General features: G+C 54.5%; 42 protein-coding genes and 1 tRNA gene (2 of these 43 running past the window's edge). 22 read left to right on the top strand and 21 right to left on the bottom strand.

Features of this window, described 5'->3' with window-relative positions; genetic code table 11:
* The 3 genes from rpoB to H6F67_RS23520 all read left to right on the top strand — a co-directional run.
* Positions 1 to 2,688, top strand: the 3' portion of a protein-coding gene (gene rpoB, locus H6F67_RS23530; protein ID WP_190769078.1) for a DNA-directed RNA polymerase subunit beta. 612 nt of this gene lie to the left of the window's left edge; the window shows 2,688 of its 3,300 coding nt (coding positions 613-3,300); its start codon lies off the left edge, out of view; the stop codon is at positions 2,686 to 2,688.
* Between the two features lie 96 nt (positions 2,689 to 2,784).
* Positions 2,785 to 4,659: a DNA-directed RNA polymerase subunit gamma gene (locus tag H6F67_RS28240; RefSeq protein ID WP_190769077.1), complete on the top strand. Its 1,875-nt coding sequence runs from the start codon at positions 2,785 to 2,787 to the stop codon at positions 4,657 to 4,659.
* 79 nt (positions 4,660 to 4,738) lie between these two features.
* Positions 4,739 to 8,746 carry a DNA-directed RNA polymerase subunit beta' gene (locus H6F67_RS23520; protein WP_190769076.1) on the top strand — a complete coding sequence of 1,336 codons (4,008 nt, stop codon included), beginning with the start codon at positions 4,739 to 4,741 and terminating at the stop codon, positions 8,744 to 8,746.
* 48 nt (positions 8,747 to 8,794) lie between these two features.
* On the opposite strand, the gene H6F67_RS28235 is transcribed toward H6F67_RS23520, so the two are convergent.
* The 3 genes from H6F67_RS28235 to H6F67_RS23510 all read right to left on the bottom strand — a co-directional run bounded on the left by H6F67_RS28235 (position 8,795) and on the right by H6F67_RS23510 (position 11,418).
* Positions 8,795 to 8,929 carry a hypothetical protein gene (locus H6F67_RS28235; protein WP_277874625.1) on the bottom strand — a complete coding sequence of 45 codons (135 nt, stop codon included), beginning with the start codon at positions 8,927 to 8,929 and terminating at the stop codon, positions 8,795 to 8,797.
* 11 nt (positions 8,930 to 8,940) lie between these two features.
* Entirely contained in the window at positions 8,941 to 10,341 is a 1,401-nt protein-coding gene (locus H6F67_RS23515; RefSeq protein ID WP_190769075.1) for an MATE family efflux transporter, read from the bottom strand.
* Positions 10,342 to 10,662: 321 nt separating this feature from the next.
* Positions 10,663 to 11,418, bottom strand: a complete 756-nt coding sequence (locus tag H6F67_RS23510; protein ID WP_190769188.1) for a TerC family protein — start codon at positions 11,416 to 11,418, stop codon at positions 10,663 to 10,665.
* Positions 11,419 to 11,617: 199 nt separating this feature from the next.
* Here H6F67_RS23510 and H6F67_RS23505 point away from each other — a divergent pair, with 199 nt between their 5' ends.
* A complete protein-coding gene (locus tag H6F67_RS23505) occupies positions 11,618 to 12,412 on the top strand; it encodes a hypothetical protein (protein WP_199304594.1) in 795 nt (264 codons plus the stop codon).
* Positions 12,413 to 12,476: 64 nt separating this feature from the next.
* Here the strand turns inward: H6F67_RS23505 and clpP are convergent, their stop codons facing one another.
* On the bottom strand, positions 12,477 to 13,115 hold the full coding sequence (gene clpP / locus H6F67_RS23500; protein ID WP_190769074.1) for an ATP-dependent Clp endopeptidase proteolytic subunit ClpP: 639 nt from the start codon (positions 13,113 to 13,115) through the stop codon (positions 12,477 to 12,479).
* On the bottom strand, positions 13,112 to 13,468 hold the full coding sequence (locus H6F67_RS23495; RefSeq protein WP_190769073.1) for a hypothetical protein: 357 nt from the start codon (positions 13,466 to 13,468) through the stop codon (positions 13,112 to 13,114). The genes clpP and H6F67_RS23495 overlap by 4 nt, the downstream gene beginning before the upstream one ends.
* 248 nt (positions 13,469 to 13,716) lie before the next feature.
* Between H6F67_RS23495 and H6F67_RS23490 the strand changes: the two genes are divergently transcribed.
* The gene (locus tag H6F67_RS23490) at positions 13,717 to 14,547 is read left to right on the top strand and encodes a photosystem II manganese-stabilizing polypeptide (RefSeq protein WP_190769072.1); all 831 of its coding nucleotides are present in this window, start codon (positions 13,717 to 13,719) and stop codon (positions 14,545 to 14,547) included.
* 61 nt (positions 14,548 to 14,608) lie between these two features.
* Here the strand turns inward: H6F67_RS23490 and H6F67_RS23485 are convergent, their stop codons facing one another.
* Both H6F67_RS23485 and H6F67_RS23480 read right to left on the bottom strand, forming a co-directional pair.
* Positions 14,609 to 15,184 carry a 3'-5' exonuclease gene (locus tag H6F67_RS23485; RefSeq protein ID WP_190769071.1) on the bottom strand — a complete coding sequence of 192 codons (576 nt, stop codon included), beginning with the start codon at positions 15,182 to 15,184 and terminating at the stop codon, positions 14,609 to 14,611.
* A gap of 70 nt (positions 15,185 to 15,254) precedes the next feature.
* Positions 15,255 to 15,818 (bottom strand): Uma2 family endonuclease, encoded by a 564-nt coding sequence (locus H6F67_RS23480; protein ID WP_190769070.1) that lies wholly within the window; start codon positions 15,816 to 15,818, stop codon positions 15,255 to 15,257.
* A gap of 109 nt (positions 15,819 to 15,927) precedes the next feature.
* On the opposite strand from H6F67_RS23480, the gene H6F67_RS23475 reads away from it, so the two are divergent.
* Both H6F67_RS23475 and H6F67_RS23470 read left to right on the top strand, forming a co-directional pair.
* Positions 15,928 to 17,406, top strand: a complete 1,479-nt coding sequence (locus H6F67_RS23475) for an FAD-binding domain-containing protein (RefSeq protein ID WP_190769069.1) — start codon at positions 15,928 to 15,930, stop codon at positions 17,404 to 17,406.
* Between the two features lie 35 nt (positions 17,407 to 17,441).
* On the top strand, positions 17,442 to 18,425 hold the full coding sequence (locus H6F67_RS23470; protein WP_190769068.1) for a glycosyltransferase family 2 protein: 984 nt from the start codon (positions 17,442 to 17,444) through the stop codon (positions 18,423 to 18,425).
* Between the two features lie 162 nt (positions 18,426 to 18,587).
* Here the strand turns inward: H6F67_RS23470 and ilvD are convergent, their stop codons facing one another.
* The gene (ilvD, locus tag H6F67_RS23465) at positions 18,588 to 20,267 is read right to left on the bottom strand and encodes a dihydroxy-acid dehydratase (RefSeq protein WP_190769067.1); all 1,680 of its coding nucleotides are present in this window, start codon (positions 20,265 to 20,267) and stop codon (positions 18,588 to 18,590) included.
* A 333-nt stretch (positions 20,268 to 20,600) separates the two neighbouring features.
* Between ilvD and H6F67_RS23460 the strand changes: the two genes are divergently transcribed.
* Positions 20,601 to 21,440 (top strand): pentapeptide repeat-containing protein, encoded by an 840-nt coding sequence (locus tag H6F67_RS23460; protein ID WP_190769066.1) that lies wholly within the window; start codon positions 20,601 to 20,603, stop codon positions 21,438 to 21,440.
* Positions 21,441 to 21,445: 5 nt separating this feature from the next.
* On the opposite strand, the gene H6F67_RS23455 is transcribed toward H6F67_RS23460, so the two are convergent.
* The 4 genes from H6F67_RS23455 to H6F67_RS23440 all read right to left on the bottom strand — a co-directional run bounded on the left by H6F67_RS23455 (position 21,446) and on the right by H6F67_RS23440 (position 31,058).
* Positions 21,446 to 21,787 (bottom strand): cupin domain-containing protein, encoded by a 342-nt coding sequence (locus H6F67_RS23455; protein WP_190769065.1) that lies wholly within the window; start codon positions 21,785 to 21,787, stop codon positions 21,446 to 21,448.
* A gap of 81 nt (positions 21,788 to 21,868) precedes the next feature.
* Positions 21,869 to 27,340: a non-ribosomal peptide synthetase gene (locus H6F67_RS23450; RefSeq protein ID WP_190769064.1), complete on the bottom strand. Its 5,472-nt coding sequence runs from the start codon at positions 27,338 to 27,340 to the stop codon at positions 21,869 to 21,871.
* Positions 27,337 to 30,618 (bottom strand): non-ribosomal peptide synthetase, encoded by a 3,282-nt coding sequence (locus H6F67_RS23445; RefSeq protein ID WP_199304593.1) that lies wholly within the window; start codon positions 30,616 to 30,618, stop codon positions 27,337 to 27,339. The genes H6F67_RS23450 and H6F67_RS23445 overlap by 4 nt, the downstream gene beginning before the upstream one ends.
* 143 nt (positions 30,619 to 30,761) lie before the next feature.
* Positions 30,762 to 31,058: a hypothetical protein gene (locus H6F67_RS23440; RefSeq protein WP_190769063.1), complete on the bottom strand. Its 297-nt coding sequence runs from the start codon at positions 31,056 to 31,058 to the stop codon at positions 30,762 to 30,764.
* Between the two features lie 318 nt (positions 31,059 to 31,376).
* Between H6F67_RS23440 and H6F67_RS23435 the strand changes: the two genes are divergently transcribed.
* A complete protein-coding gene (locus tag H6F67_RS23435; RefSeq protein ID WP_190769062.1) occupies positions 31,377 to 33,014 on the top strand; it encodes a S8 family serine peptidase in 1,638 nt (545 codons plus the stop codon).
* Positions 33,015 to 33,236: 222 nt separating this feature from the next.
* Here the strand turns inward: H6F67_RS23435 and crtD are convergent, their stop codons facing one another.
* Positions 33,237 to 34,739, bottom strand: a complete 1,503-nt coding sequence (gene crtD, locus H6F67_RS23430) for a C-3',4' desaturase CrtD (RefSeq protein ID WP_190769061.1) — start codon at positions 34,737 to 34,739, stop codon at positions 33,237 to 33,239.
* Between the two features lie 288 nt (positions 34,740 to 35,027).
* Here crtD and H6F67_RS23425 point away from each other — a divergent pair, with 288 nt between their 5' ends.
* Entirely contained in the window at positions 35,028 to 36,326 is a 1,299-nt protein-coding gene (locus tag H6F67_RS23425; RefSeq protein ID WP_190769060.1) for a pitrilysin family protein, read from the top strand.
* Here H6F67_RS23425 and H6F67_RS23420 read toward each other — a convergent pair.
* From H6F67_RS23420 to H6F67_RS23410, 3 genes are all read right to left on the bottom strand, one after another.
* A complete protein-coding gene (locus H6F67_RS23420) occupies positions 36,323 to 38,860 on the bottom strand; it encodes a type I secretion system permease/ATPase (protein ID WP_190769059.1) in 2,538 nt (845 codons plus the stop codon). The genes H6F67_RS23425 and H6F67_RS23420 overlap by 4 nt on opposite strands.
* Positions 38,857 to 39,618 carry a peptidylprolyl isomerase gene (locus H6F67_RS23415; RefSeq protein ID WP_190769058.1) on the bottom strand — a complete coding sequence of 254 codons (762 nt, stop codon included), beginning with the start codon at positions 39,616 to 39,618 and terminating at the stop codon, positions 38,857 to 38,859. Before H6F67_RS23415 ends, H6F67_RS23420 begins: the two co-directional genes overlap by 4 nt.
* Before the next feature lie 545 nt (positions 39,619 to 40,163).
* Positions 40,164 to 40,364, bottom strand: a complete 201-nt coding sequence (locus tag H6F67_RS23410) for a hypothetical protein (protein ID WP_190769057.1) — start codon at positions 40,362 to 40,364, stop codon at positions 40,164 to 40,166.
* Between the two features lie 12 nt (positions 40,365 to 40,376).
* On the opposite strand from H6F67_RS23410, the gene ndhL reads away from it, so the two are divergent.
* From ndhL to H6F67_RS23395, 3 genes are all read left to right on the top strand, one after another.
* Complete coding sequence (gene ndhL / locus H6F67_RS23405; RefSeq protein ID WP_190769056.1) at positions 40,377 to 40,601, top strand: NAD(P)H-quinone oxidoreductase subunit L; 225 nt, start codon at positions 40,377 to 40,379, stop codon at positions 40,599 to 40,601.
* A 6-nt stretch (positions 40,602 to 40,607) separates the two neighbouring features.
* Complete coding sequence (locus H6F67_RS23400; protein ID WP_190769055.1) at positions 40,608 to 40,931, top strand: DUF3007 family protein; 324 nt, start codon at positions 40,608 to 40,610, stop codon at positions 40,929 to 40,931.
* 198 nt (positions 40,932 to 41,129) lie between these two features.
* Positions 41,130 to 41,357: a ferredoxin-thioredoxin reductase variable chain gene (locus H6F67_RS23395; RefSeq protein ID WP_190769054.1), complete on the top strand. Its 228-nt coding sequence runs from the start codon at positions 41,130 to 41,132 to the stop codon at positions 41,355 to 41,357.
* 39 nt (positions 41,358 to 41,396) lie between these two features.
* Here the strand turns inward: H6F67_RS23395 and H6F67_RS23390 are convergent, their stop codons facing one another.
* Positions 41,397 to 44,573 carry a response regulator gene (locus H6F67_RS23390; RefSeq protein ID WP_190769053.1) on the bottom strand — a complete coding sequence of 1,059 codons (3,177 nt, stop codon included), beginning with the start codon at positions 44,571 to 44,573 and terminating at the stop codon, positions 41,397 to 41,399.
* Positions 44,574 to 44,650: 77 nt separating this feature from the next.
* Between H6F67_RS23390 and H6F67_RS23385 the strand changes: the two genes are divergently transcribed.
* Positions 44,651 to 45,184, top strand: a complete 534-nt coding sequence (locus H6F67_RS23385; protein ID WP_190769052.1) for a methylmalonic aciduria and homocystinuria type D protein — start codon at positions 44,651 to 44,653, stop codon at positions 45,182 to 45,184.
* Here H6F67_RS23385 and H6F67_RS23380 read toward each other — a convergent pair.
* On the bottom strand, positions 45,171 to 45,530 hold the full coding sequence (locus tag H6F67_RS23380; RefSeq protein WP_206753932.1) for a hypothetical protein: 360 nt from the start codon (positions 45,528 to 45,530) through the stop codon (positions 45,171 to 45,173). The genes H6F67_RS23385 and H6F67_RS23380 overlap by 14 nt on opposite strands.
* Before the next feature lie 28 nt (positions 45,531 to 45,558).
* Entirely contained in the window at positions 45,559 to 46,002 is a 444-nt protein-coding gene (locus tag H6F67_RS23375) for a PPC domain-containing DNA-binding protein (RefSeq protein WP_242020760.1), read from the bottom strand.
* Between the two features lie 119 nt (positions 46,003 to 46,121).
* Between H6F67_RS23375 and H6F67_RS23370 the strand changes: the two genes are divergently transcribed.
* A complete protein-coding gene (locus H6F67_RS23370) occupies positions 46,122 to 46,448 on the top strand; it encodes a hypothetical protein (protein ID WP_190769051.1) in 327 nt (108 codons plus the stop codon).
* Between the two features lie 261 nt (positions 46,449 to 46,709).
* On the opposite strand, the gene H6F67_RS23365 is transcribed toward H6F67_RS23370, so the two are convergent.
* On the bottom strand, positions 46,710 to 47,759 hold the full coding sequence (locus H6F67_RS23365) for a mannose-1-phosphate guanylyltransferase (RefSeq protein ID WP_190769050.1): 1,050 nt from the start codon (positions 47,757 to 47,759) through the stop codon (positions 46,710 to 46,712).
* Between the two features lie 441 nt (positions 47,760 to 48,200).
* Between H6F67_RS23365 and H6F67_RS23360 the strand changes: the two genes are divergently transcribed.
* The 4 genes from H6F67_RS23360 (at position 48,201) to H6F67_RS23345 (ending at position 53,467) form a co-directional block, all read left to right on the top strand.
* Positions 48,201 to 49,556 (top strand): LCP family protein, encoded by a 1,356-nt coding sequence (locus H6F67_RS23360; RefSeq protein WP_190769049.1) that lies wholly within the window; start codon positions 48,201 to 48,203, stop codon positions 49,554 to 49,556.
* 120 nt (positions 49,557 to 49,676) lie between these two features.
* Positions 49,677 to 51,860: a polysaccharide biosynthesis tyrosine autokinase gene (locus tag H6F67_RS23355; protein WP_190769048.1), complete on the top strand. Its 2,184-nt coding sequence runs from the start codon at positions 49,677 to 49,679 to the stop codon at positions 51,858 to 51,860.
* Positions 51,861 to 51,939: 79 nt separating this feature from the next.
* Positions 51,940 to 52,464, top strand: a complete 525-nt coding sequence (locus tag H6F67_RS23350; protein ID WP_190769047.1) for a hypothetical protein — start codon at positions 51,940 to 51,942, stop codon at positions 52,462 to 52,464.
* A 478-nt stretch (positions 52,465 to 52,942) separates the two neighbouring features.
* Entirely contained in the window at positions 52,943 to 53,467 is a 525-nt protein-coding gene (locus H6F67_RS23345) for a peptidoglycan-binding protein (protein WP_206753931.1), read from the top strand.
* Between the two features lie 146 nt (positions 53,468 to 53,613).
* On the opposite strand, the gene H6F67_RS23340 is transcribed toward H6F67_RS23345, so the two are convergent.
* Positions 53,614 to 53,685, bottom strand: a tRNA-Thr gene (locus H6F67_RS23340).
* 163 nt (positions 53,686 to 53,848) lie between these two features.
* On the opposite strand from H6F67_RS23340, the gene H6F67_RS23335 reads away from it, so the two are divergent.
* The 3 genes from H6F67_RS23335 to H6F67_RS23325 form a co-directional block, all read left to right on the top strand.
* Positions 53,849 to 54,733 (top strand): isopenicillin N synthase family oxygenase, encoded by an 885-nt coding sequence (locus H6F67_RS23335; protein WP_190769046.1) that lies wholly within the window; start codon positions 53,849 to 53,851, stop codon positions 54,731 to 54,733.
* A gap of 244 nt (positions 54,734 to 54,977) precedes the next feature.
* Positions 54,978 to 57,323, top strand: a complete 2,346-nt coding sequence (locus H6F67_RS23330; RefSeq protein WP_190769183.1) for a cation-translocating P-type ATPase — start codon at positions 54,978 to 54,980, stop codon at positions 57,321 to 57,323.
* A 145-nt stretch (positions 57,324 to 57,468) separates the two neighbouring features.
* Positions 57,469 to 57,671 carry the start of an FHA domain-containing protein gene (locus tag H6F67_RS23325; protein ID WP_190769045.1) on the top strand. It continues 220 nt past the right edge of the window, so the window shows 203 of its 423 coding nt (coding positions 1-203); the start codon lies at positions 57,469 to 57,471; its stop codon lies beyond the right edge, outside the window.

Raw genomic sequence — 57,671 nt, 5'->3', positions numbered from 1 at the left:
TTTCAAAAGACGATCGAAAAAGAAGGCCAGTTCAGCGAAGAAGAAGCCCTGCTAGAGCTTTATCGCAAGCTGCGTCCGGGCGAACCTCCGACCGTGACGGGCGGAACGCAACTGCTCGAATCGCGCTTTTTTGATCCCAAGCGCTACGACCTGGGCAAAGTAGGCCGCTACAAGCTCAACAAGAAGCTGCGCCTCAACGTCCCGGAAACCACTCGCGTCCTCACCGCTCAAGACATTCTGGCGGCTGTGGACTATCTGATCAACCTGGAATTCGATATCGGTCAAATTGACGATATCGATCACTTGGGAAATCGACGGGTGCGATCGGTCGGTGAACTGCTGCAAAACCAAGTCCGCGTAGGACTCAACCGCCTAGAGCGAATTATCCGCGAACGCATGACCGTTTCGGATGCTGATTCGCTCACGCCCGCTTCGCTCGTCAACCCGAAGCCGCTCGTCGCCGCGATTAAGGAATTCTTCGGCTCCTCGCAGCTATCGCAGTTCATGGATCAGACGAACCCGCTAGCGGAGCTGACGCACAAGCGTCGTCTCAGCGCTCTTGGCCCCGGTGGTCTGACGCGGGAACGGGCTGGCTTTGCCGTGCGCGACATTCACCCGTCTCACTATGGCCGGATCTGCCCGATCGAAACCCCAGAAGGTCCCAACGCTGGCCTGATTGGTTCGCTGGCAACCCACGCTCGCGTCAACGCCTACGGCTTCATCGAAACGCCGTACTTTAAGGTCGAAAATGGCCGCGTCCTCAAAGACACCGCCCCAATCTACATGACGGCAGATGAAGAAGACGATCTGCGCGTGGCGGCGGGTGACTGCGCTACGGACGAAAACGGCTACATCATCGGAGAATCGGTGGCTGTCCGCTACCGTCAAGACTTCACAACCGCAAGTCCGTCTGAAGTAGACTATGTGGCGGTTTCACCCGTGCAGATTATCTCAGTCGCCACGTCGCTGATTCCCTTCATCGAACATGACGACGCCAACCGCGCTTTGATGGGATCGAACATGCAGCGGCAGGCCGTTCCCTTGTTGCATCCCGAACGTCCGCTCGTCGGCACGGGTCTGGAAGCACAGGCGGCGCGAGACTCCGGCATGGTGATCGTCAGCCGAACGGATGGCGAAGTCACCTATGTGGATGCCAACACGATTCGCGTCCGCAACGATCAGGGCAAGGAAATCTCGCACACGCTGCAAAAGTATCAGCGATCGAACCAAGACACCTGCCTCAACCAGCGTCCGATCGTGTTTGTGGGCGATCGCGTCATTGCCGGACAGATCCTCGCAGACGGTTCGGCCACTGAGGGCGGCGAAATTGCCCTCGGTCAAAACGTCACCGTCGCGTACATGCCCTGGGAAGGCTACAACTACGAAGACGCGATTTTGATCAGCGAACGGCTCGTCATTGACGACGTTTACACCTCAATTCACATCGAGAAGTACGACCTGGAAGCGCGTCAAACTAAGCTGGGACCTGAAGAAATCACGCGGGAAATTCCCAACGTTGGCGAAGATTCGCTGCGTCAGCTAGACGAAACCGGAATTATTCGGATTGGAGCCTGGGTCGAATCGGGCGATATCCTCGTCGGCAAAGTGACACCGAAGGGTGAATCGGATCAGCCACCGGAAGAAAAACTGCTCAGAGCAATCTTCGGTGAAAAAGCCCGTGACGTGCGCGACAACTCCTTGCGCGTTCCCAACGGTGAAAAAGGTCGCGTCGTGGATGTGCGCGTCTTCACCCGCGAGCAAGGCGACGAACTGCCGCCCGGAGCCAATATGGTCGTCCGCGTCTATGTGGCTCAAAAGCGCAAGATCCAGGTCGGCGACAAGATGGCCGGACGGCACGGCAACAAAGGCATCATCTCGCGCATTCTGCCGCCCGAAGATATGCCCTACCTGCCCGATGGCTCGCCCGTTGATATCGTTCTGAATCCGCTGGGTGTGCCTTCGCGGATGAACGTCGGTCAGGTGTTTGAGTGTCTGCTCGGCTGGGCAGGCGAACAGCTTGACGCCCGCTTCAAGATGATTCCGTTCGATGAAATGTACGGCAGCGAATCGTCTCGCGAAACCGTTCACGGCAAGCTCGACTACGCCCGCGAAACGACCAGCAAGAACTGGGTGTTCAATCAGCAGAATCCGGGCAAGATTCAGGTCTATGATGGCCGCACGGGTGAACCGTTCGATCGCCCTGTCACGATCGGCAAAGCCTACATGCTCAAGCTCGTCCACCTAGTTGACGACAAGATCCACGCGCGATCGACGGGTCCCTACTCGCTCGTCACGCAGCAACCTTTGGGCGGTAAGGCGCAGCAAGGCGGACAGCGCTTCGGCGAAATGGAAGTCTGGGCGTTGGAAGCCTTCGGCGCAGCCTACACGCTGCAAGAATTGCTGACGGTGAAGTCTGACGATATGCAGGGACGCAACGAGGCGCTCAATGCGATCGTCAAGGGCAAGGCGATCCCCCGACCGGGAACGCCCGAATCGTTCAAGGTGCTGATGCGCGAATTGCAATCGTTGTGCCTTGACATCGCCGCGCACAAGCTCGAAACCAAAGAAGACGGAACCAGCCGCGATACCGAAGTCGATTTGATGGCCGATGTGGGCAACCGACGCACCCCGTCGCGCCCGACGTATGAATCGATTACGAGCGGCGACATGGATAGCGACGACGAGTAACGCCACTCGCACCCTCTAATTTGTTCGCGGTTAGCTCGATTCGGCCAACCGCGAACGATCGTCTAGTACCGCTACATATTCAAAGGGAAGGAATCAATGCCGAAGCTAGAACAGCGGTTTGACTATGTAAAGATCGGTTTGGCCTCGCCAGAGCGGATTCGCGTCTGGGGCGAACGCACCTTACCAAACGGCATGGTGGTCGGCGAAGTCACCAAGCCCGAAACGATTAACTACCGGACATTGAAGCCGGAAATGGACGGGCTATTTTGCGAGCGCATCTTTGGCCCCGCCAAAGACTGGGAATGTCACTGCGGCAAATACAAGCGCGTCCGACACAGAGGCATCGTCTGCGAACGCTGCGGCGTGGAAGTCACCGAGTCCAGAGTCCGCCGTCACCGCATGGGCTACATCAAGCTGGCCGCTCCGGTCGCCCATGTTTGGTATCTCAAAGGGATTCCGAGCTACATGGCGATTCTGCTCGATATGCCATTGCGCGATGTTGAACAGATCGTCTACTTCAACGCCTATGTCGTCCTCAATCCCGGCAATGCGGACAACCTCAGCTACAAGCAACTGCTGACTGAAGATCAGTGGATCGAAATTGAGGATCAGCTTTACAGCGAAGATTCGCAGCTTACCGGAGTGGAAGTCGGCATCGGCGCGGAAGCACTTCAGCGATTGCTGCAAGATCTGAATCTCGAAACGGAAGCCGAACAGCTTCGCGAAGAAATCGCCGCTTCCAAAGGCCAAAAGCGAGCCAAGCTGATCAAGCGTCTGCGCGTGATCGACAACTTCATCGCTACGCAGTCACAGCCGGACTGGATGGTGCTGTCTGTGATCCCCGTCATCCCGCCGGATCTGCGTCCGATGGTGCAGCTAGATGGTGGCCGCTTTGCCACGTCTGACCTGAACGATCTATACCGTCGCGTCATCAACCGCAACAACCGTCTTGCCCGTCTGCAAGAAATCCTTGCACCGGAAATCATCGTCCGCAACGAAAAGCGGATGCTGCAAGAAGCGGTTGACGCTTTGATCGACAACGGGCGGCGCGGTCGGACAGTGGTAGGCGCGAACAATCGCCCGCTCAAGTCGCTCTCCGACATCATTGAGGGTAAGCAAGGCCGCTTCCGGCAAAACCTGCTGGGTAAGCGCGTGGACTACTCTGGGCGATCGGTCATCGTGGTCGGTCCCAAACTCAAAATCCACCAGTGCGGTTTGCCGCGCGAAATGGCGATCGAACTGTTCCAACCCTTCGTCATCCATCGCTTGATCCGTCTGGGCTTGGTCAACAACATCAAAGCCGCCAAGAAGCTAATTCAGCGCAACGATCCGCAGGTGTGGGACGTGCTGCAAGAAGTGATCGAAGGCCACCCCGTCATGCTCAACCGCGCTCCCACGCTGCACCGTTTGGGCATTCAAGCGTTCGAGCCGATTTTGGTAGACGGTCGCGCCATTCAGATTCATCCCTTGGTCTGTCCCGCTTTTAACGCGGACTTTGACGGCGACCAAATGGCCGTTCACGTCCCCTTGTCGCTGGAATCGCAGGCCGAGGCGCGACTGTTGATGCTGGCGTCTAACAACATCTTGTCTCCGGCAACGGGTCGTCCGATCGTGACGCCGAGCCAAGACATGGTGTTGGGCTGCTACTACCTGACAGCCGAAAATCCCAACGCCACACTTGGAGCCGGACGCTACTTTGCGAATTTGGATGACGCGATCATCGCTTACGAGCAGGGATTGGTCGATCTGCACGCTTACGTCTGGGTGCGGTTTGACGGCAAGGTCGAATCTGACGGATCGGATCAAGAGCCGATCGAAGAGCAGCGCAGCGATGATGGCATCGTGACGAAAACCTACGCATCCCGCCGCGTCCGCGAAGATGCCGAGGGGAACATCATCTCGCAGTATGTCCGCACCACACCGGGGCGCATCATCTACAACAAAACGATCATGAACGCGCTTGTGAGCTAACGGGCGATCGAGGGTCGGGCTTGTTGGCAGATGCCAACACCCGACAGCCAACCATTGATTTACTCAAAGAAGCAGCATAATGGCAGAACAAAATCAACAGCCAGAACAAGCAATTTTTCGCAACCGAGTGGTGGACAAAGGCCAATTGCGCCGCTTGATCGCCTGGGCGTTCACGCACTACGGCACAGCGCGGACGGCAACGATGGCTGACGAACTCAAGGATCTCGGCTTCCGGTACGCAACCAAGGCCGGAGTGTCGATCAGCGTTGACGATCTGGTCGTTCCACCGAGCAAGCGCGAACTGCTGGAAGCGGCTGAAGAACAAATTCGTGAAACTGAAACGCGCTACATTCGCGGCGACATCACGGAAGTCGAACGCTTCCAAAAGGTGATCGACACCTGGAACGATACCAGCGAAGAACTCAAAGACGAAGTGGTTCGCAACTTCAAATCCAGCGACCCGCTCAACTCCGTCTACATGATGGCCTTTTCCGGCGCACGGGGAAACATCTCGCAGGTGCGGCAGCTTGTCGGAATGCGCGGCCTGATGGCAAATCCGCAAGGCGAAATCATCGACTTGCCGATTAAAACCAACTTCCGCGAAGGTCTGACCGTCACCGAGTACATCATTTCGTCTTACGGCGCACGTAAGGGTCTGGTTGATACCGCCCTCAGAACGGCGGACTCCGGCTACCTGACCCGCCGACTGGTAGACGTGTCGCAAGACGTGATCATCCGCGAACTCGACTGCCAAACCGAACGCGGCATTCCGGCTCGCGCCATGACCGACGGTGAGCGCGTTTTGATTCCGCTCAAAGATCGCTTGTTGGGTCGCGTTCCCGCTAAGGATGTGCTGCATCCGGAAACGGGCGAACTGATCATTGCCCGCAACGAACCGATCTCGGACGATGTGGCGCAACTGATCGGCAAGGCCAAAGTCGAAGAAGTGATCGTGCGATCGCCCCTCACCTGCAACGCCACGCGATCGGTGTGTCAAGCCTGCTACGGCTGGAGCTTGGCACACGCCTCGAAGGTGGATTTGGGTGAAGCGGTCGGGATCATTGCCGCGCAGTCGATCGGGGAACCCGGAACGCAGCTAACCATGCGGACGTTCCACACCGGAGGCACGTTCACAGGCGATGTGACTCCTCAAGTTCGTGCGCCATTCGCGGGCAGCGTCAAGCTGTCGAAATCGCGGGTGAGAACGCGGGCATTCCGGACTCGGCACGGCGAAGACGCTTTGATCATGGAGTCGCCCGTCGATCTATTTTTGGAAGGCGAAAAGGGTAAGGAAACCTTTAACATTCCACCGGGATCAATTTTGTTTGTGCGCGATGGCGATCGCGTCAAGCTCGGCCAAATGCTCGTGGAAATGCCTGCTGCGAGCCGCGTCCGCAAAGTGACGGAACGCGCCACGATGGACGTAGCTTCCGACCTGGCAGGCGAAGTCATGTTCGCGGATGTTGTGCCGGAAGAAAAGAAAGACCGTCAGGGCAACACGACCCGAATCGCCCAGCGCGGCGGCTTGATCTGGATCTTGGCGGGTGAAGTCTACAACCTGCCGCCCGGAGCCGAACCCGTCGTTAAAAACGGCGATGTCGTCGAGGTCAACAGCATCCTCGCGGAAACCAAGCTCGTGACGGAAAACGGCGGCGTGGTGCGGATCCCGCAGGAAGACGAAGGCAAAGGCAGCCGCGAAGTCGAAATCATTACGGCTTCCGTGCTGCTCGACGATGCCCGCGTTCATGCCGAAAGCTTCCAGGGTCGCGAACTCTATTTGATCGAAACGCAGCACAACCAGCGCTTTTCGCTGATCGCCACGCCCGGAACCAAGGTGACGAATAACCAGGTCGTTGCGGAACTGATTGACGATCGCTACCGCACCAGCACAGGCGGCATCATCAAATACTCTGGTGTGGAAGTCGGCAAAAAGGGCAAAGCCAAGCAGGGCTATGAAGTCACCAAGGGCGGCACTTTGCTGTGGATTCCCGAAGAAGCCCACGAAGTCAACAAAGACATTTCGCTGCTCATGGTGGAAGACGGTCAGTTTGTCGAAGCCGGAACGGAAGTGGTCAAAGACATCTTCTGTCAAAGCAGCGGCGTGGTTGAAGTCACTCAGAAAAACGACATTCTGCGCGAAATCGTGATCAAGCCCGGTGAACTGCACCTGGCCGATAACCCGGAAGCCGTTCTGTCCAAAGACGGAACACTGGCAAATCCCGGTCAGGAAGTGATGCCCGGACTGACGATCGACGAAATTCGCTACATCGAATATGTCGAATCGCCGGAAGGTCCCGCCCTCTTGCTGCGACCCGTGACCGAGTTCACCGTCCCCGATGAACCCTCAGTTCCGAGTCAAGAATCGACGGCGGAAGAGTCGGGTCGATCGATTCGCCTCCGCGCCATTCAGCGGATTCCGTATAAGGATGGCGATCGCGTCAAGTCCGTTGAAGGGCTGGAACTGCTCAGGACGCAACTGGTTCTGGAAATCGATCAGGACGCGCAGCTTGCGGCTGACATCGAATTGATTCCTGACGAAACCGATCCGGAAGTGATGCGGCTTCAGCTTGTGATTCTCGAATCGCTCGTCATCCGCCGCGATGTTTCTGCCGATCAAACCCAGGGCAGCACAAATACGCGCATTCTGGTTAAGGATGGCGATCAGATTGCTCCGGGTGCAGTCGTGGCGCGAACGGAAATTCTCTGCAAAGAAGCCGGGGAAATTCGCGGCATTCGTGAAGGGAATGAACTGGTGCGGCGTTTGCTCGTGGTGCGGCAGGACGATCGCCTCGAAATTGACCTGGCAGGCAAAACCTCAACGGCGAAAAAAGGCGATCTGCTCGTAGCCGGAGCCGAAGTTGCCCCTGGCATCGTCGCGCCCGATTCCGGTCAGGTGACGCAGGCGGGCGACGGTAAGATCACGCTGCGGACGGCGCGTCCTTACCGCGTTTCAGCCGGAGCCGTGCTGCACATTGACGATGGCGACCTTGTCCAACGGGGCGACAACCTCGTTCTGCTGGTGTTCGAGCGTACCAAAACGGGAGACATCATTCAGGGTCTTCCTCGGATCGAAGAACTGCTCGAAGCCCGCAAGCCGAAAGAAGCTTGCATCCTCTCGGAGCGTCCGGGGACGGCGCAAGTCGTGTACGGCGATGACGATTCGGTCGAAATCAAAGTGATCGAAGCTGATGGCGTCGTCACCGAATATCCGCTGGGTCCCACGCAAAACGTGCTGGTGCTGGACGGGCAAGAAGTCGGCGCGGCAGAACCGCTCACCGATGGTCCGGCCAATCCGCACGAAATTCTGGAGATCTTCTTCAAGCTGCACCGCGAAAGCTTGGGCATCCACGAAGCCGCACAGATCAGCTTGGAAAAGGTGCAAACCTTCTTGGTGAACGAGGTGCAGTCGGTTTATCAATCGCAGGGCATCGATATTTCTGACAAGCACATCGAAGTGATCGTGCGGCAGATGACCTCGAAAGCGCGGATTGACGACGGTGGCGACACCACGATGCTGCCGGGAGAACTGGTGGATCTCAACCAGATCGAACAGGTGAACAGCACGATGTCGATTACCGGAGGCGCACCTGCCGAATACACTCCGGTTCTGCTGGGGATCACGAAAGCCTCGCTGAATACCGACAGCTTCATCTCGGCGGCTTCGTTCCAGGAAACCACTCGCGTTTTGACCGAGGCGGCGATCGAAGGCAAGTCCGACTGGCTGCGCGGCCTGAAGGAAAACGTGATCATCGGTCGTCTGATTCCGGCTGGAACGGGCTTCAACGCCTACGAAGACAGCATGAACGCCGAAGCCGAACTTGGCTACGACAATGGCTACCTCGAAGACGACGACCTCAAGGATGTTGTCTTGGACGATCGCACCGCTCGCTCTTACGACTTTGAAGGTGGCTTCGATGTGTTCGCCAACGAAATGATCGGCGGCACTCGCGACGGCAACGGCGAAGCTGCCCGCCCCACTTTCGGGTTTGGCGCGAGCGACGCACCCAGCGACGATGATGACGGCTTCTCACCGATCATTGACGACGATGACGACTTTGAAGATGACATCGACGACGATGACGAATAAACTCAACCGCTAGTTCTGTGAAAATCCTGCTCGATCGAGCAGGATTTTTTATTGCGAAAAACTCACTTGCAAATACAGTTCCGGGTCGATCGCGATCTTTTCTGACCAGTAAGCAGTTTGCAGAAAATTGTGAATGATGGTGAGATCGAGTTTGGATCGATCGCTGCTGATGCAAATACTCATTCGCTTAAAATTCATGCGCTCAAACGAATTCTGGCATTGATTAATCGCGTGAATCGCCAGGTGAAAATGATCGAAGCGACGGCAAGACCGATCGCCAGCCCAATCCATAGGCCGACTCCGCCCCAGCCCGATCGCAAACCGAGCGTGTAGCCACAAGACAAGCCAATGCCCCAATAGGCAAACAGCCCAATCAGCATTGGCGTTCGGGTGTCTTGTAGTCCGCGCAGTGCGCCAGCGGCAATCACCTGAATGCCATCAACAAGCTGAAACATCGCCGCAACGCGCAGCAGATCGATCGCCATTGCTACGACAGCGGCATTCGCCAAATTGTTCACATCCAGGTAAAGCGCGACGATCGATCGCGGAAAAACGAGAAATGCAATGCCCATGATTGCCATGAATGTTGCGCCGATCGCCAAATTGATGAACGCTGCCAGTCGTGCCTGCGGTAAATTTTCTTGGCCGAGCAGTTGTCCGACGCGCACGGTTGTCGCGTAGGAAATGCCAGCCGGAACCATAAACGTAATTGCCGCTGTTTGCAGTGCGATTTGGTGGGCGGCGAGCGGTACGGTTCCCAAAAAGCCCATTAAGAAGGCGGTGATAGTGAACAAGCCTGTTTCAACGCCGTAAAGAACGCCGATGGGGATGCCAATTTGCAGCAGTTCTTTGAGGATTTGGCGATCGAACTTCGGTCGCGGCGGAAAAATGCGGTGCTGCCGCAAATCCGACTGCAACCGAATGTAGATCAGCAGGGCAATCAACACGCCCCAAAACGACATCGTACTGGCAAGGCCAATTCCCGTTAGACCCAGCGGCGGCAGACTAATCGCGCCAAGCCGAATCTTGCCAAACATCAAGCTGTAGTTGGCGACGACGTTGAAGACCAATCCGCACAGTGTAATTACCATGACGGGACGAGGGCGTGACAACGCCGAAACGACATTACGCATGACGGCAAATGCCAAGGCAGGAAAAAGTCCAGGGGCGATCGCCCGTAGATAGTTCACGACCAGCGCGATCGTGCTTTCTTGCTGACCGAGATGGGTCAAAATTGCGCCTGCGTTCCACAGCAGCAGGGTGGCGGGTAGGGCGATGAGAAGGGCAAGCCAAAAGCCTTGCTGGGCAACCTGCTCGATGCGGCGGCGATCGCCGCGTCCATATGCTTCTGAAACGAGTGGACTGGTGGCTGAGAGACTGCCAGAGCAAACCAGCAGCAAGGTTCCGAAGCTGATGCCGCCGAGTCCGCCTGCGGCGATCGCTTCGCTGCCGAGCAAACCCATCATCACGGTATCGACGAATGAAGTGGCTTGTTGGGCGAGTTGGGCGGCGGCCAGGGGAAGGGCGAGGGCAAGGCAGGCGCGGATTTCCGATCGCAGTTGGGCTTTCTTCAAAAAAGCGAAGGTTTCGTTCATGCTGGATTTGGCAGATGCCCAGAGCGCAAATTGCTAGTTTACCCAGACTAAATGGGAACTTGCTTCCTCCGATCGGCTTCAACCTTGATTGACAACTTGTCGTTTAGACTACTTCCTTGATCTGAGCCAGTGGAAGCCAAAGTGGGTTGTCAAAGCAGAAAGAGTGGAGATGTGCGATCGATCCCCCTCCTCCAACTCTCCAGGGAGATTGCCTTTCCCTGAACCCTACGCAAGGTCAATGTGATATTAGTCTCGGTGAGCCGTTCACGTCCCTCGTGCTAGTTGCTTCGTTTCCCTTTCCCCAGCCGACACCCAAATTTTCTAGTCAGCGGAGATTTCTTGTGTTTCTTTGACAGGTTGATTTTCAAATTCGATCGCGCTGCTGTTGCTTTCGGGTACTTCGGTAGCGGGTTGGACGCGCTTGGAGAAGCCCCAGGTGAAAAGGATGGCGATCGCGCCAATCATCAGCCATTCAGGGGGAACCAGGCTGTCGTTGAAGACGCGCACCAGCAGGCGAAGACCGACGAGAGCAACGGTGAGATAGCCTGCGGATTCGAGATGCTCAAATTCTTCCAGCCAGCGGATGAACAGTCCGGCCATGAAGCGCAAGGTGACCACGCCGATCGCGCCACCGAGCAGAATTAGCCAGGTTTCACTCGAAACAGCGATCGCAGTGGTGACGCTGTCAAGCGAAAAGGCGAGATCGGTGAGGGCAATCACGGGAATTGCTTGCCACAAGGAGGTAAAGCGGGGGCCGTGATGTTCTTTGCCTTCGCTTTCGTTTGAGGTGAAATACTGAAAGACAAGCCATAGCAGGTATGCGGCTCCCAATAGCTCAAACTGCCAGTATTGAATGACCCAGCTTGCCGCTAGAATCAGCCCGACGCGCAGTACAAAGGCCACAACCAATCCGAGGTTGAGGGCATTGCGCTGAAGCTTCGGGTCGTGCAGACCTTGCGCGATCGCTGCCAGCGCAATGGCGTTATCCGCAGAGAGCACGGCTTCTAGCACAACCAGAACGGGCAGCAGCAGCAGCGTATTCAGTCCCAAATCGGGAGCATCCAGCAAATTTATCATCAATCTTCCGGTAGCATGGCCGCGAGGATTCGATCGATTTCGATCGCCTCGTTCTCCTATCATCTCTCATTCCACCCATAGGTTTCACGCTTTGGGCGATCGAATGACTGATTTGTGTGAAGCTTTGCGCCAAAGGTGCGATCGACCAGTACAATATCAAATCCAATACGCCCATCAAGCTCACCTCCCAGCCGACACCATGCCCAAGCTTCCTGTCAAAGATTCTGTTTCGCCCAGCTTCGCCCGTGCGGATGCCGCTAGCTATAGCTTTGGAGACGATCGCTTTGCTGCCACAACCAGCGATTCTGCCAAGCTGATTGCCCTGCTCACTCAGTTTCAAGCCCGCTATCCCAACGCCAGTCTGGTCGCTGAACTGCTGACGATGCACGAAAATCAATTTGTCGTGCGGGCACTGGTGCAAATCGGCGGAGCGGCCTTAACGAGCGGCATGGCGGCAGCAATCGATATTGAGCAGGCCGAAGATCGAGCCAAACTGCGGGCGCTGGAAATGTTGTCGCTCCAGCCGATCGCTCCGATCGAACCCTTTTCCCGTCCTGAACCCGCAGTTCAATCCGGCTACGATCTGCAACTGCGCGTTACTGCGCCTGAACCTGCGATCGCTCCTGCTGAACCGCCTGCCAGTCTGCCTACGGACTTCAGCCCCGCTTTGCCTGTGATGAAGCCTGCCGTCGAGCCGATCGAGGAGCGCGTGGTTGAACCCGTTCCGATTGCAGCAGGCATTCCTGATATTCCCCTTCCGACTTGGGAACCGGAACCGCAGCCGATTTCCGAACCGGAGCCGATCGATATGTCGGATGCGATCGCCCGCACCAGCGTGGAACTGAAGCGCTTGGGCTGGACGAACGTGAAAGGACGCGAACATCTAGAAAAGACTTATGGAAAGCGATCGCGCCAGCAGCTAACCGACACGGAACTGCTTGACTTTTTGAAATTCCTTGAATCGCAATCGTCTCCTGGACAATCGCCGTTCTAAAAAAAATGGAGGGGCGGTTCTGGTGAACAACCCCTCCGTCAAATTTCAGTTTCAGCCGCGCCTGCTAGGAAGCAGAAACAGCGGTGGGACGGCTACCGACTGCGGTTTTGTCGATCACCTGATCGATCAGGCCGTAGTCTTTGGCTTCTTGGGGCGACATGAAGAAGTCGCGATCGGTGTCGCGCTCAATCCGCTCTAGCGGCTGTCCGGTGTGGTCAGCCAAATAGTGGTTGAGCGTGTCTTTGATGTAGAGGATTTCTTTGGCTTGGATTTCGATGTCGATCGCTTGTCCTTGCGCGCCGCCCAAGGGCTGGTGAATCATAATCCGCGAGTGGGGCAGGCTCATCCGCTTGCCTTTCGTGCCTGCGCTGAGCAGGAATGCGCCCATGCTGGCGGCGAGTCCGACGCAAATCGTACAAACATCCGGGCGAATGTGCGTCATGGTGTCAAAAATGCCCATGCCTGCATAGACCGAGCCGCCCGGAGAGTTGATGTAGAGATAAATGTCTTTTTCAGGATCTTCGGCTTCGAGAAACAGCATTTGCGCCACGATCAGGTTGGCGATGTCCGAGTCAACCTGCTGGCCGAGGAAGATAATGCGTTCGCGCAGAAGCCGCGAGTAGATGTCAAATGCGCGTTCGCCGCGCCCCGACTGCTCAATTACGGTAGGAATCATGTCGTGCCTCTCGTCGCTTTTTCTCATTCTACCGATTTCGCCGAATTGCCGTCAGAACTGGCGGCTTGCGCTTTTTCCGCTTCCAGCAAGTTGACGAGGAGGGCTTGAATCCGCATTCGCTTGATATACGGCCAGCCGCCTTCTGACTCAATATCTTTGAGGAAGCTGTAGAGCGCTTGGCGATTGGTCGGGAGTGCTTCTTGAAACAGTCCTTCGCAGATTTCACGATGCAGCGCCTCGAGGGTGCGGAGGATTTTCAAAAGCGATCGCTCATCGCCCCGATGCCGCTCGGCCAAAATCCGAATTGCGGTGGAGATGGCTTCTTGCTCGATCGCAAGCTCATTCGTGTTTGACTTGTGCGGCTCATGTTCCGATCCCATCCCCCGACCTCCTGACTTCAATAAAGGCGACAAGTCCCTGTAAAATGCAGTATGAGACCTGTGATAAGCGATGTTGCAATTGATTTCTGTAACTTAGCTTATCTTGACAGGTTGAGTCGTTCTGGTAGCGGTAGCTTCGCTTCTTGGAGAAGAATCGCATCCATCCCCGGCAAGGCATTCGCCAAGCTGCCCAGCCCATAGATAAACCGAGACTGGCAGGGATTTATACATTGATTTTGAGGTTGACCATGAGGTATCGCGCTTTAATTGTTGCCTTCTTAGCTGTGTGCTTAGGATTTTTGACCGCTTGCAGTGGTGCAGCCAGCGACGCAAACGGCCCTTTGACCTATGAAGAAATTCGCGGAACGGGTCTTGCCAACTCCTGCCCACAGCTTGGCGAAACCAGCCGGGGATCAATTCCGATCGATCCCAACCAAACCTACCAAATTACCGATATGTGTCTGGAGCCGACCAGCATCTTCATCAAAGAAGAACCGACCAATAAACGGCAATCGGCTCAATATGTTGCAGGTCGCCAACTAACTCGCTACACCTCCTCGATCGATCAGGTGAGCGGCAAACTCCAACCGCTCAAAGATGGCGGTCTTCGCTTTGTCGAAGAAGACGGCTTTGACTTCCAAGCCATCACCGTTCAGCTTCCGGGCGGCGAGCGCGTCCCCTTCCTGTTCAGCATCAAAGGCTTAATTGCCGAATCGCAACCGGGACTGACCAGCATCAACTCCGCAACTGACTTTGAAGGCGAATTTCGCGTTCCGTCCTACCGCACCTCGAACTTCCTCGATCCCAAAGGTCGCGGTTTGACGGCAGGCTACGATACTGCCGTTGCGCTTCCGGGTCGCGGCGACAGCGAAGAACTAGAGCGCGAAAACATCAAGAGCTTCGACTTGGGCAAAGGCCGCATCTCGCTTCAAGTTGCCAAAGTCGATAATGTCAGCGGCGAAATTGCCGGAACCTTCGAGAGCATCCAGCCTTCCGACACCGACATGGGCGGCAAAGCAGCCTTGGATGTGAAAATTCGCGGGTTGTTCTACGCTCGCGTTGATCCGGCAGAAGTTTAATCAGGTTCGATCGAATTTGATTTGAGAGGAGGGAAATTTTCCCTCCTTTTTTGTTGCCTGATTAGAGAATTTCTAGCTGCTTTCTGCCCACAATGTAAGGCATTAATTTGGCAATATTGCGAGCATCATCAATGCCGCGATGATGCGTTCCTTCGAGCGGAATGTTGGCAAGCTGTAGCGCTTCATTCATGCCTTGTCGCTTGGGCAAACCTTGCACTTTGCTAAAGGCTTTTTTGAGGTTGACATGCTGAAAGGCGATCGGCGGCGAAACCCGATGAAATTCACTGTCCTGCTTGAACTGTCGGTAATCAAAATCGCCCCAAGATCCGAACAGCGAATTCGGATATTTTGACAGCCAGGTTTTGAGATTGGCGATCGCTTCCAAATATCCCGGAGCCGCATCCACCTGCGCCTGAGTAATCGAAGTCAACGACTTACAAAACTCCGTCAAAATCGGATGGCGAACAGGTTTAACAAAGGTTTGAAATTCACTCACAGTGGTTAAATTTTCTGCCTCAATCATGACCGCGCCAATTTCAATAATTTCCATTTCCCGTCGATCGAGTTCGCCGCGATCGGAACAGGTCGCTTCTAAATCCAGCACTAAGTAATAATCAAACAAGCTGAAATCCGGCATTTTCTCCTAAAAATCGATCGAATCAACAATTGTAATCTAGTTGTATTACAAAACTATACTACAGTCAAGCTTATCGAGCCAGCCAGCTAAAAATATCACCAGCCGTTAAATACAAATCAGCCGCAAATTGTGGGATGGAAATTACTGCTTCTGGATCTTCAAAATATTCATCACTGCGATCGCCAAAGTAAACCAAAATGATTCGCTCATCCGGATCAATCAGCCAGCCGAGTTCCGTTTCGTGCTTGAGGCAGTGCAGGATATTTCGGGTCACTTTCGTTTGATTTTGGTCGGGTGAAAGAATTTCGATCGTCCAGCTTGGAGCAGCTTGAAACACATTAGCAATTTCGCCATTCGCATCAACGGGAATGCGATCCCAGGTAAAAACAGCAATGTCGGGAACGATCGATCGTCCCCCAAACGTACAGCGCAACTCAGGAAAAGCTCTGGCAATTTGTCGCGGTTTGAGTGCAGCATTAATCGCCGCAGTCAGTTCGCCTTGGATGGTGCTGTGTTTTCCTTGCGGCATGGGTTTTTGAATGATTTGACCGTCGATGTATTCGCTGGCGGGCTTGGTTTCTGGCAGTTGCAGAAAATCCTCTAGCGTCAGATTTTTTGTGTGATTTTGTACCATTGCGATCGCTCCTTCCAAAGCATTTGTACTCATTCTACTGAGATCGGATGATACGCTGAATTGCAACTCTCGATTATCCTGAACAGAAGAACTGTTGGCCTCGATCGAAATGTCTGATCTAATTTTGTTTTGGCATCGCCGCGATTTGCGGAGCGTGGATAACGTCGGACTGGCGGAAGCTCGCAAACGGAGCGATCGCGTCGTTGGCGTATTTTGTCTCGACCCGATTTATTTAGGTCGTGATGATGTTGCCGCCACTCGTGTCACCTACATGATCGGCTGCTTGCAAGAATTGCAGCAAAACTATCAAAAAGCCGGAACGCAACTGATCATTTTGCATCAACCGCCGATCGAAGGTTTACCAAAGCTTGCCAAAGCGCTCAATGCCAAAGCCGTTTATCTGAATCGCGACATTGAACCCTATGGCCGAGAACGCGATCAGTCGGTGGCCGAAGCACTCCAACAGATCAATATCGAGGTGCAAGGCTACTGGGATCAATTGATGCATCCGCCGCAAGACGTTTTGACAGGAGGCAGCAAGCCTTACACCGTCTTCAGTCCCTACTGGCGCAACTGGAGCAGCAAGCCGAAAGCCGAACCCGTTCAAGCATTGGAGCAGGCGATCGGGCTGGCCGAAGCGGAACAGGAAGCCGCTCGTCAGGCAGGTGCGATTCCGCTACCGAGTGCCAAAGAGCTAGGGTTTGATTGGAATAATCCGCTGCTGCTCAATCCGGGGACGGCGTCGGCACAAGCAAGGCTAGAAGAATTTTGCGATCGCGCCCTCACCGACTACAAAGAACAGCGCAACTTTCCCGCCAATGAAGACGGAACTTCGCATCTCAGTGCGGCCTTGAAGTTTGGGGCGATCGGCGTTCGCACCGTTTGGGCGGCAACCGAGCAGGTAGCGCAGAATATTCGCAGCGACGAAGCCGCATCGAGCTTACGAACTTGGCGGCAAGAACTGGCGTGGCGCGAATTTTACCAGCACGCGCTGTTTTGGTTTCCCGAATTGGCCGAAGGTGTTTATCGCAAGCTGCTGAAAGATTTTCCTTGGGACAACAACCCTGACTATTTCCAAGCTTGGTGTGAAGGACGAACAGGCTATCCGATCGTAGATGCGGCCATGCGTCAGATGAACGAATTAGGCTGGATGCACAATCGCTGCCGCATGATCACGGCCAGCTTCTTGTGTAAAGATTTATTTGTTAGCTATCAGCTGGGTGAAAAATATTTTATGCAGCGGCTTTATGATGGCGATCAATCTGCTAACAATGGCGGTTGGCAATGGTGTACGTCGAGCGGTATGGATCCGCAGCCGTTGCGGATTTTTAATCCGGCTAGCCAAACACAAAAGTTTGATGAAGATGCCGCTTATATTCGCAACTGGCTTCCAGAATTACGTAGCATTGACACCGAAGATTTAGTCATGGGAAAAATCTCGAAACGCGATCGCGACCGCTGCGGCTATCCTGTTCCAATCGTTGATCATCGCGTTCAGCAGGCCGAATTTAAACGCCGCTACAGTATGCAGCGTGAGAAATTGGGTAGTCAAGAAGAAGACACAGCGGAACCGCTGCCTGCTGAATAACGGTTTATTATTTCAACCCTAGACGGAGTTGCGGTATGCCCAAAGTTTCGATCGCACTTTGTACATACAATGGTGCGAGCTACATCATTGAACAACTGCAAAGCTTTGAGCAACAAACGCGCCTGCCCGATGAAATTGTCATCTGCGACGATTGTTCTCAAGATAATACAGTCGAGCGAATTCAAGCCTTTGCGAAAACCGCAAAAATTCCAATTCATTTACACCGTAATGACAAAAATTTGGGCTACAGTCAAAACTTTTGTCAGACCATTTCATTGACTTCAGGTGACATCATCTTTCTTTCAGATCAAGATGATGTTTGGCATGAATCAAAAGTGGATAAATTCCTGCAAGCGTTCGAGAGAAATGATGCGATCGCAGTTTTGAGCGATGCCCACCTTGTAGACGAAAAGCTGAAATCATTAGGACAAACGCTTTGGCAGTTAAACAGCTTCGATCGATCGGCTCAAGCCTTCATGCTCAGCCCTGAAGGATTTGAACTGACGCTTCAGCGAGGCAACATTTGGTGTGGAAGCTCGATGGCGCTGCGTCGATCGATAGCAGAAATTGGCCTGCCAGTACCGATCGGCTGCCCGCATGATTTGTGGTTTGGAATGATTGCGGTTGCGCTGGGAAAAGCTAGCTTGGTTCCGGAACCGCTCAATGATTATCGTCAGCATCAGCAGCAGGCCAGCGGACAGAAAAAACCGGGTTTTTTCAATACTGTGCAAACGCTGAACCGAAAACTTCAGTTTTTTAGAAGTACTGTTATGTACGAGCGCTGGCTGTTTGAACATCAAGCACTGCGCGATCGCCTCCAGCAAATCACAAAATATCCTATCAATCCTGATGTTCTCAAACTGCTGGACGCCAAAATTGCATACTTACAGGCACAAAATCAACTGCGGCAACGACCTTTCTTTCTTCGTCCTCCCATTCTCTACCAAGAGTTGGTCAGCGGTCGCTATGCAAAATTTTCTCGCGGCTGGAAACATTTGGTTGTTGACTTATTGCTTTAACCAGGTCGATCGATTCAGTCGGCTACCACGCTGCTGATTGCGGTAAAAGTTCGTCCTTCATAATGCGAATTCTCCGCTGCAAGCAGAGCAGATTCTCATAGAGGCGATTGATAAACCGCCTCTACAGCCTATTAATCCGATCGATCTTTTAGTTCAATCAAACTACAAATTCAGATCCGTCACCGCGCCCAAACTGCTCGAAGAAACTAGCTTCGCATATTTCGCTAACACGCCTTTGGTGTAGCGCGGCTGCGGCGGTTGCCAAGCTTCGCGTCGCTGCGACAATTCTTCATCAGAGACGTGAACTTGCAGCAGGCGAGCGTCAGCATCGATCGTAATCGAATCGCCTTCCCGCACGAGGGCGATCGTGCCGCCGACTGCCGCTTCTGGCGCAACGTGACCAACTACCATGCCATATGTGCCGCCGGAGAAGCGTCCATCCGTAATCAAACCGACTGAATCGCCCAAGCCTGCGCCAATAATCGCGGATGTGGGAGCCAGCATTTCGCGCATTCCAGGGCCACCCTTGGGACCTTCGTAGCGAATCACCAGCACATCGCCCGCTTGAATTTGCTTGGCGAGAATGGCGCTGAGGCAAGCTTCTTCCGATTCAAATACGCGAGCAGGACCCGTGATCGATCGCTTCTTGATTCCGGTCAGTTTCGCCACCGATCCTTCCGTTGCCAAATTGCCGCGCAAAATCCCCAGATGTCCTTCTGGATAGATCGGATTGTCCCAAGGGCGGATCACGTCTTGATCAGGGCGCGGCGAGTCGGGCACTTCCGCGAGCAGTTCCGCGATCGTCTGTCCGGTCACGGTCAAGCAGTCACCATGCAGCAAGCCGTTCACCAGCAGCATTTTCATCACCTGCGGAATGCCGCCTGCTTGGTGTAAATCGGTGGCGACATAGCGACCAGACGGCTTCAGGTCGCACAGAACGGGAACGCGGGCGCGAATCGTCTCGAAATCATCTAGCGTTAGTGGAACTCCGGCGGCGTTGGCGATCGCCAAAAAGTGCAGTACGGCATTTGTGGAACCGCCGACTGCCATGATGACGGAAATCGCGTTTTCGATTGATTCTCGCGTAATGATCTGTCTGGGCAGAATTTGCTTACGAATCGCTTCAACCAAGGTTTGCGCGGACTTTTCGGCGCTTTCGGCTTTTTCGGCATCTTCTGCCGCCATCGTGGACGAGTACATCAGGCTCATGCCCATCGCCTCGAATGCCGATGACATCGTGTTCGCTGTGTACATGCCGCCGCACGACCCCGCACCGGGACACGATCGCCGCTCGACTTCAAGCAAATCGGCCTCCGGCAGTTTTCCGGCACTGTACTCGCCAACCGCCTCGAACGCGCTAACGACCGTGAGATCTTTGCCGTTGTAGTGTCCGGGCTTGATTGTGCCGCCGTACACGAAAATCGCAGGAATGTTCATGCGGGCGATCGCAATCATTGCTCCAGGCATGTTTTTGTCGCAGCCGCCGATCGCGAGGACGCCGTCCATGCTTTGACCGTTGCAGACGGTTTCGATCGAGTCAGCGATTACTTCTCTGGAGACGAGCGAATATTTCATCCCCTCAGTTCCCATTGAGATGCCGTCGCTGATCGTGATCGTGCCGAAGAGCTGCGGCATTCCACCCGCGACTTTTGCGCCGGATTCTGCCCGCTTTGCCAAATCGTTGATGCCCATGTTGCAGGGCGTAATCGTGCTGTAGCCGTTGGCAATGCCGACGATCGGCTTGGTGAAATCGTCGTCTCCAAATCCAACTGCCCGCAGCATCGCTCGATTTGGCGTTCGCTGAACGCCCTGGGTGACGATTCGGCTTCTCAATTCCGGCATATCTCTCAATCCTGTTTCCTGTAGCGGTTTGCACAATCAGCGTCAAGATTTCAAGTCTATCGAAATCTAGATGACATCTGAGCGATCGATTGTGTAGCGATCGTTGCTATTTGGGCAAAATAGATGTAAAGAATGAGTAAATCTACCGGATAGAACGGCTGAACTTCGTAAAAATCAAAATAAGCAAGTGGAGTTGCGAATTGAGCCGATCGATCGGCGAGTTTTTCAGCAAGACGCAAGATTGCTAAGACCTCAAGGGCAATCTGAACTGAGACGAAAAAGCTTTGCCTCCCGTTTATCGTTTTTCGCTACCTTACCGCCAGGATGATCACAATGGATGCTGCCGAACTGCTGAATCAATTTTCAGCAGGCGTAAAAGATTTTCTCGAAGCCGATTTGTCTGGGGCTGACCTCAGCGGCAGAGATTTAAGGACGATCAACTTGCGGCGGGCAAACCTCAGCAAAGCCAATTTGCGCGGCGTGGATTTAAGCGAAGCGAATCTGCGCGAAGCCAATCTCACAGGTGCAGACTTGAGCCAGTCCAACCTGATGGAGATCAATTTAATTAGCGCTAACCTCAGCGATGCCGTTCTGCAAGAAGTGGACTTGAACGAAGCCGGACTGCGCGGCGCAAAATTGTTTAAGACGGATTTGCGGCGATCGAGCTTGCAGTTTGCCAATCTGGGCGAGGCAAATTTGGCGCAGGCCAACCTCACCGAAGCTTTGCTACACGATGCCTGCCTGCATCGCGCCAAGCTGTTCGGAGCCGATCTCACCAGAGCTGTGCTGGAAGGTGCAAATCTGACCAACGCTATGCTGAACGAGGCAATTTTGGAATCGGCCAGTTTGGTGAATGCGATCGCACATGGAGCCACCTTGGAAGAAGCCGATCTCCGCAGTGCCGACCTCAGCCGCGCCAAGCTAATTAGCGCCAACTTGATCAACGCCAATCTGCATCGCGCCAACATCCGCAGCGCCAATCTAAGCTGGACATCCTTGCGCGGCGCAAATCTGCGGAACGCCAATCTTTACCGCGCCAAACTCAGTTGGGCAAACCTCAGCGAAGCCGACCTGACCGAGGCGATGATGATCAACGCCAGCCTCAATCAGGTCAACTTTCACAACACCAATCTCACCAGCGCGATCATGCCGGATGGCGTCATGCACGAGTAGTTTCGCTAGGGTTCGTCGCGGTTGTAGACTTCAGCGGGCGGGCTGGTCGCCTCCACAGCGGTAAACGGCTCCAGAATTTTGTAGGTGTGGCTGGCATCTTTGGGCACAACCCACGAGCTACCCGGTTCAAGCAGCACCATTTGTCCTTCAAGATGCAGTTCGGCTTTGCCTTGAATCACATAGCCGACCGTTTCATAATCGCGGCTAGCGGGTGGTTTGGATTCTCCGGGCTGCTCATTTTCCCACAGGCGCATCGAGACTTTCACGCCTGACGCGAGATATTTTTGTCCCATTTTCCCCGTTGGGGAAGTTTGGGAAGTGACTTTAATCACGCTGCTGTCGCTCATCGCTTTTGCTCAAAATCGGTTGATTCACGATAGCGATCGCCCGCTTTCAAAACTTCTTCCCTAAGACGGGATTCGCCATTGCTAACCCTCGATCGCCTCGTGCAAACACTGCTGAAGCTGCTTGCCTAAAACCTGGACGTGCGGCGGTTTCAATAACGATAAATGATCGCCGGGAACCGAGTGAATTTGGATTCGATCGGCCAAATTTTCCCAACCGAATGCCGCCGTTTTGCCAAAGTAATTCGATGGGTCGGCGGCTTTGAATAATGTCAGCTTGTGCGGATATTTTTGCGGCACATACTGATAGGTTGCTCGGCTATTGGCATAAAAGATTTTCAGCAGCGGTACGATCGACCCTTCATCCAGCAAGCGCAGTTGTGATTCTTGGGGCAGCAAATGCGCGATCGCCAGCCACTGCCACAGCGACAGCCAGCCTTTGCGCTCCGATCGAGAAAGCGTCGTGGCGATCGCGCCGTAGTCGAGCAGAAACGGCAAAATTGACCGGAGCGTTTTGCCCAAGAATTGGACGGTTTGGACGATCGAGGGCTGCGCGGTGGCGATCGGGGCGGGCGTATCCAAAATTGCCAAAAGTGCCACCTCTTGATTGGCCTGCACAAGCTGCTGCGCCATTTCAAAAGCCACCAGTCCACCAAACGACCAGCCGCCAATTAGGTAGGGGCCATGCGGCTGAACGGTTTGGATCGCCTGAATGTAGCAGGCGGCGATCGCTTCAATCTGTGTCAGGGGCGCTTGTTTGCCGTCCATGCCGATCGGCTGGAGGCCATAGAAGCTGCGATCGCCCAACTGATGCGCCAACTCTAGGTAGGGAAAGACGACGCCCAAAATTGGATGAACGCAGAAAAACGGCGTACCGCTGCCCAACGTGATTGGGACGAGCGGCGACCAAGTTTCGACTGGCGTTGAATTGCTGGTCGGATCGCCTCCTAAATTCTCCACTGGTGGAGGGTCGGCAAGAGGCGGAGTTCGGGGGCGGCGATGGGCGGATCGATCGAGCCGGACAATCGCGGGTGGTGAAGCAGTCGGAGCGTGGCGCAGGCTTTCGATCGCCTGGGCAAGCTGGGCGATCGTGGGCGCTTCAAAAACCGTCCGCAGCGGCAGTTCAACGCCAAAGGCATCGCGGACGCGAGAAGCCATTTGCGTTGCCAGCAGCGAATGCCCGCCGAGTTCAAAGAAGCGATCGTGAATGCCCACCTGCTTGAGGCGCAAAAGTTCCTGCCAAATTTCGGCCAGCTTCGATTCGGTTGGCGATCGCGCTGCGGATGCAGCAGAGGCAGACGAGACGGGACGATACCGTTCCGGGAACGCTTCGCGATCGACCGGAGGCAGAGCGCGGTGATCAATCTTGCCGCTGGGCGTGAGCGGGAAGGCTTCGATCGGCACAAAGGCGGCAGGAAGCATGTAGTCGGGCAGCGTTTGCTCAAGAAATTGCCGCAACTGGGGAACAAGCTGTCGCGCAAATTCGGCCTGAAGCGGTTCGTTCGTTGGAACTTCAGGGCAGTCGATCGGTTCCGGCCAGTCGATCGCCAGATCTTGCCGAACGAACAGTACATCATAAGCGCTCGATCGCGCTTGCGACCCGCGAATTTCGATGCGATACGGCAGTTGCGTTTCCAAATCCCACCAGTCTTGGGGATCGATCCCGGTTTGCGTCAGGCGATCGCGCAGTTGTCCGACGGTTTTGGGTGCAGATTGTGTCAGCCAGTCGGCCACTTGCAGCGCGGCGGAAATGCGCCGATTCGGAACGTTGCGGAGGCCAATCGCTTCCGGCTGCGTTTGGCAAAGTTCGACAACAGCGGCCGGATCGATCGCAGGTGTCCAGTCTTGCCAGTCAATTGCGTGGTTCGACTGCGTTGCGTCACCCAAATGCAGCAGCACGTGATAGCGAAACTGCGTCATTTCGTTTTCGGCTCGACCACGAGCGAGACGAACTTGCACTCGTTTAATTTGGGGAAATCGATCGCGCAGGACGTGAAAAAATCCAGGATCGATCGCCAGTTCCGGATCTTCAAACCGCGCTCGATCGACGCGCTGCCGAAACTCAATTTGCGTCAGGTCGGCATCAGCTTGAGCAAACTGCGCCCAAGCGTGAAACGCCGTCAGAAGGGGTAAACTCCGCAGATCGCCCAGAAACAAAACGCCACTTGGAGCGAGTGAGGCGATCGCGCCTGCCAACACCTCGATCAGATAGTCAGCGCTGGGAAAATACTGCACGATCGAATTCAAAACCACCACGTCAAAACTGGCAGGCGGAATGTCCGTAAAATCCGTTGCCAGTCGATTGAGCAGCTTCACCTGTGGCAGCGATCGATCGCTCAACTGCCGCTCGATCGACTGCAAGGCAGCAGTGGAAAAATCGGTTGCCCAGTATTCCTGCGTCTGCGGGGCAAGCTGAAACAGCAATAGTCCGGTTCCACAGCCGATTTCCAGAATTCGCTGCGGTTGGAGGGCAAGGATTTGGTTGGCGCGATCGCTTGCCCATTCACGCATCTGCTCGATCGGAATCGGTTGGCCTGTGTAGCTGCTATTCCAGCCTGTGATGTTGAAGTCAGAATCGGGCAAGTTCGGCTGATAGGTTTGGTCATAGAGCGCTTGCCAGGATTGGATTTGCTCAGTTTGCAGGGCGGACTGGTGAAGCTGGGATCGATCGAGCCGGAAATAAGCAATCAGCCGTTCCTCTGCGGCAATTACGGCGGCTTCTTGTACGGCGGGATGCTGTTGCAGTCGCGCGGCAATTTCACCGAGTTCAATCCGAAAGCCGCGAATTTTGATTTGGTCATCGACGCGACCGAGAAACTCGATCGAGCCGTCTGCCCGATAGCGAGCGCGATCCCCGGTTTTGTACAGGCGACTTCCCGATCCTTCCACAAAGCGATCGGCGCTCAGGTCAGGGCGATCGAGGTAGCCCCGCGCCACGCCCGCCCCGCCAATGTAGAGATCGGCGGCGATGCCAACGGGAACCGGACGCAGGGCACGATCGAGCAGGTGAATTTGCGTATTCGCGATCGGCTGACCGATCGATCGCGGCGAGTCGCCCGGATGCAGTTCGGCCATTGTTGCCCAAATCGTCGCTTCGGTGGGGCCATAAGCGTTGAAGAAGCGGCGATCGACTGACCAGCGATCGATCACCGACTGCGGACAAGTTTCGCCTCCAGTGATCAGCGTTTGCAGAGCAGGCAGATCGGCAGCAGGCAAAACGCTCAGAACCGCAGGCGTAATCAGGGCGTGCGTAATCGCCTGCTCCTGCAAAAACTGGACGAGCGCGGTTCCCGGCAGTTGGGCGGCTTTGGGCGGAATGTAAAGTGTGCCGCCCGATCCAAACGCCAGCGCGATCTCAAAGACGGAGGCATCAAAGCTGAGCGAACTTAGCTGCAAAATCCGGCTCGATCGATTCGCCCCAAACGATCGCTGCGCCGTGACGACATTGCTTAAACCGCGCTGCGTAATCAGCACACCTTTGGGAACTCCGGTCGAGCCGGAAGTGTAGATCACGTAGGCCAGATGGTCGGGTGTGGGGATCGATCGCGCTTGTGAGATCGCTTCAGGCAGAGGGCGATCGAGACACAGAATCTCTGCCTCACAGGGCGGCAACTTGTCCACCAGCCAAGACTGCGTGAGCAAAATTTTTACCTGAGTATCCGTCAGCATGAACTCCAGTCGATCGATCGGATAGCTCGGATCAAGCGGTACATATGCTCCGCCCGCCTTGAGAATGCCAAGAATGCCGATCGCCATTTCAACCGATCGATCGACGCACAGCCCCACCAAAACATCAGGTTGAACGCCTGTTTGCCGCAGCGTTTGCGCCAGTCGATCGGCTTGCTGATTCAGTTCGGCATAGGTGAGCGTGGCGGATGCGGTGACGATCGCGACTGCATCGGGAGTCTGCTGCGCGTGGCGTTCAAAAATTTCGTGAAAAAGGAGATCGATCGCCTCAGTTGCCGTTTGATTCCAGGAGATGAACTGCTGCTGTTCAGCGGAGGTCAAAATCGGCAGATCGAACAGGGGCGCGTCGGGATGGGCGACGATGCCTGTTAGGAGCGTTTGGAAGTGGGCGATCAGGCGATCGATCGTGGTGCGATCGAACAAATCGGTACTGTAGGAAATGAATCCGCTCAAGCCCGCTTCCGCCTGCCACAGGCTATGCAGACCGTGCGATGGTTCCCATAGATGAACTTCCAGATCAAATCGCGTCGTTTGGGCTTGCAGCGGTGCGGGTTCCAGCGTCAAGTTGGGCAGTTTGAGCGGCTGCATCGGGGCATTTTGCAAGGCAAACGCCACCTGAAACAGCGGATTTCGACTCAGATCGCGATCGGGATCAAGCTCCTCCACCAGCTTTTCAAACGGCAACTCTTGATGCGCGTAAGCCGCGATCGCCACATCCCGGACGCGATCGAGCAGTTCGCGAAACGTTGGATTGCCGCTGAGATCCACGCGCAGCACCAAACTATTGACAAAAAAGCCGATCAAGCCTTCGAGTTCCGATCGATCGCGGTTGGCAATGGGCGACCCGATCGCAATGTCCGTCTGTTCGGTGTAGCGATGCAGCAGGACGGAAAACGCCGCCAGCAGCGTCATAAACAGCGATGCGCCTGCTTGCTGACTCAAATTTGTCAAACCGTCCGCAATTTCGGGCGGATAGTGCAGCGGTGCGGTTGCACCCCGGTAAGACTGCACGGCAGGACGAGGCCGATCGATCGGCAACGCCAACGTCGGCAGGTCTTGCAGTTGCGATCGCCAATAGGCCAACTGACTTTCCAGCAATTCGCCTTGCAGTCGATGGCGCTGCCACTCGCTGAAGTCCGTGTATTGAATCGGCAACGGCGGCAGATCGGGCGATCGCCCCTCGATAATGGCCTCATAAGCGATCGCCAGTTCGCGCATCAGCACACCCAGCGACCAGCCATCCGCGACAATATGATGCATCGTCAGCAGCAGCATGGCCTCAGTTGAATCGAATTGCAGCAGCGTGACGCGCAACAGCGGCTGATCGCTCAAGCGAAACGATCGCCCCGCCTCCTTTGCGGCGAACTGTTGGGCAACCGCTTCTCGTTCGGTCGGCGGAATCGATCGCAAGTCCAGCACAGGCAGCGCGATCGGCATTTCCGCCAAAATTTGCTGCATCGGCTGTCCGTTGAGCAACACAAAGCGCGTCCGCAAAGCCGTGTGTCGCTGCACGATCGCATTGAACGATCGCTCCAGTGCCGAGGCATCGATCGAGCCGCGCAGCCAAATCGCCGCTGGCACGTTGTAGAACGGATTGTCCGGCGCAAGCTGATAGAGAAACCACAAGCGCTGCTGAGCAAACGACAGCGAATACAGCGGCTTTGGCGCAGTGGGCAAAATCGCCTCGGCTGAGCGCGACCGAACTTCCTGCAAAAGGGCGAGCAGTTCAGTTTTGCGATCGCGCAACTGCTGCTGCAATTCTGCCGTCAGCGTTCCCTCCGGAGCCGAACAGCGCAAGCGATCGCCCTCGATCGACACCTGCACATCCAGCCGATGTAGCTCCACCAAAAATTCCGCAATGTTCGTCACAATTCCACTTCCTCACGGCGAGTCCGTTCCCTCTGCGCTGCGCGATCGATCTTCATCGGCGCAGCCTGCACCGCCCGCACCGCTTCAATTTGATTCGCAAGCTGGGCGATCGTCGGGGCTGCAAAAATGCTGCGTAACGGCAGTTCCACCTGAAATCGATCGCGAATGCGCGACACCAACTGCGTTGCCAGCAGCGAATGTCCGCCCCGTTCAAAAAAGTTGTCGTGAATGCCAACTTCGCGCCCCAAAAGCTGCGTCCAAATTTGCGCGATCGACTTTTCAAGCGTGGTTTGCGGTGCAGTTTGAATCGCTTCCAGCGGAGTGATTGGAGGTGCAGGAAGCGATCGCTGATCGACTTTTCCATTGACCGTCAGCGGTAAAGTGTCCAATTTAATAAAAACAGCAGGCAGCATATAAGCAGGCAGCTTGACTTTGAGAAAATCTCGCAGTTCTCGATCGCTTGGCGATGCAGGATTTGCCACAAAATAAGCAATGAGTTGGCGATCGCCTTCGATTTCTCTCACCGTGACGATCGCCGTTTCCACCTGCGGATGCTGTGCCAAAACTGCTTCAATTTCTCCTAGCTCAATCCGAAATCCGCGAATCTTCACCTGATGATCGGTTCGTCCCAAAAACTCCAGATTGCCATCGCTGCGGTAAAAGGCACGATCGCCCGTTTTGTAAATCCGCGAATCATCAAAAGGACTCAAAATAAATTTTTCCACTGTCAGTTCCGGACGGTTGAGATAGCCGATCGCCAATCCATCTCCACCCAAATAAATTTCACCCACTGCACCGGAAGGAACCGGATTTAAGCTTGCATCTAAAACATAAACTTGAGTATTAGAAATGGCTTGACCAATCGCGATCGTCGCGGCATCTTCTAAAACGTTTTGCACCTCATACCAGGTTGAAAAGGTTGTATTTTCTGTAGGACCATAAACATGAATGAACCGCTGGGGTTTGCCGTGCTGAAGAATCGATCGGACGCGATCGACATTCGCCAGTTCGCCACCGAATAGTAAAGTTTTGAGCGATCGAAATGCATCGGGAACTTGGCTGGCTGTTTGATTCAGCAAAGCCGTTGTCAGAAACAAAATGCTGATGTTTTGCTGTTGAATTGCAGTCGCAAAAGCAACAGGTGAAAGCGTCGTATCTCGATCGATGCCAATCAGTGTTGCTCCATTCAACAACGCACCCCAAATTTCAAACGTAGCGGCATCAAAGGCTAAATTTGCGATTTGGGCAATGCGATCGCCAGATTCGATCTGCACATAGTTTGTTTCGCAAACTAATCGCATCACGGCTCGATGTGGAATCATCACGCCTTTAGCAGCGCCCGTTGAACCAGAAGTATACATCACATATGCAAGCTGATTTGGCTGACAATCGATCGATAAATTTGCTTCGGATTCTTGAGCGATCGCTGCCCATTCCTGCTCCAAACAAATCACGTTGACGCTATCAATTCTGAATGCATCTGCCCACTGCTGCTGAGTTAAAACGATCGAAATTTGGGCGTCCTTCAGCATAAAATGCAGACGATCGATCGGATAGCTGGCATCAAGTGGAACATACGCACCACCTGCTTTCAAAATGGCTAGCATTGCCGCGATCGCCTCTGTATCCTGCAAGCAAATTCCCACTGGCATTTCTGCACAAACACCCAGCTTTTGCAAATAGCGAGCAAGCTGATTGCTGCCTTGATTGAGCGATCGATAAGTAAACTTTTGGTTGGCAAATTGCAGGGCGATCGACTCTGGCCGCTGTTCAACCTGCAATTCAACCTGCTGATGAATACAAAGCCTTGTAGGATACTCAGACTGTGTATTTTCCCAGCGATCGATCAGTGCTTTTTGCGCTTGCTGAGTGAGTAGTGGCAGTGCCGATAAACGGGCATTTGGATTTGCTACAATTCCTTCTAGCAGCGTTTGAAAATGCTGTCGGAGAGCCGCGATCGCATCCGCCTCAAACAAATCAGTGTTGTAAACAATCACGCCGCGCAAGCCGTCTGTCTGCTGCCAACCTGTGCCCCACAAGTTCCTAAAATTGTCGGTGCATTTCCAGACGTAAAGTTCTAAATCAAATCGAGTGGTCTTGGTTTCAAACTCGATCGAACTTAGCGTTAATCCCGGTAATTCTAGCTGCTCGATCGGCGTATTTTGCAGCGCAAACACAACTTGAAACAGCGGATTTTGACTTAGATTGCGAACAGGCTGAAGTTCTTCAACCAGCTTTTCAAACGGTAAATCTTGATGAGCATAAGCAGCAAGTGTCACCTCACGGACGCGATCGAGCAGTTCCAAAAAAGTCGGGTTGCCTTCCAGATTCGATCGCAGCACCAAACTATTCACTAAAAAGCCGATTAAGCCTTCAAGTTCGCTGCGGTGACGATTGGCGATCGGTGAACCAATGGCGATATTGGTTTGTCCACTGTAGCGATGCAGGAGTGTTTGAAAAGCAGCAAGCAGCGTCATAAATAGCGTCGTTTCCGCTTGCTGACTGAGGGCTTCGATCGCATCGAGTAAAGATTGCGGCAATTCCAGGAATTGAATTGCGCCCTGATAGCTTTGTACGGCTCGACGTGGAGCCGCCGCAGGTAGATTGAGCGTCGAAATATCCTTTAATTGCTGTCGCCAATAGGCAAGTTGCGTTGCTAAAACTTCGCCTTGCAGCCACTCGCGCTGCCAATGCGAAAAGTCGGCATATTGAATCGGCAATTCCGGAAGTGAAACAGATTGTTGATTGGCGATTGCACCATAAACCGCTCCTAGTTCTCGAATCAAAACGCCGCTCGACCATTCATCAAAAATAATGTGATGCAGCAGAATTAGTAACAGATGTTCTTGAGCGGCAATTTGCCACAGTTTGGCTCGCAACAATGGCCCCTGATGCAGATCAAACGGCTGCTCGATCGCCTGTCGAATTTCGGTTAGCGCGATCGATTCGCGAGCTGTAGCGGGCAGAGTTTGTAAATCAATCAGCGGTAGTGAAATTTGTAAGCTGGCGCTGATCGTCTGCATCAACTGTCCATCAATAAATTCAAACGTCGTTCGCAAACTTTCGTGCCGAGCAATAATTGCCTGAAGGCTGGCTTCCAGGATCGATCGATCGAGTGAACCCTTCAGCCGAAAGACAAGCGGAATTGTGTAAAGCGCTGCTTCGGGAACAAGCTGTTCAATGAACCATAATCGCTGCTGTGCAAATGAAGCCGGAAAGATATAAACTTCTTCAGCAGAATCGTAATTCTCTTTGCCTGCAATCATTTCCGACTTCATCCGCTCAGCTTCATCTATTTCTAAGGTGAAACGCGACGGAAGAATTATGCTTTTTGGTAGATTTGAGGCGAGGCGAATGTAAGTTTTTGCTGCGAATTGATTGAATATCTTTACAACTCAAAATCGATCGTAATAATCAAAAATCATTTTTCTGATTTCGTATGGGCATTCGATCGCACAACGGCCTGCGATGATGACTGCTGTGCCTGAAGCACATCAGGCGCGATGGCTTCGTCTCTGGGCGTAGGAGTTGACTGCGACCAAGTTTGCCAGGGCAACTGCTTTTTGGCGTTGGAGGCGATCGCCAGCGCAAATCCTGCGGCAAACAAAACGGGCGTGGGCAGCAGGGCAATTTGCTGGAGCCAGTTGGAGTCGCTTGCCCACTGGAAAAGTTCGACGATGCCAAATAGGAGGATGACGGTGACAAGCCAGACTTTCATAAAACGTTCCGGTGGCGATCGACGAACAACAATATCGGATATTAGCGTTTTGCAGTTGCGATTTGAGCGAGATTTTCTGCTGAATTTCAATTCTTTGAAGGGAGAAATTAATTTATTTCATTTGCGCCTGCTTTGATTGTCGATGCTGAACTGAAATCGCGTGATTCAACTCAGCAAAAGGATGAATTGCTGCGATCGCAGTGATTCACGCAGCGTCTCACGATTCATGCATTCCATCAAATTTCTAGTGGTGTGCAACGGTCACAACGGGCGGAATCGGGTCTTGTGGCTCTATATTGAATTTCAGCAGCTAACTTGATGTCAATTGAATTGCGATCGGAGGACGACGTGCAGCGCCAGTGGAAACGATTAACTTGGGTGGTGAGTGGATTTGCGGCAACGCTGGTTGCGACGCCTGTTTTAGCGTCGCTAGAGTCGATCGGCTCAGATGGAATTGATGCGCTGCGATTGCAACAAGCGCCCTACAACCTGGACGGCAGCAAGATTGCGATCGGGCAGGTCGAGATTGGTCGCCCATCGTTTTTTGGACTGGATAAAGCCGCTGGAACCAATCCGGCTGTGCGGCTGATGGGCGTATTTTTTCGCGACACCTTGGCCGCTGCCAATGACTATGTAGACGGTCATGCCGGAAACGTCGCCAGCGTCATGGTCAGCCAGGACAAAGAACTGCGCGGCGTCGCTCCGGGCGCGATGCTGTATTCTTCGGCAGCAGGCTTTTTGGAGCGGGGCGGACAGGCAGAAGAATGTCTCGCTTCACAGACGATCGCCCAGCAGAACGGCGGCGAACTGCGATCGATCAACTTCAGCTTTGGCGAACCGCTCCAGAACGATCCGCGTCCCGATGCCGCGCTAGACGGAAATGCGCTGTTGACGCAGTGCATCGACTGGTCGGCCAGCGTTCACAACGTCCTCTATGTGATTGCTGGAAATCAGGGCAATGGCGGCATTCCGATTCCGACTGACAATTTCAACGGCGTCAACATTGCCAACTCGCGACAGGTGAACGGCGTCTTTCGCAAAGTCGATTTCTCCAACCTGGGCAGCGAACCTGCGATCGTGATTGGTCGTCCGCCCGACTCGGAAAGCAACGTGGGTCCGCGTCGATCGATTAGCCTCGCCGCACCGGGAACGAACATCGAAATGCTCAATCCCGACGGCTCAGTGACACAGGCAACCGGAACGAGCTTTGCCGCGCCACATGTCACCGCTTCGGTGGCGCTGATTCAGCAGTATGGCGATCGCCAAATCGCCAGCCGCGCGCCGAATTGGAGTCTGGACGCTCGCCGCAGCGAAGTGACGAAAGCCGTGCTGATGAATTCAGCGGACAAGCTGGCCGATGCTGGAGACGGATTGCGCTTGGGCATGACGCGAGACGTGGTGGATCAGCGGCAGCGCAATTGGCTTCAGTCGGATGCGTATGTCGATCGCGCCATTCCGATCGACAACGAAATGGGAACCGGACACCTGAACGTCTACCGCGCCTATCAGCAGTTCAGTCCGGGTCAGTGGAGCGATGCGGCTCCGGTTCCCCCTGTCGGCTGGGATTTTCGCACGGTGGGCGAAGGCGGTGAAGCGCCAGAATTTCGTGACTATGTGCTGCAAGAACCGCTCGAAGCCAACAGTTTCGTTTCTGCAACACTGGCTTGGAATCGGCAGGTGACGCTGAACGACGAAAACGGCAACGAACAGTACGACGCCGAGGAAACCTTTACCGATCGCGGCCTCAACAACCTCGATATCTACCTGATGCGAGCCGAAGATGACGACATCGAAGACAGCATTTGGTCATCGGTGAGCGAAGTCGATAGCGTCGAACACATCTTCCATCCCGTCTCTGAAGCCGGACGCTACAAAATTCGCGTCGTCTTCCGCGATCGCGTCAACGATCGCACTCAGCCGTATGCGCTGGCCTGGTGGACAGTGCCCGATCGCTAAGGCGTATTTGACTTCTGGTCGCTGCGTTGGCGGCTGGTTTCGCCCCCTAAATCCCCCACGAGTGGGGGACTTTGAGGTCAGTCAATCGATCCGCTAAACCATGACGGCAGCGAAAGCGAAGTCCCCACTGGGCGATCGCTTGCCAACCCTCCTCAAAGTCCCCCACCAGTGGGGGATTTGGGGGGCTGTCCGATCGCAATGTAGCCCACCAACTGACCTAGATCAGCTTTCCTGCTCGATTTGGCGAACGACGGTCAGAGCGGAATAGCTGACTCCGGCTGTGCCTTCACCCGGATGGGTGGAGTCGCCGACCAGCCAAAGCTTCGAGACAGGTGTGCGCGTTGCGAATCCGAAGGGGCCAAAGGTGCTGACGCGCTGGCCGATGCCGCCGACGATGCCGCGATCGCGTGCCGTGTAGCGAGCAAAGGTGCGGGGCGTTCCGGCTTCCTGGTGAACGATCGTGTCGGGTGTCAGGTGGAAAAATGAGCTAAGGCGGGCGATCGCCGTTTCGGTGTACTGCTGCTTCAGCGCTTCATAGTCGGGCGTTTGCTGCCACATCGTCGCATCCGTAAAGGACGAGGCGATCACGGTGGCGTGTCCGGCTGGGGCGCGTCCGTCTCCCGGATGGCTGACGGAGACGAATAGCGAGTTATTTTCCCCGATCGCACCGTCATAGTCATAGAGAAACTGCAAGTGCGGCGGACAGTCAGCGGGGATCGCATCTTGCCGCACACCCAGGTAAATCACGAATGCGCCAGAAGCATCGGGGAGTTTATCGACGCGCTGCCGATAGCCAGCAGGAGCGCGATCGCCCAGCAGCGTCACGAGGTTTTGGACGGTGACGTTGGCAACGATGTGGTCGGCGGTTTCCGTCCAAGTTTCGCCTTTGGGACTGCGAATTGTGACGGCTTTGGCTTGGCCGTTTTCCAGATGGATCTGCTCGATCGCATGGCGCATTTTTACGCTGCCGCCGTCACGCTCGATCGATTCGACCAGGCGATCGCTCAACACCTGCATACTGCCTTGCAGATGATACAGTCCGAGCGGAGCCTGCGAAACGCCCAGCGCGGTTGCGGCATAGAGCAGCGCGGTTTCTTCCGCGTCCACCTGCGAATACAGCTTAAGCTGCAAATCGAGGAAGGTTCTCAGGCGGCGATCGTTCCCCAGTCCATACCAGCGCAGCACTTGCCCAACAGTGGAAAAGGTGTGCGGCACGGTCAGCAGCGTGTCAGGGCGAAGCGCTTTCACGGCCTGCATCACGTCCCACGCACTGCGCGGCGGCAAAACGGGATCGCGAGCTTGGAAGGCAAAGCTGTAGCGAAACAGATCGTTCATCAGTTGCCAGAACGGTTCGCTGCCGGGAAATTGCCGCTCACGTTCGGCTTTCCAGCGATCGGGGTCGCGCCAAACGGCGATCGGCTCGGTTTCTCCGGGCAGATAAACGGCACAGGCCGGATCGCAAAAGGTCGCAGGTGGCAAATCGATTTCCAGTTCCGAGAAAATTCGGTGGTGGATGCCTCCGGGTTCCAATCCGGCCACTTGCGTTGCACCCACGTCAAACGTAAAACCGCGCCGCTGAAACGTCGAAGCGCAGCCGCCGGGGACGATCGCCTGGTCAAACACTTGCACTCGATAGCCGCGATGGGCAAGCAGGGCGGCGGCTGTCAATCCTCCGATTCCGGCTCCCACGACGATGACGCTCGGCTGTCTTGCTGATTCCGCCATAAATTCGTTAAATTTCTTAATATTTTGATCATAATCGACGGCTGGGTGATTTTGCGTTTCGATGACCTTACAGCCTGTCGATCGCGATCGAATTCGCTAAGCTAAAATTCGGCATTGTCATCAGACTCGTAAATATTCCTGATTGATAGGTATCCAGGTTTACGGGTTGCGATCGAACACTGCCGCTAAAATCACAAAAAGCCCGTTTCGATCAAGCGCCCTGTGCGATCGATGACGACGCTGGGATTGTGACTATTAAGATGAATGAAGAGTCCCTGAAAGATTTCCATGACTTCAACGCTATTTGAGTCAGCCGCCGGGCCGCGCCTGAATGCGCCGACGCTCCACCGACTGCCCAACGGTCTGACGATCGTAGCCGAGCAAATGCCGATCGAAGCTGTGAACCTCAGCTTGTGGTTGGGTGTCGGTTCGGCGATCGAAGCCGATGCCATCAACGGAATGGCGCACTTTTTAGAACACATGATTTTCAAGGGCACGGCTTGCCTGCAAAGCGGCGAATTTGAACGCCGGATTGAGCAGCGCGGAGCCGTCACCAATGCCGCCACCAGCCACGACTACACGCATTTCTACATCACCACTGCGCCTCAAGATTTTGCCGATCTTGCGCCCTTGCTGATCGAAATCGTCCGCAATGCCTCGATCGCAGACGAAACCTTTGATCGCGAACGATCGGTCATTCTGGAAGAAATTCGCCGCGCCGAAGATACGCCGCGCCGTCGCGTCTACAATCGATCGATGCAGCTAGCGTTCGATCGATTGCCCTATCGCCGTCCGGTTTTGGGAACGAGTGCGATCGTGGAACAGCTTACGGCTGAGCAGATGCGCGACTTTCACCAAACCTGGTATCAGCCGCAGTCGATGACCGCTGTTGCGGTGGGCAATCTGCCTGTCGATCGCCTGATCCAAATCGTCGTAGACGGCTTTGCCCGAACGGAATCGAGCTATTCCAGTCGCTCCACTTCTACGCTGACGCTGCCCGATCTCAGTCCCGAACCGCCCTTTATCGACATTCAGCGAGAGGAACTGATCGATCCCAGCTTGCAGCAAGCGCGAATGATGCTGATGTGGCGAGTTCCCGGCATGGACGACTTGCAGCAGACCGACGCGATCGACATTTTGGCTTACATTCTCGGTCAAGGCCGAACGGCTCGCCTGATGCGCGATCTGCGCGAAGAGCGGCATTTGGTGACGGGCATTTCCGCCAGCAACATGACCTTCACGCGCCAAGGCTTGTTTCACATTTCTGCTCAGCTCTCGATCGAACATCTCGCCACTGTCGAAGCCGCGATTCTCGACCATATCCGCCGCCTGCAAGCCGAACCCGTCACGCCCACTGAGATTTCCCGGATTCGCACCCTCGTCGCCAATCGCTACGTCTTCAGCAGCGAAACGCCCAGCGATCGCGCCGGACTGTACGGCTACTATCAGTCGGTGGTGGGCGATTTGAAGCCAGCGATCGACTATCCGGCGCGGATTCAGGCACTCAGCCCGGATGCTTTGCAAGCCGCCGCCCAGCAGTACCTTTCGCCGGATGCTTACCGTTTGCTGATCGTGAAGCCAAGCTAGATCGCCGCCTGCTGCCGCTGATAGAGCGACCAGTACAAGCCTTTTTGCTTTAGCAGTGAATCGTGCGTGCCGCGTTCGGCAATCACGCCTTTTTCCATTGCCAAAATCAAATCGGCTTTTTTCAGCGGAGCGAAACGGTGAGCGATCAGAAAAACGGTGCGATCTTGGGAAACGCGCTGAATGTTTTCTAAGACTTGCTGTTCCGTTTCCGCATCCAGCGAACTGGTCGCTTCATCCAAAATCAAAATCGGCGCGGTTGAAAGAAACATCCGAGCGAGGGCGATTCGCTGGCGTTGTCCGCCGGATAGCGACGTGCCACGTTCACCGACATTTGTTTCATAGCCATCGGTCAGATCGCAGATAAAATCATGCGCGACGGCGTTGCGAGCGGCTTCTACCACTTCTTCCGCTGTGACATCAGGATTCCCCAAAGTAATATTTTCCAAAACCGAGCCGTTGAAGAGAAAATCGTCTTGCAAAACAACGGCAATTTGCGGTCTGAGAGAAGCGAGATCGGCGCTTTTGACATCGAATCCGTCGATCAAAATGCGACCCGATTCGATCGAATACAGCCGTTGAATCAACTTTGACAATGTACTTTTTCCTGACCCGCTTCTGCCGACAATGCCAACCAACATTCCCGGTTCCGCCTTAAAAGAAATGCCGCGCAAAATTGGTTCTTGGGCTTCTTGATATCGGAAAAACACCTGATCGAAAACCACTTCTCCTTTGAGCGGCGGCAGCATCAATCCGGTTCCCGGTTCCGCTTCCGGCGCGACGTTCAAAATATCGCCAATTCGATCGACCGCCAGCAACACTTCCTGCAAATTCTGCCAAAGCTGCACGAGTCTTAAAAGTGGCCCCGTGACGCGAGCCGATAACATTTGAAACGCGACCAATTGACCGATCGTAAAGTCCTGAGCGATCACCTGATGCGCCCCGAACCACAAAATTAGCAGCGCAGAAAGGCTGGTGAGAAAATCGCCAATGTGGTTGCTAATGTTCGCCGTTGTGGTCGCTTTGAATCCCGTGCGGATGAAGCGGGCGTAGAGTCCTTCCCAGCGATCGCGAGACGCTTTCTCGGCTGCGTGTGCCTTGACCGAGTGAATGCCCGTGACGGTTTCGACCAGAAACGACTGACTGTCGGCACTGCGGTTAAACGTTTCGTTCAGCCAGTTCCGCAGAATTGGGGTACTGACCAGCGTGAGGATGGCAAACAGCGGAATCACGGCCAGCGCCACGCCAGTCAGACGCGGACTGTAGTAGAACATCACGGCCAGATACACAACCGAGAAAATGCTGTCCAGAATGACGGTCAGGGCGGTGCTGGTGAGAAACTGGCGAATTTCTTCAAGTTCCTGAACGCGAGCGACCGTATCGCCAACCCGCCGCGCCTCAAAGTAGGACAGCGGCAATCTCAGCAAATGCCGGAACAATTGGGCAGAAAGCCCCATGTCCAGCCGATTCGTGGTGTGCGTGAAGATGAACATCCGCAGCGTACCGAGACAAGCCTCAAAAATGCCTGCAAACAGCAGCGCAACGGCCATCACGTCCAGCGTCGGGATGCTCTCGTTCACCATCACCTTGTCGATGATCACCTGCGTAATAATCGGCGTTGCCAGTCCAATCAGTTGCAGCGTGAACGAGGCCAGCAGCACTTCACCCAGCAAGGTGCGGAAGCGCCAAACCGCAGGCAAAAACCAGGCGAGATTGAATTTTTCCTGCTTTTGAACCAGTTCCACCTGCCAAAATTGCCCGTCCCAAACTTCCGCCACTCGCGCTTTGGGGACGCTTTCGCAGGCTTGGCTGGCACTGAGCGGATCGGCAATGATCAGGCGATCGCCCCGCACCGCATACGCCACCACCCAGCGGTCGCCCCACTGCATCAAAGCTGGAAACGTCAACTGCCGCAAATCGTTCCAGTTGCCCACCAGCAGACGGCGCAGATGAAAGCCGAGTTTTTCCCCAGCATTGACGACATCTTTCGATCGCTGACCGCGCAGTTGCCGCTGCACCCATTCAAGCTGCGTCGGCGTTTCAAGATACTGAGCCAGCATTGTCAGGCAGGCGGCGGCGGTGTTGGGAGCCGACACGAACGGAAAGCCGCTGATTGTTTGCGGCGCGTCCGAGTAGTCGGGCTGATAGCGCGATCGCACATCGAGCCAGAACGATCGCATCTCGTTGGCGGCGCTGTGGTCTTTGAGAAAGTCTGTCCAAATCGCGGCAGGCCATTCCAGCACAACCACTTCCTTGCTGGAGGCTCGCGCTTTCCAAACGCCCGACAGTTCCGGCAAATCGCCAAACCAATCTCCGGCCTTGAGGACGATCGATTTACCTCCATCCGGAACCAAACGAACATTGCCAGAGACGATCAGAAATTGGCGATCGGGCGTTTCGGTTGACCAGATCACCTCGCCCAAACTGAAGCGGCGAACTTCGGCTTTTTCCTTGACGCGCAACTGCTGCTCTGCCGCCAGCCAAGCCAGCGGCGGACGCTTCCAATCAACACTCGCAAATTGTTCGTTTGTGATCATTCGTTAATGTTCAGCTTGATTGGCAATCGTTGCATTTTGTCCGCGAGCCACTGCTCAAACAGTTCGTCCTGCAAAGTTTGGCGCAGTTGCGGATCTTCGATCGAAGCGGGCAAAAATTCCTCGACGCGAAACAGCCCCCAGCGATTTTCCATTCCCAAGGGGCCAACGACATCTCCCGGTTGCGCGTCGTCGATTACGGCTCGCAAGATATCCGGCATGGTGCCACGACTGACCGGACCCACCATGCCGTTCGCAATGCGATCGTCCGTCAGCGAATATTCACGCGCCAACTGCTCAAAGCTTGCGCCCTCGTCAATTTGGCTTTTCAGTTCTTCGGCCAATTCCTGCTCATCCAGAATGATGCGCGACAGGACGACGCGATCGAGAAACACTTTGCGCTCGATGAAATATTCGGGCAGTTTGGCGCTGCTGATGCCGTCGCGCAGGGCAGCCAGCCGAAAACTGCTGGCGATCTGAGCGTGGAACGTTTCGTAGGTTAGGCCGTTTGCGCTCAGCCAATCTTGAAAGGCACGGGGATCGGTGAGTTGTCGCTGAAGCCGAAAGTCGATCACCGCCTGCTCGATCGCACTTTGGCTCGCCATCAGATCCGGCCTTGCCTGCAACTCCTGCTCGATCACAAACTGGCGGACAATATCGCCCAAGAACGCTTCAAATTTGCCGCCCGATTGCAGGTAGCGAATGGCCTGCGCCAGCGAAATCGGCTGCTCATCAATAGTCAAAAACGGTTCAGAAGTCATGTCGGCGCGATATTCCAGCAACCCCATTATGCCCAAAGCCCGCAGGCGTTAACTGAAGCTTCATAAGATTGACGTGAATTTTCGGTAGATTTGCGATCGCAAATTCACGGAAGTTTACTTTGACCAAGAGTTTCAGCCGTTCGATCGAGCGGAAAGCAAAGGCTAGTGCAGTCCAGAAACTAGCCCGCAGCCGCGATCTCACCTTTCAAAGGTTACAGGTGGCAAAATTCACAGTTGGTAATGGATGGGGGCAGAGGGACTTGAACCCTCACGACTTTATCGGTCAACGGATTTTCATTCTCCTGCCGCTTTCGCGACTGCCCGCAGGCTTTGAGAATTGGACTCTCCCTTTACCCGCGCTCATGGCGCTAGGGTAGCTCCCGTCGAGTCTCTGCACCTTCCGATCGAGCGATTCCTTACGGACAGCGCTTCGCGATTCCTTCGGATAGCGCTTCGCGATCGGCTTGGCTCAGGATTGCCTTGTCTTGCGATTTAGGTTTCCCTGAGTTTGAGAGCTTACACTTACACGATTTCTCGCCTAAGGCTCAGTTGTCTAAGTCCGCAGCGTCTACCATTCCGCCATGCCCCCGCATGGATTGAATTAGATTCAACACCAGTCTATAGTAATTCGATCGCTCACCGACACCCGACACCCAATCCAAAGCATCAAGTTTTTCAGAGGCGCGATCGATCAAGACAAGGCTGCCAAAGCGGTAAGATGAAGTATGTGAAGATTTTTTGCTCAAGCTGGCCGAACAATGACGCAACTTCCCATTGCCTTGCTGCTGTATGTCGCCTTGGGTGGCGCGTACCTGGTTGTCTTTCCTGCGCTCGTTTTGGCGTATATTCGCGGTCGCTGGTATAAAACCAGTTCGATCGAACGAGTTTTGATGTTCTTTTTAGTGTTCTTTTTCTTTCCGGGATTTCTGCTGCTGGGGCCGTTTGTGAACTGGCGTCCGCAGCGTCGTCAAATTCCCACCTAGGCAGCTATGAGACGGATTGATGTATTGGGCATTGGCGTCGGCCTGTTGGCGGCTGGCGCAATTGCCTACTTTGTGTTTCGCGGCGTGGGGCTAGACAGCATCAACGCCGGAATTTGGAGTCAGGTGCTTCTCGTCGGCGGCTTGGTCGGCTGGCTGCTCACCTATTTGTTTCGCGCTCTGACGCAAAACATGACGCTCAATCAGCAGTTGAAAGACTACGAAGACGCTGTGCTGCAAAAGCGACTAGAAGAACTCACGCCCGAACAGTTGGCGCAGCTTCAAGCGGAAATCGAGCAGGAGCGGCAAAGTAGAAAGCAAAGCAAAGGGTAATCGATCGCCCGTTTGATCGCTTGGATGAGCCGATGTTGCGAACTGGTGGCGTGGGCAAAGTGGCTTTGGTCGCTTTGAATGCGATCGGTAAAGCTGCTACACTCCTTGCAAGCGCCTCCAACCGTTGGAGAGTCCGAAGATGCTTCTGATTCGATCGAATCGGATGTGGTTTGTTGTGAAGGGTAAGACATCAGCGTTATGAAAGTTGGCGATCGCGTTCGTGTGAAGGAATCTGTCACCGTTTACCACCACCCTGAGCATCGCAATCAACCGTTTGATTTGCAGGGGCAAGAAGGTGAAGTTATTGAGCTGGCGAGCGAGTGGAAAGGCCAGCCGATCAGCGCAAATTTTCCGCTGCTTGTTAAGTTTGACAAGCGCTTTCGCGCCCATCTGCGCGAGACGGAACTAGAGCAAATTGAAAGCTGAAGTATTCAGCACTGAGCTTTTTACACCACCGATCGAGCGCTAGCCGACCTGAGACACGATTGCCTGCGTCATAAATGGCTGCATTAAAACAGCGATCGCCTGCTCATATTCCAGCTTGACCCGTTGCAGTTGTTCGGCTGAGGCAACTTGGTTCTGCACTGCTTGCAGCTCAATCGATTTGCAAAGCTGCGAAAGTGCGATCGCGCCCAAGGTGGCACTGCTCGCTTTGAGCGTGTGCGCCGCCAATCGTAATGCGCTTGCATCTTGCTGGGCGATCGCGGTCTGCATTTTTTGCAGCAGGTGCGGCGATTCCTGCCTGTAGCTGTCGATGAGTTCAACTAACACTGCTTTGCCCAGCAGTTCATCGAGCACTTGAACGGCCAACGGGTCGATCGCGGCTGGAAGTGGCTCAGCAGGTGAACGGGCAGGACAGCAGCTCAGGGCTTGCTTGAGGCTGTCGATGTCGATCGGTTTGCTGAGGTAATCGTCCATTCCGGCTTCAAGGCAGTCGCGATAATCGCCCTGTGTGGCGCTCGCAGTGACGGCGATAATGCGCGGGCGATTTTGCAGCCAGCGTTTGCAGATTTCCTGTGTGGCGGTGATGCCGTCCATTTCCGGCATCTGCACATCCATCAGCACTACGTCATAAGGCTGCGAAGCGTCATGCAGCGCTGCTAAAACTTCATGTCCGTTTTTCACCAGATCCGCTTGATAGCCCAGCCGCTTGAGCAGATGGATAATCACTTTTTGATTGACGACATTATCTTCAGCAACCAGCACGCGCAGCGATTGAGCGATGCTGTCGCTTGAACTTGGCGCACTGCTTCGCAGGCTGGCGATTCCATTTTGAGCGTCCGGCGCGATCGCAGGTGAATCCGTTTGATGCAGCATTCCAATCAGCGCGGCGTGAAGCTGCGATCGCTTCACAGGCTTGCTCAGCGTCATGGCGCACAAAGTGCTCGCTTGGTTGATGGGTGTCAGCAGCAGCGGCAAAGCAAGCTGGCGAAACAAGTCGATCGCATCGGCAAACCGACTGTCGATCAAAACGACATCAAAGGACGATCGCTTTAGCAGTGCGATCGCGCTGTCCACATCTGAAGCTGACGCCACTTTCATTCCCCACGATCGCGCCTGCACGATCAAATCTTCTCGCCGCACCGCATTGGCGTCCACGACTAACAGTCGCTTGTCTGCCAGTCGCGCATCGCTAACAGGTGGCGACGGCTTGACCTGCGCCATCATTGAGCAGTAGAACGTTGAACCGCGTCCAACCTCGCTATCGACCCAAATTCTGCCGCCCATCATCTCGATTAAGCGCTGACTGATCACCAAGCCTAGCCCAGAACCGCCATAGGTACGGCTAATCGAAGAATCGACCTGACTAAATGGACGAAACAGCCGATTGAGCCGATCGCTCGGAATGCCCACTCCGGTATCTTGCACCATAAAGCGCAGAGCATAAATTGAATCGACTTTCGCTCGCAGACAGCGAGCACTCACGGTTACGGTGACTTCGCCCGCTGCGGTGAACTTGACGGCATTGCTGAGCAGATTGACGAGAATTTGTCGCAGTCGATTTTCGTCACCAATGATTACCTCTGGCACATCCGCTTCAATCAGATAGGCCAGGTCAAGATTTTTCTCTAGCGCTTTGGGGGCGAGCAGATCGATCGCGTCTTCAATGCACGATCGCAGATTAAACGGCTGCTGCTCCAGTTCCAGCTTGCCTGCTTCGATTTTGGAAAAATCTAAAATGTCGTTGACGATCGCCAGCAAAGACGCACCGCTCGTCCGAATCGTCTCGATAAAATCGCGCTGCTGATCGTTGAGCGGCGTATCGCGCAGCAGGTCGGCCAGCCCGATGACGGCGTTCATGGGCGTGCGAATTTCGTGGCTCATCGTCGCCAAGAAATGACTTTTCGCTTGATTTTCCAGTTCTGCTCGTTTGCGTGCCTGCTCTAGGGCAGCATTTTTGCACGTCAGTTCTTGCCGCTGCTGGGTTTCTTGCTCTAGCAGTCGCGCTTGCGCCAAAGCGATGCCCATCTGAGCGGCGACCGCTTGAAGCAAATCGCGATCGTCCGCTGTCCATTCGCGACAACCTGATTGCCTGCACTGATGCAAACAAATGACGCCGTTCGGCTCACCCTGATATGAGGTACGCACGGCCAGCATCGACTCAGCAAAATTTTCGATCGATCGCACGACAATCGCTTGATCTTGGGTTAGAAGCCGCTCAAGGTCGAACTGCGCGATCGGAATTTCGGCTGCTAGGCGGGTGGCGTAGGCGTGCTGATATTCGGCAACGGGCAGCAGATGCAAAGCCGAAGTTGTGTCGTAGGTGTAGATCAAGCAGCGATCGACGTGAAAAGCGCGTCTAATCTGCGTTGCCGTCGTGTGAAAAATCTGCTCGGCGTCAAGGCTGCGGTGAATTTCTTCGGTAATTTGCTGAAGCAGCAGCGCCCGCTGAAACTGCTGCTCAAATTGCGCTTCGGCCAATTTGCGATCGGTCACATCGAGCAAAACGCCTTCCACATGAATCTTGCCGTCCGGAGCAAGAACACCGCGCCCGCGATCGAACACCCAGCGGATGCTGCCATCGGCGTGAAAGATGCGATATTCAACGGCATAGGGGCGATTTTGACTGACCGCTTCGGTGACAACTCGCCGCACGCGGGCAACATCGTCTGGGTGATCATGGCTGGCAAAGGTGCGGACGCGATTGTGAATAAAATCGCTGGCCGGATAGCCGCAGATCGCTTCGATCGCCTCGCTGATGTATTCCACTGTCCAGTGTTCATCGATCGCACAGCGAAATACGGCTCCGGGCAAGTTGGAAACTAAGGATTGAAAGCGGTCTTGATAGCAATCGCGATCGCTCAGTCGCTGTAGCGAAAAAGTGTAGTAATGCGGCTGAGAAAGCGCGATCGAAACTTGCATTCGTCCCGCTGGCAAGTCGGTTGAAAATTCGAGGGCTTGGGTTTGCGGCGCTTGCTGCCAGTTTTGCGGAAGATGAAGCTGGGGCAAAAGGGTGTCGATCGATTGGGAAACAGCTTGCTGTGGCGAAATTTGCGTCCAGGTGGCGAGTGTTGAATTCCAAAACACAACCTGTAAATTCGATCGCACCACGCAGACGCCAATCGGCAGGCGATCGAGCCAGTGAAACGAGTGATTTTGTGGTTCTGTGGCCTGTGTCGGCTGTCTACGGCGCTTTTTCATGCCGAATTTACCTACTCTCAAACAAAATCAACCTCCTCTAACGTTCCCGATTCCAGTCTTGATGAAACGACGGCTCCATGCTTTTTTCCAAGGTCGATCGCCTCGATAGAATAGTAAATCGAGGTGAAAATATGCAGTGTACGGTTCACACCCCCAACGCCTATCTCTGTACGCATCAAGCCGCACTTTTACCCGACTGGCAGCAACCAGTCGCTTCGGTTTTGGTCGTGCTGCAACCCTGTCCAATTTCGCTGTTCGATCGCACGACGGAAACTGAAGTGTATAAAGATTTGCTGCGCCAGCAATTTTTGCAGTTTGGCGAATCGATCGTGCGTTTGCTTCAGCGTCAATCTCATCATGCCACGCGGTTCGATCCGCGCACCGGACTGCCGATCGATGCCACAGCCGGAACGTTGCGGCTGCACGATGTAGCTGTGGTGCGATCGCTGTTGGGCTATGACACGCTCGATTGTGGCGGCTGTTTGACGATCGTGCATCCGCAATGGCAAGGTGCCGTTTATCCGGCCACGCTGCTGTCTTCCGCTCCGCCTGTCACGGTTGAACGGGCGATGCAGCAAGTTGAGAATGTGGTTCTGGCTAGCGGACGCTAAGCTGCGGTTCGGCAGCGATTTCCGTTGTGTCTTTGATTTTGCTGTACCACCACTGCTGCATTTCAGGCGGCAGCTTGACGGCATACAGCGTCAGGACAAACGGTTCCGAAGCTTCCTGTCCCAAAATTTCAACGGCATAAGATGGACTTTTTTTGACGGCTAGGTCGGGCACAAATCGTCGTCCAATTCTGCGCCAGCTTGGTTCTTTGCCCCGCCACTGAAGCCGACAGCACGGCCAGGGCAGTTCTTCGCGATCGAACAAACGACAGCAGGGACCAATCACGCGGTAGCTAAAGTGACAGCCAGGACTGGTGAAAATTTGTCCAGAAGGCAACGGGTGCTGCACGATCGAGGCTCGCTGAAGAATGCGTTTTTCATGATAGTGGGTTTTGGCAATTGGAGGCGGCGATCGATTCGATCGCTAGTTCGCGAAAGCCGGATGCCGAATCGAATTCGCGCCGAAAGCGATATTGCGGCAGGATGCCGACGATGATTTCGGCTGTGGTGTAGATTAAGCAGCCTTTGAGCAGATGTCCGCCGAGTGTATGTCCTGTCGAGTCGGCGATCGCGATGTGATAGTGCGATCCGTGCATTGACATCACGCCCGTCAGCGAAACAATTTCAAATTGACCGATTTGGGCTGTGCCTTCCGGCTGGTTCGCGTATCGCAAGTTTGCTTCACTCAAGCTGCCGACACAGGTGAGAATGCAGGCTGCTTCAATCTGCTGTTTCCTCACGAAATCGTCAAGGTTTGTTTTCAGGTCTTGCTGGGGTTTAAGGCGCAGGGCAACGGCTTCCATTACTATGCTCAAAAACATCTTCTTCACTCTACCGATCGCTGATCTTTGGCTTCCTCTGTATCTCAAGGTAGAAGCCAGTACGATCGCTCGACCCGTACCATACTCCGCAGTTATTCAAACGCTCAAAGGAGTTTTTTATGCGTAGCGTGATGCGGAGTTTGCAGAAGGCCTTAGCGATCGCGCTGTTGGCGGTGATGCTGTTTGGCTTGGGTGAATTTGCGGCTCAGGCGGCAACGACGAGTGCAGATGAAGCGATCGATCGGGCTTATACGCTGAGTGAAGAGGCAGGCTTGCAGGAAGAAATTTATCAGCAGCGGCTTGAGGAAGCTGAAAGCCCGGATAATTTGCCCAAGCCTTACGAGCGGGTTTTGGATTTGAATGGCAATCCGGTTCCGGAGACGAGTTTGGTGGAGAAGACGGTGGAGAAGGCGCGGGAGTTGATTGAGGATGTGACGGGGGAATAGTTTTTGCGGCAGGATCGATCGCCTTTGGGATTGCTTTTGGTTTCCGAGCCAGTGGAGGCTAGGGGCGTTGCCCCTCCTCCACACCTCCAACCCCAGCAGAGGACGATTGCATCTCCTCTGCACTCCTACGCAAGGTCGTACTTGTGGGTGTCAATGTAGCGCTTCGCATCGGTGCGTCGTCCGCGTCTTTGGTTTCCGAACCGCTGCCGTGTACTTGTTTGCCTTTTGCAGAGTTTGCCTTTTGCAGATAGTTCGATCGCTCTACAGCAAGTCCTGCAAGTCAGGCTGTGTTTGAATTTGTTTAAGCACCTGTTTGATGTCTTGGGTGCGGTCTTTGTGGGTGATAAGGGTGATGTTGCCGTCACGGACAACGACGAGATCGTCGAGGCCGATCGTGACGATCAGGTCGTCGGTGTTTTCGGAGTAGAACAGAGAGTTTTGAGTGTCGAGGCCGATGTGTTTGGCGACTTCGACGTTGGGCTGGTCGGTTTTGAGTAGGCGATCGATCGCGTTCCAGTCGCCCAAGTCGTCCCACCCGAAGTCGCTGGGCAGAACGTAGGCTCGCTGGGTTTTTTCCATCAGGGCGTAGTCAATGCTGATTTTGGGCAGTTTGGGATAAATTGCTGCGCCGTGTTTTTCCAGCGGTTCGATGATTTCGGGGGCGTAGGTGTGAAGTTCGCTGAGGGCAACGCCTGCGGGAAAAATGAAGATGCCGCTGTTCCAGCTAAAGCAGCCTTGGGCGAGAAAAGATTCTGCTGTGGGGCGATCGGGCTTTTCGGTGAAGCGCTTGACTTTGTAGGTGGCAAGCTTGTCGAAGCGACCGATCGATTCGCCTTGCTCGATGTAGCCGTATCCGGTAGCGGGTGAGGTGGGCGTGATGCCGATCGTGGCGATCGCTTGCTGCTGTTCAGCAAGAGCGGCGGCGGCTCGCAAGGTTTGGTGAAAGGCGGCTAAATTCTCAATCCAAGGGTCGGCGGGGAAGAAGCCGACGATCGTATCTTCGCCGTAGCGCTGTGCAATCTCTAGCGTTGCCCAAGCGACAGCCGGAGCCGTGTCGCGGCCTTCAATTTCAACGAGTAAGTTGGTTTCTGGCAGTTTTGGCAATTGTTCGCGCACGCCCTCAGCTAAGTGGGCGGCTGTGATCACCCACAGGCCATCCCAACCGCCTGCAAGGTCGAGCAGGCGATCGGCGGTCGCTTGCAGCAGGCTTTTTCCGCTGCCGTCGAGACTGAGAAACTGCTTGGGGCGCTGTTTTCGACTCAGCGGCCAAAATCGTTCGCCTTTGCCACCTGCAAGAATTACCGGAATCATGATGGAGATGACGAGAAGTTCGGCTTCATCCTACCGAGATCCTTGAAAGCGCGCCATCCGTGAAGTCCGGCTTCACAACATCTTTGCGATCGCCAAGTCTAATCCAAGAGAATTGGTTTTTCTGGCGATCGCTTTTCTGGCGATCGGTAGAGCCAAAACTACAAACTGCCAATGAAACTAAGAGATAGGACGAATTTTGCAGCAGGCGTCAATTTTTGCCGGATTTTGCCGAATCGCTGCGCTGTTTTGTAAACAGATTTGCTGCAAATGCGTCTTGTATTGTGGCAATGATGGGAAAGCATTGATCGTTTGGCGCTCTTGGCGACCGCAAGGATTGCCCTATAATCGCGAAAGGCCTGTAACAAAATGCAACGGCTGCGCTGCCAGCGATCGCCAAGTCGTACTGCTTAGGAACACACAAGGAAATTGAGCGTGGAATCAATGGAACCGAAGCCGGATCAGTCGGCCACCTCGTCAAATTCAGCTCGCGCCATTGTTGCTGCCACGCCTGTTGCTGCCACGCCCGCTCGCAGAGCCAACTGGATTTTGTGGAGCTTTGTGTTTCTGATTACGGCGATCGTTTCGGGCACGCTGGGAGCCGTTGCCGTTCTCACGACGCCGCTGGCGACTGCGCTTGCACCAGAAGCGAAAGAACAAGATTTTTCGCTCAAGGATTTGATGCGGCAAACGCTGCGCTATGAGGTGACGCGGCCTGTCAATGTGCTGGTCATGGGAGTCGATCGCGTCTTGGAGGCCGAACCGAATTCGCCGGAAGTCCTGATGGGTCGCAGTGACACGATGCTGCTGGTGCGAATCGACCCGCAAACCAACGCCGTGAATGTGCTGTCGATTCCGCGTGATACTCAGGTGGAAATTCCTGGTGAAGGCTTAACCAAAATTAACTACGCGAACGAAGTCGGCGGGCCAGGATTGGCAGCGCGAGTGGTCAGCCATACGCTCAACGATGTACCGATCGATCGCTATGTCCGCGTCAGCACCGATGCCTTTCGCGAACTGGTCGATCTGCTGGGAGGCGTCGAGGTCTATGTGCCGCAGGAAATGAAGTACACCGACAATACGCAGGATTTGCACATCGACCTCGAACAGGGCTGGCAAACGCTCAATGGCGAACAGGCCGAAGGCTTCGCCCGCTTTCGTGCCGATGGCAATGGCGATATTGGTCGGGTTCAGCGACAGCAAACGCTGATTCGAGCGTTGCGCGAGCGGTTGACGAGTCCTGCTGTGCTGCCACGCCTGCCGCAGGCGATCGAACTGATGCAGAAATATGTTGATACAAACCTGACGCTGGAGGAAATGCTGGCGCTGGTGAGTTTCGGGCTGAATCTCGATCGCCAAGATTTCCACATGGTCATGCTTCCGGGTCGCTTCAGTACACCCGACGAATATGTGGCAAGCTACTGGATGCTGGACGAAGCAGGCCGCGATCAAGTGCTGGCAAGCTACTTTGAAATGCCGATGGTTGGCATGATGCAGGATCGCCAATCGCTGCGTCAGCTTAGAATTGCCGTCCAAAACGCTTCCGGTGAACCGGATGTTGCCCATCGTGCCGCTGCCTACCTGCAAGCTCAAGGTTTTGATAACGTCTACATCATCGAAGACTGGTCGGACGCGCAGCAGCAAACCCAAATTATCGCGCAGCGCGGCGATCTCGATAGCGCCCAGCGGTTTGAAACCACGCTCGGTTTGGGTGAAGTCGTTGCTGCCTCCACAGGCGATCTGGAATCGGACATTACCCTGCGTGTCGGGTCAGACTGGCTCGAGCGCATCGACGGCTAACTGGGATTCCCCACGAACTGCGTGCCGCATATACTAAGAAAACGTTGCATTTCTGCTGCCCGATCGCGACCAACCCGCCATCACTGCTAAGGTAGACGCGAATCTCTTCTTGAAATCGACATGGCTGTGATGCTTCAGCGTTACTTGGTTGCGCTCGATCGCCACAAGTGGGCAGCGATCGCTGGATTCCTCGTCGTGATGAGCTTGTCAGGCGTTGCGGCAATGCAGCCTCAGCCGCCCAGTGAATTTGTCGCAGCGGGAACCCTGGCCTACAGTGCGCCGCCCGTCACGCTCTCGCAAACGGGAACTGCGCTTCAGCAGCAGGGGCAATCGCTAACGGCAGAATTTTTGCTCTCCGATGCCGTTGTCAATGCGGTCGCGCAATCGTTGCGGCTTGACCCGATCGCCATCCGCGAACGTGCCGAAGTCATCGTCAATCCGGGTGCAGACGATCGCGACCGTCAAGAGCGCGAAGCCGCAGGCTACCGAGTGCTAGTGCGCTATCGCCACCCGGATGCAACCTTGGCACAAGAAGCCGCCAACCGATTGATGGAAGCGATCGTCGAGCAAAGCCGCCAGTTCAACGCGCAGCAGCTCTCGCGGATTGCCGACAACTTGCAGCAGTTGCGATCGCAGGTCGGACAAGAATTGCAGCAGGCCGAACGCGCCCTCGAACAATATGTCCGGCAGCAAGCTCCGGCTGTGCAGGCAGCGCAAGAAGGCGATGTGCTGGGCGCGATCACCGGAGGCGAAGCGCAACAGCGTCAAATTCAGTTGGCGATCGCCGGAATTGATGCCCAAATTCGCAGCCTCCAAGCGCGGTTAGGACTCACGCCCGATCAAGCCTATGCCTCTTCTGCCCTCAGTGCCGATCCGATCATTGCTAACCTGAGAGCGCAGATTTATCAAACCGAGTCGCAACTGCAAATTCTCGCGCCCGACTTGCGGCCAGAGCATCCGACGATGATTCAACTGCGGAATCAGCAGCAGGCATACGAGCAGCTTTTGCAGCAGCGCGTCACAGAAGTCATCGGCGGCAATCAGCAGGCGGCTCCGCTGCCCAACAGCAACCAAATTCGCCAAGACAGCAGCCTTGATCCGGCACGCCAGCAGCTTGCCAACACGCTCGTCAATCTGCAAACGCAGCGCGATACTTTAGCTCAGCAGCTCACCACCTTGCAGCAAGCAGAAGGCCAACTGCGCCAGCAATATGCCAGTCTTCCAAATCGGCAACTTCAGCAGGCGCGGCTCCAGCAAAATGTTGCTCTCAAGCAAAATTCCTACAACCAAATTGAAGCGCGACTGGCAGATGTCACCCTGGCCGAAAAGGAAACCGTCGGCAGTTTAGTTGTGCTTCAGCCTGTGCAAACAGAGCTTGCGGCGGCTGATAATCCTTCCTCAGCAGCCATTTTGCTGGTTGGCGGCTTTGTTGGTCTGCTGGTTGGCGGCGGACTGGTGCTGCTGCTCGATTCGCTCGACGCTACGTTCCACACGCTTCAAGACCTACAAACGGCTCTGCGGCAGCAGGAAATTCCGGTTTTGGGTCTGCTGCCGCTGCTGCCCGATCGCGGAGCGTTGCCGGAACGGACTCGCACTCGTGCCGATTTGCCGATCGCTCCGCTCGACTCACCCTATCTTGAACCGTTCGATCGCTTCCGCAGCAATCTGCGTCGATCGACAGGCAGCAAATTCCCCAAACTCGTCATTTTGACCAGTACGATCGCCCAGGAAGGCAAAACTGTTACGGCCTACAATCTCGCGATCGCCAGTGCCCATGCCGGAAAGCGGACGCTGCTGATCGAAGCCGATTTGCGATCGCCCTCGCAGGCGGCTGTGCTGAAGGTGACACCCGATCCGATAGGCGCGATCGACCCCTTGCGCTACTACAGTCAGCCCAACGACTGCATCCGCATGGTTCCCGACATTGAAAATCTCTACTTGCTGCCGAGTCCGAGTGTGCAGCGGCAGGCATCCGCAATTCTAGAATCAAGCGAAATGCGGCGACTGCTCGATGAAGCACGCGGACGATTTGATCTGGTTGTTCTCGACACGCCTGATCTGAGTCGCTACAATGATGCCTTGCTAATCGAGCCGTATGTGGACGGTTTGGTGCTAGTGACGCGCCCAAACTATACGGAAGAGCCGCTCCTGAATGAAGCGATCGAGCAGTTTATTGAATCGGAGGAAATTCAGTTTCTCGGCGCGGTAATTAATGCCGCAGAAATGCCGATGCAGCCGACTTTTACCGGATTTGACCTTCAGTCAATGGCGAACGATCGCGAGGAAATGAGTACGTCTGGTTAACCCATTTACTCAAATTGACCTGATAGGAATCATGGCGATCGGTGAAGACTGAAAGTATCTGTTTGCTGTCTTCGCTGCCATGTCTTTTCATCTTGCCAATTTCCCCGCCAAACTACTCAAGCGCCAAGACTATCAAACCTGCCATGTTCGAGTTGCAGGTGAATCACTAGCCGCTATTTGTGTCGATCGCTGCTACTACAGCTTCTTCAAAATTGCCAATGCTCAAACTGCTGCTAAGCTGATTGATCGCCTTCAGCAGCGAGGCGATCGCGCTGTTCTGACGCAAACGCCCAAAGGCTACGCGATCTGGGTACTTGAACTAGATGCACTGCCGTTAAGCAAAATAGTTCCCTATCGCATTCTTTCTGATACAGCACAATATCGCCTCTGCCAAATTCGCGTTCCCGATCTCGATCAAAACCTCAGCGCGATCGAATTTGAAAATCGCTACTACAGCTTATTTCGCCTAACTGAAAACTCCGAACAGGCGCTTCCAATTGTTGATAAATTGAGCGATCGCGGCGACCAAATTATCATCACTGAAACGCAAGCAGGCTACAGCTTGTGGATTTTAGAAGCGGAGGCATGGAAAGTTGACGGCTAATTGAATCAATGTTTAATCTGCTCTAGCCTACAAAATCCTTTGTAGGAACACGACTTGCCTTTTCTGCTAGGGCGCGGTTTAACGCTTGATCCTCCCCGACCCTCCTTTTCAAGGAGGAAGCCAAATCACTCCTTCTATAGCTTTTAAGACATGCTCTGGACTTTGTATCTGATTCAGGTTTTTAAGCAGAAGCAACTTCAGAAATACTGATAAAATGCATAACCTTAACAAGCAACAGCCTGAATCGATCGCAAACTGTGTCAATTTAGCCTCTGTCTATCCCTCTCCGAAATTTCTCGAACTGTCGCTGTTGGAACTCAATACAAGCAGGTTAATCACAACGTTAACTGCTGAATCTCAAGCTAATTGTTGAAGATGTGATTGCACTTTTCAGCAATCACATCTTCAGAAAACACTGCATTTGAGATGATTTCAATCAACGTCTACCTTGGAGAAATTTGACGTGCAAGAACAATTCATGACCGACGAAATGACGACTGCCGCTTCTACAATTTCGCTCGTCAATGTTGTCCGCTTTTATGAGCCGACGCGCTATCTGCATCAGCGCAATGCGCTCGACTGGCTGCAACATCGATCGCCAGAAGCACCACTTGTGGGATTTGTGCAGCGCTGGAATAATCCGTTTGGTGAACGGTTGCCGATGCTGATCGAAGGCGATCGCAATCAAGCAGTTGCAGAACTACAAATGGCGCTGAATCGCTGGGGAATTCGAGTCGTGGTTGATGGTGATTTTGGTCGCTTCACCAAAGCCGCTGTCATTCGCTTTCAACAGCAGCGCAACCTCAGAGCCGACGGTATTGTTGGCAATAAAACCTGGGGTGAACTGTTTAAATCAGCGGGAACAATTCGCTTTGCGGAACTGTTCAACCAGCAAGACGAGTTGACTGCTCAAAAAACAGCCGCTCTGCAATGGCTGCAATCTCAACTATCGCGATCGCTTCTGACTGAATTTGCTCAGCGCTGGCGCAATCAAATTCAGTAGAACGCTGAAAACAGCTTTCTAAATTCCACATTCATCCAGGATTTGGGAAGCTGCAACAGGCGATCGCGCCCTGAGCTTGAACGAGTATTGCTAATAAAAAAGGTTCTCCGACTTCGTTTTGGAGAACCTTTTTTATTGACCTAAAAAGCCGATGGTGGGATTTGAACCCACGACCGCTCGATTACGAATCGAGTGCTCTACCACTGAGCCACATCGGCCTAAGCCTTCCCTAGCATAGCAAAGATTGTATTGAATCAAGCAAAGAGTCAAGCAATTGGCAGCTCAATTGTCCGATCGCCTCGATCGCACTTCCCAGTAAAATCACCATAGCTCGCTTGCAAGTGATCGAACAGCACCTCCGTAAAAAGCAGCCTCAAGCCGATGCAGTCTTCTTTTCAATCCATCGCGGTCATCGACTTTTTACCCTTTTGGCAAGGCGATCGCCAATCGGTTGCTGCTCAGATCGATCGCGCCTGCCGAGAAATTGGATTCTTCTATCTAAGAAATCATCGAGTGCCTCTAGATCTGTTAGCCCAGCAGTTTGAGCAGAGCAGTCAATTTTTTTCCCTACCGCAGACCGCAAAACAACAGCTTGCCTGGACAACCGCAGCCAGCAATCGCGGCTATGGCGGCTTGGGACGCGAACAGCTTGATCCCGATCGCCCCAGCGACTACAAAGAAACGTTCAACATTCGGCGCGAATCGATCGAGCAGCCCAACCGCTGGCCGCAGCAACTACCCAAATTTCGATCGACTGCCCTAGAATTTTTTGCTGCTTGCGTGCAAACTGCCGATGCTGTCCTCGCAGCGATCGCCCTTGCTCTGCATCTGCCGTCCGACTTCTTCACCCTCCGGCACAGCGAGCAGGCTCACACGCTGCGGCTGCTGCACTATCCGCCCCAGTCAGCAAACGCGATCGGAGCGGCTGCTCACACCGACTACGGCAGTATCACGCTGCTGTTTCAGGACGAAGTTGCTGGACTGGAAGTGCAAACGCGATCGAGCGAGTGGCTGAACGTGCCGCCGATCGCCAATGCCGTTTTAGTGAATTTAGGGGATTTGATGCAGCGCTGGACAAACGACGAATATCGATCGACACCCCATCGGGTTCGGTCAGTCGCTGGTGCTCGCAACTCGATCGCGTTTTTTTGCGATCCAAATCCAGAGGTTGAAATTGCCTGTTTGCCTGTGAGCGATCGACCTGCTCGCTATGCGCCCATCACTGCCGGAAATTATCTATTGCAGCGCCTACGAGCCACCTATTAGCTACCTGTCAAACCGATGCCGAATTGCTCCAGCTTCCTGATTTTGAAAACCCTGCTTCAGCCTTTTGATTAACGGGGGTTTTCTTCGCTAGCTGAAGAGTATTTTGAAGACGGTCAGTACTTCAAACACAACCGCTTAAGCATCTTTTTAACTACGACAGGCTGTCACACACGGTCGATCGCACTGCATTTGGCCTACGCTCAAAGAAGGGAAGCTCGATTTCTTGGATGGAGTGTGGCTTGTGATGCCAGAAGCGACGATCGCACGTGATTTGACGACGGTAATGCTGGATGTGGGCGGCATGAAATGCGCTGGCTGCGTTCGAGCAGTAGAAACGCAACTGACGCAGCATCCGGGTGTGATTGCCGCAACGGTCAATTTAGTGACGGAGCAGGCGACGATCGAATGCACACCCACCGTTGATCCAACTGCCTTGGCCGATCGCCTCACCCAAGCAGGATTTCCGTCACAGCCTCATCAGATAGAACCTGCAAGCGAACCCAGCGAAACATCGAATCAAACTCCTTATCGGCAGTTGGCGATCGCCGCTGTGCTGCTGATTCTGTCCGCGATCGGACATCTAGAGCATTTTGGCTGGTACATTCCTGGACTCAGCAATATTTGGTTTCACTTTGGGCTAGCTTCGATCGCGCTGGCGTTTCCCGGTCGATCGATTTTCATCGATGGCTGGCGCGGAGCGCGGCACAACGCTCCCAACATGAATACCCTGGTCGGATTGGGAACGCTGACGGCTTATTTGGCGAGCGTTGTGGCGTTGTTGTTTCCCCGCTTGGGCTGGGAATGTTTCTTTGACGAACCTGTGATGCTGGTCGGCTTCATTCTGCTTGGTCGTGCCCTCGAACAGCAAGCCCGCACCAGGGCAACCGCTTCGCTGCGATCGCTGCTCGCGCTTCAGCCTGCCTCCGCCCGCTTGATCGCCGCCGATCCGCCACAGGTTGACTCGGAGGCGATCGAAGTGCCCGCCCGTCAAGTCCAAATCGGTGCATGGGTGCAGGTTTTGCCCGGCGATAAAATTCCCGTTGATGGTGAAATTGTCGCCGGACAAACCACGATCGACGAGTCGATGCTTACGGGCGAAGCAATACCCGTCCTCAAGCAGCCCGGAGATGGCGTTGCAGCAGGCAGCCTTAATCAGTCCGGGGCGATCGCGATTCGCGCTACGCGCACGGGAAAGGAAACGACGCTGGCGCAAATTATCAGTTTGGTGGAAACGGCGCAAACGCGCAAAGCTCCAATTCAGAAATTGGCCGATCGCGTAGCGGCATATTTCACCTACGGCGTTTTGACGATCGCGCTGCTGACGTTTCTATTTTGGTATTTCATCGGCATTCCGCTTTGGCCGCATGTTTTGCGTCTGAGCAATCACGCTGCGATGGAACATGAACTGATGTATTCGGCAACGACTTCGCCCTTACTGCTGAGCTTGAAGCTGGCGATCGCCGTGCTGGTCATTGCTTGTCCTTGTGCGCTCGGCCTCGCAACGCCCACCGCAATCTTGGTCGGGTCGGGCATTGGAGCCGATCGCGGCCTGTTGATTCGTGGCGGCGATGTGCTGGAAAAAGTGCATCATCTCGATGCGATCGCGTTTGACAAAACCGGAACGCTGACTCAAGGCCAGCCGATCGTCACCGACTGCCATTCTTGCCTTCCCGATGTCAGCGATGCAGATTTGCTGCAACTCGCAGCAACCGTCGAAAGCGGCACGCGCCATCCGCTTGCACAAGCAATTCTTCAGCAGGCGCAACAGCAAAACCTAGCGATACTCAGTGCCGAGCAGTTTCACACCGAGGCTGGGTTTGGCGTTTCAGCCGTTGTGCAGGGGCAAACTGTGCGGCTGGGAACGCAAGCTTGGCTGGAGCAGCACGGCATCGCGATATCCGATCTGCCGCCGATCGCAGGTTCAACAATCGTTTATGTTGCCTGCGATCAGCAGTTTGCTGGAGCGATCGCCGTCCGCGATCAGCTACGACCCGAAGCCCGATCGATCATTTCACAACTGCAACAGATGGGACTCGACGTTTTGCTGCTGACGGGCGATCGACTTGAGGCTGCACAGGAAGTCGCGCAGCAGCTTGGCATCGATCGCGTCTATGCCAGCACTCCGCCCGATCGCAAAGCTGCCGTGATTGCGGAACTGCAAGCGGCTGGGCAGCATATGGCAATGGTGGGCGATGGCATCAACGACGCTCCGGCTTTGGCACAGGCGGATGTGAGTATTTCTCTCCACTCCAGTACAGCAGTGGCGATCGAAACTGCCGAGATCGTACTGATGCGCGATCGACTGGGCGGTATCTTAGAATCGATTCGCCTCAGCCGTGCCACCTTTCATAAAATTCGTCAAAACTTGTTCTGGGCGTTCGCCTACAATATCTTGGGCATCCCAGTTGCAGCGGGCATCTTGCTTCCTACAGTTGGCATTGCTTTGAGTCCCGCAACTGCTGGCGCGTTCATGGCCTTTAGCTCGCTGAGCGTTGTCACCAATGCGCTCTTGCTACATCGTCAGTTTCCGCCTCGCCGCATTTCCACTTTGTCTGAGCAGGCTGGATTTGGGGCAGACTTGAAAAAGTGATTCGCATCGCGCTCCAAGAGCGGCTAAACTAAACAAAGACTTTCAAGGGCGCGTCGGAAATCGTCAGCTATTTTTAATGCGCCTTGTCACATCCCTGTGATGGCGCGGCTGTTTGTTCCTTGTCGTCGCACTACCAGCTTCACCAATGGCATCAGAACCGCATCAAAATCATCTGCTCATCATTGAAGACAACAAAGGGCGGCGCGAGTTCACGCTCGACAGCCCTGTTTATTCGATCGGTCGAGACGCCAAGTGCGATATTCGCCTGGTGTCTCAGTTTGTGTCACGTCGTCATGCCACGCTGGTGCAGTTGCCCAACGAAGACGGAAGCTACTACTATCGCATTGT

It is taken from the genome of Microcoleus sp. FACHB-1515, assembly GCF_014696105.1.
Lineage (GTDB): Bacteria > Cyanobacteriota > Cyanobacteriia > Elainellales > Elainellaceae > JAAUTJ01.
Note: the sequence above shows the minus strand (reverse complement) of the source record. Positions and strands in the feature narration are given on the sequence as shown.

Excerpts from the sequence above, each read along its gene's own strand:
- H6F67_RS28240 (WP_190769077.1), top strand. The coding sequence starts at position 2,785 with ATGCCGAAGCTAGAACAGCGGTTTGACTATGTAAAGATCGGTTTGGCC.
- H6F67_RS23520 (WP_190769076.1), top strand. The coding sequence starts at position 4,739 with ATGGCAGAACAAAATCAACAGCCAGAACAAGCAATTTTTCGCAACCGA.
- H6F67_RS28235 (WP_277874625.1), bottom strand. The coding sequence starts at position 8,929 with ATGAGTATTTGCATCAGCAGCGATCGATCCAAACTCGATCTCACCATC.
- H6F67_RS23515 (WP_190769075.1), bottom strand. The coding sequence starts at position 10,341 with ATGAACGAAACCTTCGCTTTTTTGAAGAAAGCCCAACTGCGATCGGAA.
- H6F67_RS23510 (WP_190769188.1), bottom strand. The coding sequence starts at position 11,418 with ATGATAAATTTGCTGGATGCTCCCGATTTGGGACTGAATACGCTGCTG.
- H6F67_RS23505 (WP_199304594.1), top strand. The coding sequence starts at position 11,618 with ATGCCCAAGCTTCCTGTCAAAGATTCTGTTTCGCCCAGCTTCGCCCGT.
- clpP (WP_190769074.1), bottom strand. The coding sequence starts at position 13,115 with ATGAGAAAAAGCGACGAGAGGCACGACATGATTCCTACCGTAATTGAG.
- H6F67_RS23495 (WP_190769073.1), bottom strand. The coding sequence starts at position 13,468 with ATGGGATCGGAACATGAGCCGCACAAGTCAAACACGAATGAGCTTGCG.
- H6F67_RS23490 (WP_190769072.1), top strand. The coding sequence starts at position 13,717 with ATGAGGTATCGCGCTTTAATTGTTGCCTTCTTAGCTGTGTGCTTAGGA.
- H6F67_RS23485 (WP_190769071.1), bottom strand. The coding sequence starts at position 15,184 with ATGCCGGATTTCAGCTTGTTTGATTATTACTTAGTGCTGGATTTAGAA.
- H6F67_RS23480 (WP_190769070.1), bottom strand. The coding sequence starts at position 15,818 with ATGGTACAAAATCACACAAAAAATCTGACGCTAGAGGATTTTCTGCAA.
- H6F67_RS23475 (WP_190769069.1), top strand. The coding sequence starts at position 15,928 with ATGTCTGATCTAATTTTGTTTTGGCATCGCCGCGATTTGCGGAGCGTG.
- H6F67_RS23470 (WP_190769068.1), top strand. The coding sequence starts at position 17,442 with ATGCCCAAAGTTTCGATCGCACTTTGTACATACAATGGTGCGAGCTAC.
- ilvD (WP_190769067.1), bottom strand. The coding sequence starts at position 20,267 with ATGCCGGAATTGAGAAGCCGAATCGTCACCCAGGGCGTTCAGCGAACG.
- H6F67_RS23460 (WP_190769066.1), top strand. The coding sequence starts at position 20,601 with ATGGATGCTGCCGAACTGCTGAATCAATTTTCAGCAGGCGTAAAAGAT.
- H6F67_RS23455 (WP_190769065.1), bottom strand. The coding sequence starts at position 21,787 with ATGAGCGACAGCAGCGTGATTAAAGTCACTTCCCAAACTTCCCCAACG.
- H6F67_RS23445 (WP_199304593.1), bottom strand. The coding sequence starts at position 30,618 with ATGAAGTCGGAAATGATTGCAGGCAAAGAGAATTACGATTCTGCTGAA.
- H6F67_RS23440 (WP_190769063.1), bottom strand. The coding sequence starts at position 31,058 with ATGAAAGTCTGGCTTGTCACCGTCATCCTCCTATTTGGCATCGTCGAA.
- H6F67_RS23435 (WP_190769062.1), top strand. The coding sequence starts at position 31,377 with ATGTCAATTGAATTGCGATCGGAGGACGACGTGCAGCGCCAGTGGAAA.
- crtD (WP_190769061.1), bottom strand. The coding sequence starts at position 34,739 with ATGGCGGAATCAGCAAGACAGCCGAGCGTCATCGTCGTGGGAGCCGGA.
- H6F67_RS23425 (WP_190769060.1), top strand. The coding sequence starts at position 35,028 with ATGACTTCAACGCTATTTGAGTCAGCCGCCGGGCCGCGCCTGAATGCG.
- H6F67_RS23420 (WP_190769059.1), bottom strand. The coding sequence starts at position 38,860 with ATGATCACAAACGAACAATTTGCGAGTGTTGATTGGAAGCGTCCGCCG.
- H6F67_RS23415 (WP_190769058.1), bottom strand. The coding sequence starts at position 39,618 with ATGACTTCTGAACCGTTTTTGACTATTGATGAGCAGCCGATTTCGCTG.
- ndhL (WP_190769056.1), top strand. The coding sequence starts at position 40,377 with ATGACGCAACTTCCCATTGCCTTGCTGCTGTATGTCGCCTTGGGTGGC.
- H6F67_RS23400 (WP_190769055.1), top strand. The coding sequence starts at position 40,608 with ATGAGACGGATTGATGTATTGGGCATTGGCGTCGGCCTGTTGGCGGCT.
- H6F67_RS23395 (WP_190769054.1), top strand. The coding sequence starts at position 41,130 with ATGAAAGTTGGCGATCGCGTTCGTGTGAAGGAATCTGTCACCGTTTAC.
- H6F67_RS23390 (WP_190769053.1), bottom strand. The coding sequence starts at position 44,573 with ATGAAAAAGCGCCGTAGACAGCCGACACAGGCCACAGAACCACAAAAT.
- H6F67_RS23385 (WP_190769052.1), top strand. The coding sequence starts at position 44,651 with ATGCTTTTTTCCAAGGTCGATCGCCTCGATAGAATAGTAAATCGAGGT.
- H6F67_RS23375 (WP_242020760.1), bottom strand. The coding sequence starts at position 46,002 with ATGTTTTTGAGCATAGTAATGGAAGCCGTTGCCCTGCGCCTTAAACCC.
- H6F67_RS23370 (WP_190769051.1), top strand. The coding sequence starts at position 46,122 with ATGCGTAGCGTGATGCGGAGTTTGCAGAAGGCCTTAGCGATCGCGCTG.
- H6F67_RS23365 (WP_190769050.1), bottom strand. The coding sequence starts at position 47,759 with ATGATTCCGGTAATTCTTGCAGGTGGCAAAGGCGAACGATTTTGGCCG.
- H6F67_RS23360 (WP_190769049.1), top strand. The coding sequence starts at position 48,201 with ATGGAACCGAAGCCGGATCAGTCGGCCACCTCGTCAAATTCAGCTCGC.
- H6F67_RS23355 (WP_190769048.1), top strand. The coding sequence starts at position 49,677 with ATGGCTGTGATGCTTCAGCGTTACTTGGTTGCGCTCGATCGCCACAAG.
- H6F67_RS23350 (WP_190769047.1), top strand. The coding sequence starts at position 51,940 with ATGTCTTTTCATCTTGCCAATTTCCCCGCCAAACTACTCAAGCGCCAA.
- H6F67_RS23345 (WP_206753931.1), top strand. The coding sequence starts at position 52,943 with ATGACCGACGAAATGACGACTGCCGCTTCTACAATTTCGCTCGTCAAT.
- H6F67_RS23335 (WP_190769046.1), top strand. The coding sequence starts at position 53,849 with ATGCAGTCTTCTTTTCAATCCATCGCGGTCATCGACTTTTTACCCTTT.
- H6F67_RS23330 (WP_190769183.1), top strand. The coding sequence starts at position 54,978 with ATGCCAGAAGCGACGATCGCACGTGATTTGACGACGGTAATGCTGGAT.